The sequence below is a fragment of the Sphingomonas azotifigens NBRC 15497 genome (assembly GCF_002091475.1).
Taxonomy (GTDB): Bacteria; Pseudomonadota; Alphaproteobacteria; order Sphingomonadales; family Sphingomonadaceae; genus Sphingomonas; species Sphingomonas azotifigens.
The window spans coordinates 230687-278201 of sequence record NZ_BCTR01000014.1 but is presented as its reverse complement, the minus strand read 5'-3'; the positions used below and the strand labels follow the sequence as shown (position 1 = coordinate 278201).

General features: G+C 68.3%; 49 protein-coding genes and 1 tRNA gene (1 of these 50 only partly in view). 17 read left to right on the top strand and 33 right to left on the bottom strand.

The genetic code is table 11. The annotated features are described in order from the left end of the window. Position 1: 1 nt before the first annotated feature. The 10 genes from SAZ01S_RS07535 to ubiE all read right to left on the bottom strand — a co-directional run bounded on the left by SAZ01S_RS07535 (position 2) and on the right by ubiE (position 9701). Positions 2–1348 carry a nucleotide sugar dehydrogenase gene (locus tag SAZ01S_RS07535; protein WP_084581556.1) on the bottom strand — a complete coding sequence of 449 codons (1347 nt, stop codon included), beginning with the start codon at positions 1346–1348 and terminating at the stop codon, positions 2–4. A gap of 47 nt (positions 1349–1395) precedes the next feature. Continuing rightward, a complete protein-coding gene (locus tag SAZ01S_RS07530; RefSeq protein ID WP_084581554.1) occupies positions 1396–2415 on the bottom strand; it encodes an NAD-dependent epimerase/dehydratase family protein in 1020 nt (339 codons plus the stop codon). A 47-nt stretch (positions 2416–2462) separates the two neighbouring features. Then, positions 2463–3227 carry a HesA/MoeB/ThiF family protein gene (locus tag SAZ01S_RS07525; protein ID WP_084581552.1) on the bottom strand — a complete coding sequence of 255 codons (765 nt, stop codon included), beginning with the start codon at positions 3225–3227 and terminating at the stop codon, positions 2463–2465. Beyond that, on the bottom strand, positions 3224–3595 hold the full coding sequence (locus SAZ01S_RS07520; protein WP_084581550.1) for a hypothetical protein: 372 nt from the start codon (positions 3593–3595) through the stop codon (positions 3224–3226). The genes SAZ01S_RS07525 and SAZ01S_RS07520 overlap by 4 nt, the downstream gene beginning before the upstream one ends. Further along, on the bottom strand, positions 3592–4038 hold the full coding sequence (gene dut / locus SAZ01S_RS07515; RefSeq protein ID WP_084581548.1) for a dUTP diphosphatase: 447 nt from the start codon (positions 4036–4038) through the stop codon (positions 3592–3594). Before dut ends, SAZ01S_RS07520 begins: the two co-directional genes overlap by 4 nt. A gap of 2 nt (positions 4039–4040) precedes the next feature. Continuing rightward, a complete protein-coding gene (locus SAZ01S_RS07510; RefSeq protein ID WP_245824691.1) occupies positions 4041–4832 on the bottom strand; it encodes an alpha/beta hydrolase in 792 nt (263 codons plus the stop codon). Positions 4833–4998: 166 nt separating this feature from the next. Next, the gene (gene coaBC / locus SAZ01S_RS07505) at positions 4999–6171 is read right to left on the bottom strand and encodes a bifunctional phosphopantothenoylcysteine decarboxylase/phosphopantothenate--cysteine ligase CoaBC (RefSeq protein ID WP_084581546.1); all 1173 of its coding nucleotides are present in this window, start codon (positions 6169–6171) and stop codon (positions 4999–5001) included. Beyond that, positions 6168–7286, bottom strand: a complete 1119-nt coding sequence (locus SAZ01S_RS07500; RefSeq protein WP_084581544.1) for a hypothetical protein — start codon at positions 7284–7286, stop codon at positions 6168–6170. The genes coaBC and SAZ01S_RS07500 overlap by 4 nt, the downstream gene beginning before the upstream one ends. Beyond that, entirely contained in the window at positions 7283–8815 is a 1533-nt protein-coding gene (gene ubiB / locus SAZ01S_RS07495; RefSeq protein ID WP_084581542.1) for a 2-polyprenylphenol 6-hydroxylase, read from the bottom strand. Before ubiB ends, SAZ01S_RS07500 begins: the two co-directional genes overlap by 4 nt. 154 nt (positions 8816–8969) lie before the next feature. Beyond that, positions 8970–9701, bottom strand: a complete 732-nt coding sequence (ubiE, locus tag SAZ01S_RS07490; protein WP_019368619.1) for a bifunctional demethylmenaquinone methyltransferase/2-methoxy-6-polyprenyl-1,4-benzoquinol methylase UbiE — start codon at positions 9699–9701, stop codon at positions 8970–8972. Between the two features lie 267 nt (positions 9702–9968). Between ubiE and mutM the strand changes: the two genes are divergently transcribed. The 4 genes from mutM (at position 9969) to SAZ01S_RS07470 (ending at position 13443) form a co-directional block, all read left to right on the top strand. Beyond that, positions 9969–10778, top strand: a complete 810-nt coding sequence (gene mutM / locus SAZ01S_RS07485; RefSeq protein WP_084581540.1) for a bifunctional DNA-formamidopyrimidine glycosylase/DNA-(apurinic or apyrimidinic site) lyase — start codon at positions 9969–9971, stop codon at positions 10776–10778. 97 nt (positions 10779–10875) lie between these two features. Continuing rightward, positions 10876–11139 carry a 30S ribosomal protein S20 gene (gene rpsT / locus SAZ01S_RS07480; RefSeq protein WP_019368621.1) on the top strand — a complete coding sequence of 88 codons (264 nt, stop codon included), beginning with the start codon at positions 10876–10878 and terminating at the stop codon, positions 11137–11139. Positions 11140–11572: 433 nt separating this feature from the next. Continuing rightward, positions 11573–12958: a chromosomal replication initiator protein DnaA gene (dnaA, locus tag SAZ01S_RS07475; RefSeq protein ID WP_084581538.1), complete on the top strand. Its 1386-nt coding sequence runs from the start codon at positions 11573–11575 to the stop codon at positions 12956–12958. Further along, positions 12955–13443 carry a GNAT family N-acetyltransferase gene (locus tag SAZ01S_RS07470; RefSeq protein WP_084581536.1) on the top strand — a complete coding sequence of 163 codons (489 nt, stop codon included), beginning with the start codon at positions 12955–12957 and terminating at the stop codon, positions 13441–13443. Before dnaA ends, SAZ01S_RS07470 begins: the two co-directional genes overlap by 4 nt. An 861-nt stretch (positions 13444–14304) precedes the next feature. On the opposite strand, the gene SAZ01S_RS07465 is transcribed toward SAZ01S_RS07470, so the two are convergent. From SAZ01S_RS07465 to flgC, 9 genes are all read right to left on the bottom strand, one after another. Next, the gene (locus tag SAZ01S_RS07465; RefSeq protein ID WP_084581534.1) at positions 14305–14637 is read right to left on the bottom strand and encodes a DUF3325 family protein; all 333 of its coding nucleotides are present in this window, start codon (positions 14635–14637) and stop codon (positions 14305–14307) included. Next, entirely contained in the window at positions 14634–16124 is a 1491-nt protein-coding gene (locus tag SAZ01S_RS07460) for a PepSY-associated TM helix domain-containing protein (protein WP_084581532.1), read from the bottom strand. Before SAZ01S_RS07460 ends, SAZ01S_RS07465 begins: the two co-directional genes overlap by 4 nt. Then, entirely contained in the window at positions 16121–16420 is a 300-nt protein-coding gene (locus SAZ01S_RS07455; protein WP_084581530.1) for a ketohydroxyglutarate aldolase, read from the bottom strand. Before SAZ01S_RS07455 ends, SAZ01S_RS07460 begins: the two co-directional genes overlap by 4 nt. Before the next feature lie 8 nt (positions 16421–16428). After that, positions 16429–18519 carry a TonB-dependent siderophore receptor gene (locus SAZ01S_RS07450; protein WP_084581528.1) on the bottom strand — a complete coding sequence of 697 codons (2091 nt, stop codon included), beginning with the start codon at positions 18517–18519 and terminating at the stop codon, positions 16429–16431. A 101-nt stretch (positions 18520–18620) separates the two neighbouring features. Then, the gene (flhB, locus tag SAZ01S_RS07445; RefSeq protein ID WP_084581526.1) at positions 18621–19694 is read right to left on the bottom strand and encodes a flagellar biosynthesis protein FlhB; all 1074 of its coding nucleotides are present in this window, start codon (positions 19692–19694) and stop codon (positions 18621–18623) included. Next, positions 19694–20452: a flagellar biosynthetic protein FliR gene (fliR, locus tag SAZ01S_RS07440; RefSeq protein WP_084581524.1), complete on the bottom strand. Its 759-nt coding sequence runs from the start codon at positions 20450–20452 to the stop codon at positions 19694–19696. Before fliR ends, flhB begins: the two co-directional genes overlap by 1 nt. After that, positions 20449–20712, bottom strand: a complete 264-nt coding sequence (locus SAZ01S_RS07435) for a flagellar biosynthetic protein FliQ (protein WP_084581522.1) — start codon at positions 20710–20712, stop codon at positions 20449–20451. Before SAZ01S_RS07435 ends, fliR begins: the two co-directional genes overlap by 4 nt. Before the next feature lie 18 nt (positions 20713–20730). Then, a complete protein-coding gene (gene fliE / locus SAZ01S_RS07430; RefSeq protein ID WP_084581520.1) occupies positions 20731–21054 on the bottom strand; it encodes a flagellar hook-basal body complex protein FliE in 324 nt (107 codons plus the stop codon). 13 nt (positions 21055–21067) lie between these two features. Beyond that, positions 21068–21475, bottom strand: coding sequence for a flagellar basal body rod protein FlgC (flgC, locus tag SAZ01S_RS07425; RefSeq protein ID WP_084581518.1), 408 nt, complete (start codon positions 21473–21475; stop codon positions 21068–21070). 117 nt (positions 21476–21592) lie between these two features. Here flgC and SAZ01S_RS07420 point away from each other — a divergent pair, with 117 nt between their 5' ends. From SAZ01S_RS07420 to fliP, 3 genes are read left to right on the top strand one after another with little or no spacing between them, the layout of a single operon-like run. After that, on the top strand, positions 21593–21829 hold the full coding sequence (locus SAZ01S_RS07420; protein WP_084581516.1) for a FliM/FliN family flagellar motor switch protein: 237 nt from the start codon (positions 21593–21595) through the stop codon (positions 21827–21829). Between the two features lie 14 nt (positions 21830–21843). Continuing rightward, on the top strand, positions 21844–22509 hold the full coding sequence (locus SAZ01S_RS07415) for a flagellar biosynthetic protein FliO (RefSeq protein ID WP_245824689.1): 666 nt from the start codon (positions 21844–21846) through the stop codon (positions 22507–22509). Continuing rightward, on the top strand, positions 22502–23257 hold the full coding sequence (gene fliP, locus SAZ01S_RS07410) for a flagellar type III secretion system pore protein FliP (RefSeq protein WP_084581512.1): 756 nt from the start codon (positions 22502–22504) through the stop codon (positions 23255–23257). Before SAZ01S_RS07415 ends, fliP begins: the two co-directional genes overlap by 8 nt. A 192-nt stretch (positions 23258–23449) precedes the next feature. Here fliP and trpS read toward each other — a convergent pair whose 3' ends face one another. From trpS to secB, 3 genes are all read right to left on the bottom strand, one after another. Then, positions 23450–24439 (bottom strand): tryptophan--tRNA ligase, encoded by a 990-nt coding sequence (gene trpS / locus SAZ01S_RS07405; RefSeq protein ID WP_084581510.1) that lies wholly within the window; start codon positions 24437–24439, stop codon positions 23450–23452. A 106-nt stretch (positions 24440–24545) separates the two neighbouring features. Further along, complete coding sequence (murJ, locus tag SAZ01S_RS07400; RefSeq protein WP_084581508.1) at positions 24546–26114, bottom strand: murein biosynthesis integral membrane protein MurJ; 1569 nt, start codon at positions 26112–26114, stop codon at positions 24546–24548. 246 nt (positions 26115–26360) lie between these two features. After that, positions 26361–26870: a protein-export chaperone SecB gene (gene secB / locus SAZ01S_RS07395; RefSeq protein WP_084581506.1), complete on the bottom strand. Its 510-nt coding sequence runs from the start codon at positions 26868–26870 to the stop codon at positions 26361–26363. A gap of 185 nt (positions 26871–27055) precedes the next feature. On the opposite strand from secB, the gene SAZ01S_RS07390 reads away from it, so the two are divergent. From SAZ01S_RS07390 to SAZ01S_RS07375, 4 genes are all read left to right on the top strand, one after another. Next, on the top strand, positions 27056–27676 hold the full coding sequence (locus SAZ01S_RS07390; RefSeq protein WP_084581609.1) for a Tim44/TimA family putative adaptor protein: 621 nt from the start codon (positions 27056–27058) through the stop codon (positions 27674–27676). An 8-nt stretch (positions 27677–27684) separates the two neighbouring features. Beyond that, positions 27685–29022: a murein transglycosylase A gene (mltA, locus tag SAZ01S_RS07385; RefSeq protein ID WP_084581504.1), complete on the top strand. Its 1338-nt coding sequence runs from the start codon at positions 27685–27687 to the stop codon at positions 29020–29022. After that, positions 29019–29633, top strand: a complete 615-nt coding sequence (locus tag SAZ01S_RS07380; RefSeq protein ID WP_084581503.1) for a Smr/MutS family protein — start codon at positions 29019–29021, stop codon at positions 29631–29633. Before mltA ends, SAZ01S_RS07380 begins: the two co-directional genes overlap by 4 nt. 75 nt (positions 29634–29708) lie before the next feature. Further along, complete coding sequence (locus tag SAZ01S_RS07375) at positions 29709–31379, top strand: putative bifunctional diguanylate cyclase/phosphodiesterase (RefSeq protein ID WP_084581501.1); 1671 nt, start codon at positions 29709–29711, stop codon at positions 31377–31379. A 4-nt stretch (positions 31380–31383) separates the two neighbouring features. Here SAZ01S_RS07375 and dapE read toward each other — a convergent pair whose 3' ends face one another. After that, the gene (gene dapE, locus SAZ01S_RS07370; protein WP_084581499.1) at positions 31384–32526 is read right to left on the bottom strand and encodes a succinyl-diaminopimelate desuccinylase; all 1143 of its coding nucleotides are present in this window, start codon (positions 32524–32526) and stop codon (positions 31384–31386) included. On the opposite strand from dapE, the gene SAZ01S_RS07365 reads away from it, so the two are divergent. Continuing rightward, a complete protein-coding gene (locus tag SAZ01S_RS07365; RefSeq protein WP_084581497.1) occupies positions 32526–32987 on the top strand; it encodes a cupin domain-containing protein in 462 nt (153 codons plus the stop codon). The genes dapE and SAZ01S_RS07365 overlap by 1 nt on opposite strands. Positions 32988–33110: 123 nt before the next feature. Here SAZ01S_RS07365 and SAZ01S_RS07360 read toward each other — a convergent pair whose 3' ends face one another. Further along, on the bottom strand, positions 33111–33773 hold the full coding sequence (locus SAZ01S_RS07360) for a glutathione S-transferase family protein (protein ID WP_084581495.1): 663 nt from the start codon (positions 33771–33773) through the stop codon (positions 33111–33113). A gap of 208 nt (positions 33774–33981) precedes the next feature. On the opposite strand from SAZ01S_RS07360, the gene SAZ01S_RS07355 reads away from it, so the two are divergent. Then, complete coding sequence (locus SAZ01S_RS07355; RefSeq protein WP_245824687.1) at positions 33982–35868, top strand: alpha/beta hydrolase family protein; 1887 nt, start codon at positions 33982–33984, stop codon at positions 35866–35868. Here the strand turns inward: SAZ01S_RS07355 and SAZ01S_RS07350 are convergent. The 6 genes from SAZ01S_RS07350 to rpmH all read right to left on the bottom strand — a co-directional run bounded on the left by SAZ01S_RS07350 (position 35865) and on the right by rpmH (position 39496). Further along, positions 35865–36191, bottom strand: coding sequence for a gamma-glutamylcyclotransferase family protein (locus SAZ01S_RS07350; RefSeq protein ID WP_084581491.1), 327 nt, complete (start codon positions 36189–36191; stop codon positions 35865–35867). The genes SAZ01S_RS07355 and SAZ01S_RS07350 overlap by 4 nt on opposite strands. A gap of 8 nt (positions 36192–36199) precedes the next feature. Next, on the bottom strand, positions 36200–36835 hold the full coding sequence (gene yihA / locus SAZ01S_RS07345) for a ribosome biogenesis GTP-binding protein YihA/YsxC (RefSeq protein ID WP_084581489.1): 636 nt from the start codon (positions 36833–36835) through the stop codon (positions 36200–36202). Positions 36836–37049: 214 nt separating this feature from the next. After that, positions 37050–38768: a membrane protein insertase YidC gene (gene yidC / locus SAZ01S_RS07340; protein WP_084581487.1), complete on the bottom strand. Its 1719-nt coding sequence runs from the start codon at positions 38766–38768 to the stop codon at positions 37050–37052. Positions 38769–38790: 22 nt separating this feature from the next. Further along, entirely contained in the window at positions 38791–39003 is a 213-nt protein-coding gene (gene yidD / locus SAZ01S_RS07335; RefSeq protein WP_066722546.1) for a membrane protein insertion efficiency factor YidD, read from the bottom strand. Beyond that, positions 39000–39347: a ribonuclease P protein component gene (rnpA, locus tag SAZ01S_RS07330; RefSeq protein ID WP_084581485.1), complete on the bottom strand. Its 348-nt coding sequence runs from the start codon at positions 39345–39347 to the stop codon at positions 39000–39002. Before rnpA ends, yidD begins: the two co-directional genes overlap by 4 nt. 14 nt (positions 39348–39361) lie before the next feature. Beyond that, positions 39362–39496: a 50S ribosomal protein L34 gene (gene rpmH, locus SAZ01S_RS07325; RefSeq protein ID WP_010545931.1), complete on the bottom strand. Its 135-nt coding sequence runs from the start codon at positions 39494–39496 to the stop codon at positions 39362–39364. A 239-nt stretch (positions 39497–39735) separates the two neighbouring features. On the opposite strand from rpmH, the gene SAZ01S_RS07320 reads away from it, so the two are divergent. From SAZ01S_RS07320 to SAZ01S_RS07305, 4 genes are all read left to right on the top strand, one after another. Then, on the top strand, positions 39736–41244 hold the full coding sequence (locus SAZ01S_RS07320) for a YifB family Mg chelatase-like AAA ATPase (protein ID WP_084581483.1): 1509 nt from the start codon (positions 39736–39738) through the stop codon (positions 41242–41244). Between the two features lie 217 nt (positions 41245–41461). Beyond that, entirely contained in the window at positions 41462–41776 is a 315-nt protein-coding gene (locus SAZ01S_RS07315) for a hypothetical protein (protein ID WP_084581481.1), read from the top strand. Between the two features lie 383 nt (positions 41777–42159). Continuing rightward, a complete protein-coding gene (locus tag SAZ01S_RS07310; RefSeq protein WP_084581480.1) occupies positions 42160–42999 on the top strand; it encodes a formate/nitrite transporter family protein in 840 nt (279 codons plus the stop codon). Positions 43000–43074: 75 nt separating this feature from the next. Then, positions 43075–43160: transfer RNA gene (locus tag SAZ01S_RS07305), tRNA-Leu, on the top strand. Positions 43161–43200: 40 nt separating this feature from the next. On the opposite strand, the gene SAZ01S_RS07300 is transcribed toward SAZ01S_RS07305, so the two are convergent. The 3 genes from SAZ01S_RS07300 to SAZ01S_RS07290 form a co-directional block, all read right to left on the bottom strand. Continuing rightward, positions 43201–43968, bottom strand: coding sequence for a metallophosphoesterase family protein (locus SAZ01S_RS07300; RefSeq protein ID WP_084581478.1), 768 nt, complete (start codon positions 43966–43968; stop codon positions 43201–43203). Positions 43969–44035: 67 nt separating this feature from the next. Further along, the gene (locus SAZ01S_RS07295) at positions 44036–46483 is read right to left on the bottom strand and encodes an ABC transporter permease (RefSeq protein ID WP_084581476.1); all 2448 of its coding nucleotides are present in this window, start codon (positions 46481–46483) and stop codon (positions 44036–44038) included. A gap of 12 nt (positions 46484–46495) precedes the next feature. Further along, positions 46496–47515, bottom strand: the 3' end of a protein-coding gene (locus SAZ01S_RS07290) for an ABC transporter permease (RefSeq protein WP_084581474.1). Its footprint extends 1389 nt past the window's final position; the window shows 1020 of its 2409 coding nt (coding positions 1390–2409); the start codon falls outside the window, past its right edge; its stop codon occupies positions 46496–46498.

The following is a 47515-nucleotide window of genomic DNA, read 5'->3' as shown; positions in this document are numbered from 1 at the left end:
CCTAGGCGCGTGCGATGTTGTCCCCCGTTACGCCCGCCTTGCCGCAGGCGTTGCGGGTATCGATCACCAACTTGGCCGAGGCCGTCAGCGCGGCATAGTCGACCGCGTCGTGATCGGTGGCGATCAGCACCGCGTCATAGCCGGCGATCGCGGCTTCGTCCCATGCGACGCCGTGGCGATAGTTGAGCGTGGGATGCTCGCGGGTGCCGTTGATCTGCGCGACGTGGGGGTCGTGGAAATCGGCCGTCGCGCCGCGCGCCTCGATCAGCTCCATCAGGCGCAATGACGGGCTCTCGCGGATGTCGTCGACATTTTTCTTGTAGGCCACCCCCAGCACCAATATCCGCGCGCCGCGCAGGCCGCGGCCGAAGCGGGCGTCGAGCGTGTCCGCGAGCACGCGGATCACATGCTGCGGCATGTCGGCGTTGATCTGGCCGGCAAGCTCGATGAAGCGGGTGTGCTGGTTGTACTCGCGCGCCTTCCAGGTGAGGTAGAAGGGGTCGATCGGGATGCAGTGGCCGCCGAGACCCGGGCCGGGATAGAAGGGCATGAAGCCGAACGGCTTGGACTTGGCCGCGTCGATCACTTCCCACACATCGATGTCCATCGCGGTGAAGATCAGCTTCAGCTCGTTGACCAGCGCGATGTTGACCGCGCGGAACACGTTCTCGGTGATCTTCACTGCCTCCGCCGTCGCGGCCGAGGAGACCTGGATCGCCTGGGGGACGATGTGGCGATAGAGCGCCATCGCGAGCGCCGCCGAGGCGGGATCGTCGGCACCGACCACCTTGGGGATCTTGGTGGTCGAGAAGGTCGGGTTGCCGGGATCTTCGCGCTCGGGAGAGTAGGCGAGGAAGAAGTCGCGGCCGGCGGCCAGTCCCTCGGCTTCGAGGATCGGCTGCATCACCTCGCGCGTGGTGCCGGGATAGGTGGTCGATTCGAGGATCACCAGCTGGCCCTTGCGCAGCGTCCGCGCGATCGCGGCGGTGGTGTGCTCGACATATTTGAGGTCGGGCTCGAGATGGCGGGTGAGCGGCGTCGGCACGCAGATCAGGAGGACATCGACTTCGCCCAGCCGGTCGAGATCGGCGGTGGCGGCGATGCGCTGCTCGGTGACCAGCGGAGCGATGCGGTCGCCCGGGATGTGCTTGATATAGCTCTCGCCGCGATTGAGCGCGGCGACCTTCTCGGGATCGAGATCGAAGCCGAGCACGGAGCAGCCCGCCTCGCCGAACGCCACTGCCAGCGGCAGGCCGACATAGCCCATGCCGATCACGCCGATCGTCGCCGTACGGCTTTCAATCCGGGCTTGCAGCGTCAGTCCGTGCGCCGGCCATTCGAAGGTCATGGGTATCCGCTCCGTTCGAGAGCGGCCCTCATGCACCATCGCCAGTTTCAGCTTTGATAATGCTCCAGATACCAGCGTACGAACTTGGCCACGCCTTCTTCGGGCGTGGTCGAGGGGGCATAGCCGGTGAGGCGGCGGAGCAGATCGGACGAGGCTTCGGTCGCGGGCACGTCGCCGGCCTGCATCGGCAGGAAGTTCTTGGTCGCGGTGCGACCCAGCGCCTTCTCCGCCGCGCCGATATAGTCCATCAGCGGGGTGGGGCGGCCGGCGCCGATATTGACGATACGGAAGGGCGCGGCGGGGGACAGGCTGTCGCCCTCGACAGCCACGTCGCCCGGCACGGCGTCAATCAGGCGGACGATCGATTCGGCGAGATCGTCGATGAAGGTGAAGTCCCGCACCATTGCCCCATTGTTGTACACGTCGATCGGCTCGCCCGCGAGGATGGCGCGGGTGAACTTGAACAGCGCCATGTCCGGCCGGCCCCAGGGGCCGTAGACGGTGAAGAAGCGGAAGAAGGTCATCGGCGTGCGGAACAGGTGCGCGTAGCTGTGCCCCATCAGCTCGGTCGCGCCCTTGGTGGCGGCGTAGAGGCTCATCGGCGTCGCGGTGCGCTGCGTCTCGCCGAACGGCATGTCGGTATTGGCGCCGTACACCGAGCTGGTCGACGCGGCGAGGAAGTGGCGCACCGGGTGGTGACGTGCCAGCTCGAGCAGGTTGAACGTGCCGACGATGTTGGCGCCGATATAGCTGGCCGGCTGCTCGATGCTGAAGCGCACGCCGGCCTGGGCGGCGAGGTGGATCACGACGTCGGGCTGGAATTCAGCCCAGGTGGCGGCGAGGGCCGGCTGGTCCTCGATCGACAAACGCGCCACCCGGAAATGGGGGTGGTTCGACAGCATGTCGTTGCGCGCTTCCTTGAGCGCGACGTCGTAGTAATCCGAGAAATTGTCGACGCCGAGCACCGTCGCGCCCGCCTGGAGCAGGCGGCTGGCGGTGTGGAAGCCGATGAACCCGGCCGATCCGGTGACGAGCACGCGGGGGGCAGGGGCGGTGGGTTCGGGCATCGTGGTTCCTGTCGGTTGTAGCGCGCCAGTCAGTAGCCCGGGGCTCCTTACCGGAGCGTTCCCGCGCCACAAGCCGGGCAGCCGGGATCCTTGGGCAGCTGGAGCGTGCGGAAGCGCAGGGCCAGTGCGTCGACCAGCAGCAGCTTGCCGGCGCTGTCGTCGCCGAAGGGCGCGAGGGCGCGGATCACCTCCAGCGCGGCGAGGCTGCCGAGCACGCCGGTCAGCGCGCCGAGTACGCCTTGCTCGGAGCAGCTGATGCCCTCGCGCTCGGGATCGCGGCCGACGAAGCAGCGGTAACACGGCTTGTCCGGCTCCCAGCCGCGGAAGGTGCCGAGTTGCCCCTCGAACTCGGCGACGGCCGAGGAGACGAGCGGCACCCGCGCCGCCAGCGCCGCATCAGCGACGGCGAGGCGAGTCGAGAAATTGTCGGTGCCGTCGAGTACGACGTCGTGCCCGGCGATCAGCGCAGGCGCGTCCGCGGCCGAAAGACGGCGGTTCTCGACGCGCACAGCGACATTGGGGTTGATGGCGGCGACGCGCGCGGCGGCAGTCTCTGCCTTGCCCGCGCCGATGTCGGCGGTGGCGAACAATATCTGGCGCTGGAGATTGGAGCGGTCGACATGGTCGTCGTCGACGATGGTGAGCGCCCCGATCCCAGCTGCCGCGAGATACTGGATCGCCGGGGCACCGATGCCGCCCGCGCCGATCACCAGCACGCGCGCGGCCTTCAGCCTGGCCTGCCCGGCGCCGCCCACCTCGCGCAGGATGATGTGGCGGGCGTAGCGTTCCAGCTCCTCGTCGGAGAGCCTCATTTCGGCCAGGCGAAGGTTACCGTCGTGCGGTACCATTGATCGGCGCTAGCCCGGCGCGGCAGCAGATTGCCCCGCGCGGCGCCCGCCACCATCGCCGCGGCATATTGCTCCACCGTCGGGCACTGGATGGCGCGCGGCACGGTCGTGCGGATATTGTCCTGCGGATCGACCAGCACGGCCACGTCGACGGTGAGGGTGAGGCCCGGCCCGATCGCCAGTGGGCATTTGCGCGTCGTCACCTCGTTGGCGACGAAGGCAAGCATGTCCGGCGAGATCTGCGGCTCGCTGCGATAGGGCAGCGGCGCGAGCGACGGCCAGTCGATTTGCGGCGCCGGCGCCTGCAGGGCGAGGAGCAGCGTTGCGATCATCGGCCGGTAGAGCCGAAGCCGCCGGCACCCCGCGCCGTTTCGTCCAGGCTCGCCACCTCATCGAGATCGGCGTGCTGGACGGGGGCGGGGACTAGCTGCGCGATGCGGTCGCCGCGGGCGATGGCGAAGTCCTCGCTGCCGAGATTGGCGAGGATCACCTTCACCTCGCCGCGATAGTCGCTGTCGATCGTGCCGGGCGTGTTGAGGCAGGTGACGCCGTGCTTGAGCGCCAGGCCCGAGCGCGGGCGGACCTGCACTTCATAGCCTGCCGGAATCGCCATGGCGAAGCCGGTGGCGACGGCGTGGCGCGCGCCGGGCGCCAGCGTCAGGTCCTCGGCGGCGACGACGTCCATGCCCGCCGCCCCTTCGGTGGCATAGCGGGGCAGCGGCAGATTCTCGCCATGGGGCAGGCGCTGGATCGCGATGCGGATCGGCGGCAGCAAGGTCAGCCTTTCGTGGGAAGCGCGGTCGCCAGCCGGGTGGTTGCCGCCAGCACTTCGGGATCGTTGAGCAGATCATGTCCCCGTCCAGGGACGATCCGGAGATCGGTAGCGATGCCGCGAAGCGCAAGGGCCTCGGCATAGGCGCGGGAGAGCGCGGGCGGCGTGATCTTGTCGTCGGCGCCGACCAGCACCGCCGCGCGCAGGCCGGGCATCACCCCGCCGGCGGTCTTCAGCGGATCGAGGCTGGCGACCGGCGCGGCCCAGGCGGCGCCGTGCCGCTGCTTCTGCATGCCCTTGCGCCATTCCGGCAGCGCGCAGGGGCAACCGACCAGCACCATCGCATCGAGCAGTTCGGGGCGGATGCCGGCGATGTCGGCGGCGATCGCCGCACCGCCCGAATCGCCGACCAGGATCAGCCGTGCCGTCGCGAAGCGCCGGCGGAGAATGCCGAGCGACTGGGCGATCGCGTCGATGCGCTCCTGCGTATAGTCGTCGCCAAAGCCCGCGCCGGCCTGGCCTGGCGAGCGATTGCCGGCGGCATCGCCATAGCCCGGGCGGAGCAGCGCAACGGCGGCGCTGTCGGGGATGCGCTGCGTGGCGGCTTCGGCGAAGCGGTAATGGTCGCTGCGGGTCTCGGCGCTGCCGTCGCCGTGCAGCACGACGACGAGCGTCTTCACCGCGGCGGGGGCGGTCGCGCCGAAGTTGCGCGCATGCAGGTTGAGCGCGGGCTCCGCTTTGGCGACGGTGTGCGTTCTGGTGGCGACCGGCGTGGTGCAGCCGGCGAGCAGGGCCAAACCGGCAAGTGCCGGCAGGGCGAACCTTGCAGCCCGCGTTCCCCTCCCGCTTGCGGGAGGGGTTAGGGGAGGGGCTGAAGCCTCTCCGCATTTCTGCCACGTCGGTCCCTCCCCCGACCCCTCCCGCAAGCGGAAGGGGTGCGCAGGCTTGGGGTGCTGGGGCATTTCACAGCGCATCGGCGATCCGATCGGCGAGGCGGCGGGCGACATCGGCTTTGGATGTGCGCTCCCAGGATTCGACGCCGGCGGCGGTGACGAGATGGACGGCATTGGCTTCACCTCCCATCACATCGCCCGAAACATCGTTGGCGACAATCCAGTCGGCGTTCTTGCGCGTTCGTTTCGCGACAGCATGTTCGATCACTCGTTCGGTTTCCGCCGCGAAGCCCACCACCAGCCGCGGCCGGCGCGGACTCTGCGCCAGGCCGGCGAGGATATCAGGATTTTGCGACAGATGCAGGAGGGGGGCGGCATCGCCCTTTTTGAGCTTCTGCGCGGCCGCCTCGACGTGCCAGTCGGCCACCGCGGCGACCATCACCGCGGCATCGGCGGGGAGGGCAGCGTCGACCGCGGCGGCCATTTCGCGCGCGGTTTCGACATCGATGCGGGCGACACCCGGCGGCGTCGGCAGCGTCACCGGGCCGGCGACCAGCGAGACGCGGGCGCCGAGTGCGGCCAGCGCGCCAGCGATCGCGAAGCCTTGCTTCCCCGAGGAACGGTTGGCGATGTAGCGCACCGGATCGATCGGCTCGTGCGTGGGTCCGGCGGTGACGAGGATGTGCTTGCCGGCAAGGCGTTGCGCGACCGGCGACAGCGCCTGCTGGATCGCCGCGAGGATCGCTTCGGGCTCGGGCAGGCGGCCGGGGCCATACTCCCCGCACGCCATCGGGCCCTCGTCGGGCTCGAGCACGGTCACGCCATCGGCGCGGAGTTGCGCGACGTTGCGGCGGGTGGCGGCATGGCTCCACATCCGCACGTTCATCGCCGGCGCGGCGAGCACGGGCTTGTCGGTAGCGAGCAGCAGCGTCGTCGCGAGATCGCTGGCGATGCCGCCGGCCATGCGGGCGAGCAGGTCGGCGGTGGCGGGGGCGACGACGACCAGATCGGCCTGGCGGCTGAGCTGGATATGGCCCATCTCGGCCTCGTCCTTCAGGTCCCACAGCGTGGTGTAGACCTGGTTCTCCGAGAGTGCCGCGAGCGTCATCGGCGTGACGAAATGCTGGCCGCCCTCGGTAAGCACGCAGGTGACACCGATCCCGGCCTTGCGGCACAGCCGGACCAGTTCGCAGGCCTTGTAGGCGGCGATGCCCCCGCCGACGATGAGCAGGATGCGCTTCATGGTGTCACCGTTGTAACCGTGATCCGCCGCCTGTCGAGCGCGCGATGCCACAGATCGGTCAATGCGTCCGGCAAGAAGACCAGGCCGAGGAGCGCGGCCGGCGCGATCATCAGCGCCCAGTAGAAGTTGTCGAGCCGGGCGAACAGCGCGATGACGGTGCCATAGGCGATCAGCAGCGCGAACATGCGCAGGCCCAGCGGATCGTCCCAGCTCGCCCAGCCGAACAGCGCCAGCGCGACGAGCAGCGCGCCCGCGACGATCGGCAGCGCCTGCAAGGCCGTCGCGGTGACCAGCGCGCGGACAAAGAAGCCCGGCCCGTTGAACGCGGCCCAGCCGGCCGAATGCGGATCGAGCGGCCCGGTGACTCCCGCCACGGCATGCGCGTGCAGGCCCAGCACCCCGCCGAACAGCAGCAGCGCCACGCCCCAGCCCAGCGCCTCGCCGCGGCGATCCTCGCCCCAGGCGAATATCAGCATGACGACCACGTACAGCGCAGCGGTCTCGCGGATCAGCATCGCGGCGAAGCCGAGCGCGATCGCCTCCAGCGCGCGCCCCGGGCGTCGGAGCGCCAGCGACAGCGCGACGAGCAGGCCGGCCCAGACCTCATGGAACAGCACCAGCCCCGGCTGGAAAAAGGCGAGCATCGACGCGGCGAGCAGCAGCACCATCACCGCGCGGGGAAACAGCCCGGTGAGGGTCGCACCTACGCGCGATGCCCAGGCGACCGCGGTGAGCGCTGCGAGGGCGAGCAGCAGGCCAATGCTCGCCCAGCCGGGCAGTGCCGCCTCCACCGCCGCGAGCGCCGGCAACCGCATCGTCAGGAACGGGTGCAACGGATATCCGCCGGCGCGCATCGCATCGCTGGCCGCGACATAATAGGGATCGCCGCCCTTCATGCTCGCCACGACCCGCTCATACAGGCCGATATCGGTCATCCGGTCGGCGGTGCGAGCGGCCGCATCGCCATCGCCGGTGAGCGACGGCACGGAGAGCGCGGTCAGCGACGCGAGCAGGAGGACGAGCAGCGCCAGCCACGCCAGCCGCGCGCGGCCTCGCGACAGGACCGCGAAGCGGCTCGGCGCGAGGGTCCAGACGCGGCGCGTGCGCGCGGTCATCTCAGCAGCAGCGATCCGGCCACGCCGGCCAGCGCGGCGAGCACGCCGACCACGGCATAGCGCCAGCCGCCGCCGACGCGCACCACCTGGATCTCACGCAAGGGCGGCTCGGGCGGGGCGCCCCCAGGCGCGGGGAAGCGGCGTTCGATATTGCGGACCAGCTCGGGCAGGCGAGCGAGGGTACGCAGATCGTCGATCAGGCGATCAGCGACCTTGGCTTCCGGCCCGAGCTCGGTGCGGATCCATTCGCGCACGAACGGCGCCGACACATCCCACAGGTTGATGTCCGGATCGAGCCCGCGCGCGACGCCTTCCACCATCACCATCGTCTTCTGGAGCAGGAGCAGATGCGGCTGCGTCATCATGTCGAAGTCGCGGGTGATCGAGAACAGGCCGTCGAGCATGCCGCCGATCGACATTTCCTTCACCGGCAGGCCGCGCATCGGCTCGCCTACCGCACGGAGCGCAGTCGCGAACTCGGCGACATTATGGTGGGCGGGGACATAGCCCGCCTCGAAATGGATCTCGGCGACGCGCTTATAGTCGCCGGTGATCAGGCCGTAGAGGATCTCGGCCAGCCACACCCGCGCACGACGGTCGATCCGGCCCATGATGCCGAAGTCGATCGCGGCGATGCGGCCGTCGGGCAGGGCGAACAGATTGCCCTGGTGCATGTCCGCATGGAAGAAGCCCTCGGCGATCGCCTGGCGCAGGAACGCCTTAATCAGCTTGCCGGCGAGGCCCGGCATGTCGTGCCCGGCGCGGACCAGTGCGTCGCGGTCGCTGAGCTTGATCCCGTCGATCCACTCCAGCGTCAGCACCTTGCCGGTGGTGCGCTGCCAGTCGATCTGGGGCACCATGAAGTCCGGCTCGGCGGTCATGCCCTCGGCCAGTTCGGAGGCCGAGGCGGCCTCGCGCCGGAAATCGAGCTCGCGCGCGGTCCAGCGCTTGAAGCTTTCGATCACCAGCCGCGGGCGCAGGCGGCGCGCCTCGCCGCCATAGGCCTCGAGTTGGGCAGCGGCCCATTCATAGGTGTCGATCGCGCGGGCGAAATCGGTCTCGATGCCCGGGCGCAGCACCTTCACCGCGACGCGGCGGCCATCGGTGGTCACGGCCCGGTGTACCTGGGCGATCGAGGCGGCGCCGATCGGGACTTCCTCGATCTCGGCGAACATCGCGGAGAGCGGACGGCCGTAACTCGTCTCGATCCGCTCGCGGATGATGTCGAAGGGGACGGGCGGCAGCGCGTCCTGCAGGCGGAGCAGGTCGTGCGCGGCTTCCTCGCCGACGAGATCGGGGCGGGTGGCCAGCGTCTGGCCGAGCTTGATCGCGGCAGGGCCGATTGCCTGGAAGGCATCGGCATAGGCGGGGACGGCGGGGACACGGGCGCCCAGCCGGGCGATGCGGGCGAGGCGACGCACCGGGCGCGGCGTGTTGGCATCGCGCTCGATACCGCGCAGCGCGCCGTGGCGCGCGAGGATGCGGCCCCATTTGAGGAGGCGCCAGAGATGGACGGCAGGCGCGGTCATGCCTCTAGCCCCTCCTCCTTGGAGGAGGGGTGGGGGGTGGAGGGATTCCAGAACGCCTGTTGGTCTCTATCGAGACACGACCCCACCCCAACCCCTCCCCTGAAGGGGAGGGGCTTAGGATCGGACGCGCTGTCCGTCCGCAGCCAAAAAGCCATCAAATCTTCCAGCCGCTGTGGATCGCGACGAGCCCGCCGAGCAGCGGCTCGACCTTGGTCTGGCGGAAGCCCGCTTCGGCGATCATCCGCTCGAAGCTCGGCATATCCGGGAAGCGGCGGATCGATTCGATCAGGTAGCGATAGCTGTCCTCGTCCTGCGCGAGCAGCTTGCCGAGCTTGGGGACCAGCTTGTGCGAATAGGCATCGTAGATCTCGGCGAAACCCGGCCACTGGGTGGTCGAGAATTCCAGCACGAAAAAACGGCCGCCGCGCTTGAGCACGCGGTGCGCCTCGCGGAGCGCCTTGGGGATGTCGGTCACGTTGCGGATGCCGAACGCAATCGTATAGGCATCGAAGAAGCGATCGGGGAATTGCAGCGTCTCGGCATTGGCCTCGGTCCACACCAGCCCGTCGATGCCGCGCTGGGCGGCGCGCTCGACGCCGACGGCGAGCATTTCCGGGTTGATATCGGCGACGGTGATCGCGGCGCCGCTCTCGGCCATGCGGAAGGCGATGTCGCCGGTGCCGCCGGCCATATCGAGGATATGCTCGCCCGCGCGCGGCTTCACCCGGCGGACGAAGCGATCCTTCCACAGCCGGTGCATGCCGCCCGACATGGCGTCGTTCATCAGGTCGTATTTGCTGGCGACATTCGAGAACACCTCGCCGACGCGGCGGGTCTTGTCCTCGGGGGCGACGTCTTCGTAACCGAAGGAGACGGTATCGGGCATGGGGGTGCCTTAGCCGCAGGTGACGGCCAAACCAAGAGGGCTGCGGGGACGGACCCAAGATCCTCCCCGGCACGGGGAGGGGGACCGCGCGGCAGAGCCGCGTGGTGGAGGGGCCGCGCCGCAGGCGCGGTGCGGGCGGCGCGCGCAGGACGACCGCCGCTCGCGCGGCGGCCCCTCCACCATTCGCTGGGCGAATGGTCCCCCTCCCCGTGCCGGGGAGGATCTTAGGGTGACATTCTGCCTGCCACTTCCTAGCTGTAGCGCCAGATGCCTGAGCTTCCCGAAGTAGAAACCACCGTCCGCGGCCTGGCCCCCGTGCTGGAGGGGCAGCGGATCGAGCGCGTGCTGCTGAACCGCGCCGACCTGCGCCGCCCGTTCCCGGTCGATCTCGGCCAGCGGCTGACCGGCGCGACCGTTACCGGCCTGTCCCGTCGCGCCAAATACGGCCTTATAGATACCGACCGCCACGACACATTGGTCTTCCACCTCGGCATGTCCGGGCGCTGGCGGATCGATCCGGCGGAACTGGGCAAGCACGACCATGTCGTGATCGAGACCGCGCGGCACCGGCTGGCGCTCAACGATCCCCGGCGATTCGGCTCGATGGACCTGGTGCCGACGCCCGAACTTGCGGAATGGCCCGCCTTCAAGGCGCTGGGGCCGGAGCCGTTGGGCCCGGATTTCACCGCTGCGCATCTGGTCCAGGCGTTCGAGGATCGAATCGCCCCGGTGAAGGCGTTGCTGCTTGACCAGCGAATCGTCGCAGGCCTCGGCAATATCTATGTGTGCGAGGCACTGTTCCTGTCCGGCATTGCGCCGACCAAGCCTGGCGGCGCGATCAGCCGCGCCAAGCTGGAGAAACTGGTCGAGGCGGTGCGCGAGGTACTGGTGGCGGCGATTCGCGCGGGCGGCTCCACCTTGCGCGATTATGCCCGGCCCGACGGCGAACTCGGCTATTTCGCCAAGGAGTGGCGCGTCTATGGGCGGGAAGGGGAGCCCTGTTGTTGTGGCCGTCCGGTGCAGCGCCGCGTGGATTCGGGGCGATCCACCTTCTATTGTGGCAAATGCCAGCGCTGAAACGGTTGACCCGAATCGCTGGAGCCGGTAAGGGGCCCGTCTTTCCGGCGTGGGCTCGCTTCCGCGCCTCACCCATTTCGAGCAGGAACAAGACCGAATGGCGAATACGCCGCAAGCGAAGAAGCGCATCCGTCGTAACGAGCGCCGGGCCGAGATCAACGGTGCGCGCGTCGGCCGCATCCGCACCTTCGTGAAGAAGGTTGAAGCTGCCCTCACCGCCGGTGATAAGGCCGCTGCCGCCGAAGCGCTTGCTGCGGCGCAGCCGGAGATCGCACGCGGCGTCGCCAAGGGTGTGCTCCACAAGAATACTGCAGCGCGCAAGTTCTCGCGCCTCAACAAGCGTCTTCAGGCGCTCGCCTAACCGTAACTAATCGGTAACCAAAAGCCCTGCCGGACCCGTCCGGCGGGGCTTTTTGCGCATGTGCGCTGCAACAAATGGTTAAAATTTGGGCAGCTTTGGCGAATCGCCGAAATCCACGAGTCGTACCGATTCGCGCTTCGGCATCTCGCGATTTACCTTGGTAACTGTCAGAAATAGTTCGATATTTCCTGCGCCCCCACGCATTTCCTAGGGGTTCGGGCTGTCAACAAAACTATTTCAGAAAGTTTACATGCAGGGCCCTTGCTCGACTCAGTTCGAGCTTCCTAAAACAGACCTCCCGGCCACGTTGCTGGTCGGGACAGCGAGTCCATCGCGCGTCGTCGGGGGCATGACCGGCTGCGATGGGCCTCAGGATCGATATTGGTTTTAGCACGCGGGAATCGTGATTCCCGCGAAGGAAGGGTGCGTCACAGTGACTCAGGTTCAACCGCTGGAACGTGAGGAAGGCCGCGACGTCGCCAAGGCTTGGGCGCATGTGCGCACCAACCTGCGCCGCTCGGCCGGCCAGCGGCTGTTTGATCAGTGGCTGAAGCCCGTGGTGTTGATCGACGGCAGCGATTCGCATGCCGTCCGCCTGGGCCTGCCGTCGCCGTTCCTCACCCAGTGGGTGAAGAATCACTATGCCGAGCGGCTGCTGCTCGAATTCCGTGCGGTGCTGCCGGGCGTGCGCAGCGTCACGCTGGAGACGCTGCAGGATGCCGAGCAGCGCGTGCTCAGCGCGGCCCCGGCCCCGGTGCCCGCGCCGCGCGCCGAATCGCTCGCCGAGCCGATCGAGCGCCCGGCCTTCGACCCGCGCTTCACCTTCGACCGATTCGTCGTGAGCGCGACCAATCGCGTCGCCTTCAACGCCGCGCGCACCGTCGCGCAGCCGGGCGTGCCGATGTTCAGCCCGCTGTACCTCCATGCCGGCACCGGCCAGGGCAAGACGCACCTGATGCACGCCATCGGCCATGCCTTCCTCGAGGCGAACCCGGGCGCGACCGCGATCTACTCGACCGGCGAGCGCTTCATGTTCGAGTTCGTCCAGGCGCTGCGCAACAAGGACACGCTGGCGTTCAAGAAGCGCCTCCGCTCGGTCGACCTGCTGATGATCGACGATCTGCAGTTCATCGGCGGCAAGGACGCGACCCAGGAAGAATTCTTCCACACGGTCAACGAGTTCATGAGCGCCGGCAAGCGCCTCGTGATCGCTGCCGACCGCGCGCCCCAGGCGCTCGAAGGCTTCGAGCCGCGCCTGGTCGGCCGCCTCGGCGCCGGCCTCGTCGCGGACATCAAGCCCGCCGAGCTCGACCTGCGCCGCGCGATCGTCGAGCGCAAGCTGAAGGACATGCCGGCGGTGGACATGCCGGCGGAAGTCGCCGACCTGCTCGCCGCGCGGATCACCACCAATGTCCGCGAGCTCGAAGGCGCGCTCAATCGCCTGGTCGCCTATGCCAGCCTGTCGAACGAGGCGATCACCATCGACTTCGCGACCAGCGTGCTTGGCGAAGTGCTGCGCACCAGCCAGCGCCGCATCACCATCGACGAGATCCAGCGCGCGGTCTCGGCGCATTTCGAAGTGAAGCAGCTCGACCTGATCTCGGCCCGCCGCGCGGTGGCGATCGCCCGCCCGCGCCAGATCGCGATGTATCTGGCCAAGCGCCTGACCACGCGCTCGCTGCCCGAGATCGGCCGCAAGTTCGGCAATCGCGATCACTCGACGGTGATCCATGCGGTGAAGCGGATCGAGGATCTGCGCGCCAAGGATGTCGAGATCGACGGCGCCGTCCGCGCGCTGATGCGCACCCTGGAGGGGTGACCCTCGCGATTCGCCCGGCAGCGCCCGAGGATGGCGCGGCGATCTGGGCGATCCTCGAGCCGGTGATTCGCGCCGGCGAGACCTATGCAATGGACCGCGACCTGTCGCGTGGTGCGGCCCTGGCCTATTGGCTGGGGCCGGACCGGGCGAGCTTCGTCGCAGAGGCCGAGGGCCGGGTGCTCGGCACCTATTATCTCCGCGCCAACCAGGCCGGCGGCGGCGCGCATGTCGCCAATTGCGGCTATGCGACGCATGCTGACGCGCGCGGCCGGGGCATCGCCCGCGCCATGGCCGAGCACAGCTTCGCCGAGGCACGCGCCCGCGGCTTCCGGGCGATGCAGTTCAATTTCGTCGTCAGCAGCAACGCACCCGCCGTGCGGCTATGGCTCGCGCTCGGCTTCGAGACGGTGGGACGCGTGCCCGAGGCGTTCGCGCATCCGGCGCTGGGGCTGGTGGACGCGCTGGTGCTGTACCGGCGGCTTTGAGGGCGGATAGCGTCTTGCGCTAGATGGGAAACGCACCGACGATCGCTTCCCCTGGGATTAGCCGAATGGCGCACATTGGTGGAGCCCCCCGGCCACGTGCCGGACGGTGGCCACCGATCGAAGTTTAGGAAGTTTAGGCGTGTGAGCGCTTCGGCGGCAACTGACGCGGCGTTCGAGCGCGAAGTTCAGGAAGTTCAGGCCTGTGGAGATTTGGCGCGTGCTGGCCGCCGAATACCGGTCGACGCCATGCGGCATGTCGCTCCGCGCGTAGTGGGGTGTATTGGACGGATCAAAGAGCGGCCGCTTGCAGGCGGCAGATCTGGTACATAGGGGGAACATTGCGGGCGCACAAGAAGGCCGCTGCCGCGGTCGGTGGTGCGAGGGAGGATCGCGGTGATCGGTCGGAGTTGGTGGGAAGGGGTCATACGCTCCGTCATAAAAACTGAATTTAGACGGCCTCATGCGGCGGACGGGAGCATGTTCGGCGACGAACTCGCGAGCGGCGTCGCGTAGCACGCCGGTTCGTTGTCGAGGTTGAGCGGCATCGGTGTCTCCCTCTCCCTCTCCCGCTAGCGGGAGAGGGCCGGGGTGAGGGTGAGTCGGGCGAAGGAGAGGGCCGCATTCGCCCGACACACCCTCACCCTTCCGCCGCCTAACGGCGGCTCCCTCCCTCTCCCGCAGGCGGGAGAGGGAAAGTCCGCACGGTTCGCGATGAACCGCCTAGCGCTTCCACCGGACTAATTTTCCGAGCAGGAACCAACAGAATATACCAAGCAGCAACCATTTCTCCGACGCACGGAAGGTCGACGAAGAGGGTAACGACCGCAACTGGGGCGCAAGCTGCCGACCCTCTCTCCCAATTTACAGCCCAGGCAGCAGGACAACCACGCTCGCGGCGATGCCCAGCACGCCCATTGCCGCGGCGCCGCGGGCCAGCCGGACGTCATAGCTCAGCCCCAGCAGCATGAGCGCCGCCGCCAAGGTGGGCCATCCGAACCACGCCACCAGCGCGCGCGGCCAGTCGGGCGTGGCGAGGGTGACCGCCAGTGCCGCGGCGAGCAGTGCCCATCCGGCGATGCGGAGCGATTGCGGGCGGAGGCGCGTCGCCCAGCCGCCGAGCAGCGCCGGCGCATGGCGCGGCATCGCCGCCGCGAGCGTGAAAACGCCCAGCAGGACAAGCCCGGCGGCGATCATGCGATCTGGCTCCGGGTGCGGCGGCGCGGGGCAGGGGCGGGGCGGCGCCATTGCTTCCAGGCGAGCCAGCCGGTGCCGCCGGCGGTGGCGAGCAGGGTGAGGCTGACGCCCGTCTGCACCGCATCGGCATAGGCGCCGCCGGGAAGCGCCGCCGCCGCGCAGCCGAGCGCGAGGATCGCCAGCAGTATCGGCCAGCTCCGCCTGGGCGACAGCACCACGCCGAGCAGCACCGCCGCGGCGGCACTCGACAATGCGGCGGACACCTCCGCCTCGGCCCGCGCCGGCATTCCCAGCGGCAGCAGGCGGTTGGCGAGGAGGAAGGCGAGGCACCCGATCGGCACGCCCGCGAGCACCCCCGCATTGAACCGCTCGACGATCCGGTTGCCGAGGTGGAGCGGCGCGCGCTCGCGGCGCTTGACCACCCACAGCACCATGCCGCTCGCCACCGCCATGGTCAGCATCGCGCCGCACAGGAAATAGAGCCAGCGCGTCGCCAGCAGCGCGAAGCGGGCGAGGTGGAGGCCATAGGCCACGCCATAAGTCTGCATCGCGGGGCGGTGCTCGGTGAAGTCGACGAGGACGCGGCCGGTCGTGCCGTCGAAGCTCACTGCGCCGGCGGCATAGCCGATCTGGCGGGCATCGTCGCGGAACATGGTGACCACCGCGGCGGCGTCCCCCGGATGCGCGATGGTGACGCGGCCGACCGGCTGGCCCAGCCGCTGCTCCGCCGCGCGCAGCATCGGGGCCAGCGGAGCGAGCGGCGCGGGCTTGCCGGCAGCGGGTCGGTCGACCTGGCCGGGCTGGAACGCGTGGAACATCGCCGCCATGTCGTTCCCGTAATTGGCGGTAAGGGCCCAGGGCATGTTGAGCGTCGCCAGCGTCAGCAGGCCGGTGAAGCTGATCATGAGGTGAAAGGGCAGCGCGAGCACGCCCAGCGCATTGTGTCCGTCGAGCCAGGAGCGCTGGCCCTTGGCGGGGCGGAAGGTGAAGAAGTCCTTGAAGATGCGGCGATGGGCGATGATCCCGGTGATCAGCCCGAGCAGCAGCACCATCGCCGCAAGCGAGGCGAGCAGCCGTCCCCAGGGAAAGGGCAGCTCCAGTTCGAAATGCAGGCGGTAGAAGAATTCGCCGCCCAGCGTCTCGCGCGGCACCGGCGCGCCGGAGCCGGGATCGAGCGCGCGATAGACGAAGCCGGTGCCGGGATCATAGGTCGCCTCGACCGTGTTCATCCGCGCGTTGGGCAGGGTCAGGTACCAGCCGAACGAGTGGGGGGCGTTCTTGCCGAGCCATGCGCTCGCGGCCGTCAGCGCGGTGGCGCGATCGGCGGTGGCGATCGTCTCGGGCCGCATCCAGCGACCGATCTCGGGCTTGAACACGCTGAGCGTGCCGCCCAGGCACATCACGAACAGCACCCAGCCGAGCAGCAGCCCGGTCCAGCCGTGCAGCCATGCCATCGCCTGGCGGGCGCCATCGCGCACCGCGCTCATGCCGCGGGCATCCCGGCGGCCCAGGCGACGGCCGCCAGCAGCGCGGCCGCCGCGAGAACGCCGCCCAGCGCGCGCAGCGGCCCGGGGGCAAGGAACGCCCAGATCGTCGCAACGGGCGCGACCAGAAAGGCGAGCATCGTCGCCGGCACGATCGCGTCGAGCCGCGGCAGCGGCAGGGTGCGCGCCGCCGCTGCCGCGAAGCAGGCAGCGACGAGATAGGCACCGATGCTGCCGGCCACCGCGCGCGTCGCGATGTTCGCCCGATAGCCCCAGCCGCGACGGAGATGCGCCCCCATGCCCTGCCTCAGTAGCTGAAGGTGAGGCTGCCGAGCACGCTGCGCGGCGCGGCATAATAGGCCTGCCCCCACATGAGGCTGCCCAGATAGCTGCTGTCGGTGACGTTGCGGACGTTGAGCGCGGCGCGGACGTGATCGACCAGGCGGATGCTGCCCATCAGGTCGAGCACCGCATAGTCGTTCTGGGTCACAGTGAAGTCCGGGCTGCGGACCTTGTTCTGCCAGCGCAGCTGGGCGCCGAGCTTGAGGTCGCGCAGGTCGGGCACCGCATAGGTGGTGGCGAGCTTGAGGCTCTTGGTGGGCAGGAAGACGCGCGCGGCCTTGCCGGCATTGTCCTCGATCTCGAGCCCGGTATAGCCGCCGCTGATCGTCCAGTTGTCGGTCACCTTGCCTGCAAGCTCGATCTCGAAGCCGCGCGAAGTGGTGTCGAGGCCGGTATAATAGTTGGTGCCGGGCTTGCCGGGATCGCCCGGCCCGTACTGGCCCGCGACGGTCGCCAGGTTCTTCTGCTTGGCGCGGAACAGCGAGGCGGTGGCATAGAGCCGGCCGCCGAACCATTCGCTCTTCAGCCCGCCCTCGATGCTGCTGCCGGTGATCGGATCGAGCCTCCGGCCGCGCACGTCCGATTCGTCCTGCGGATTGAAGATGCTGGTATAGCTTCCGTAGAAGGAGACGTTCGGCGTGAGATCATAGGTGAAGCCGGCATAGGGGCTGACGGCACTGTTCTTGCGGTACAGGTTGGCGCCGTAGGAGAAGCCGTCGGCCTTGAGCCAGGTGGCGCTGGCACCGGCCACCGCCTTCAGCCGATCGGTGACGCTCAGATGCGCGGCGCCGTAGACGCGGGTGACGTCGAGCCGGCTGTTCGCCTCCAGCGTGATCGGTCCGGTCCCCGGATCGGCGATCACGCTGGCGGTAAGGTTCGGCACCGCCGGATAGGCGACGAGGCTCTTGCCGCGGCCCTGCCATTGGCGGTTGTCGAGCCGGCCGGTCGAGACGCCGAAGGCCAGCTGGTGCTCGCGACCGAACAGGTGGAGCGGCCCTGATGCGGTGAGGTCGCCGAGATACTGGTCGGTCTCGGACGGATAGGCGCCCACCTGGCCCGCGATGCCGAGCCCGGTCGCCTTGTCCGGCGTGCCGAACGCGTAGAGCAGCCGCGCCTGCTGCTTGTTGTTCGCGTAGGTGAACACGCCCTTGGCCTGCCAGCCCTGGCCCAGATCATAGGCGAGCTCGCCAAAGGCGCGCTGGTCGGTCGTGTCCCAATAGGTCCAGGGTGCCGAAGTCGTCGCCGAGCGCGCATAGGGGATGCGGCTGCCGTCCTTGTAGGTGAGCGGCAGCGCGCCCCACAGCACGCCGTCGGCGTCATTGTCCTGGCGGCTATAGCCGATCGTGGCGGTGAGCTGCGGCGTCACCTTCCACGCGGCGATCAGGCCGTACACGTTGCGGTTGACGTGGTTGTAGTCGAGATGGCTGTCGCGGCTCTCATGGGCGTAGATTGCGCGGACGGCGACGGTATCGGTCACCGGCACCGAAACATCGGCCTCGCCGCGCCAGCGGTTCCACGAGCCGGCCTGCGCCGTGGCGGTCGCCTGCAGCGTGTCGGTCGGGCGTTTGCGGACATAGTTGATCGTGGCCGAGGGGTTGCCCACGCCGGTCATCAGCGCATTGGCGCCGCGGATCGCCTCCACCCGCTCGAACAGCGCGGTGTCGAGGTCGCCATATTGGATGCCATAGGGGAACGGCAGGCCGATCCCGTCGACCTGGAAGCTGGTGATGTCGAAGCCGCGGGAATTGTAATAGGTGCGGTCCGTCTCCACGCGCTCGACATTGATGCCGACGGTCTGGTCGAGCAGGTCGTTGATGTTGGTGAGCTGGAAATCCTGGATCCGGGCCTGGTCGATCACCGTGATCGACTGCGGCGTCTCGCGCGGGGTGAGCGTCAGGCCCGTTGCGCTGCGCGACGCCTGGGTGACCGCGCCGGTGACGATGATCTGGCTCTGCTGGTCGTTCGAATCGGCGGTGCCGTCCGGACCCGCCAGTGCCGCGCCGGGCAGCGCAACAAGCGCGGTAGTGAGCAAGGCGGTGCGCAGCGACAGATGCATGGTTCAGCTTTTCCCTTTGGGTCTCGTTCGATGCGCGAGCCTTTAGGGAAAGTGAATATTGCGAGTCAATCGCATTATCAATTTTGTCGGGCGCCGGGACCTCAGCGGCGGGCGCGGGCGATCCGCATCACATAGCTGATCACTTCGGCCACGGCGGCGTAATGCTCGACCGGAATCGGCTGGTCGAGCTCGGCGCTGGCATAGAGCGCGCGGGCGAGGGGGCGGTTTTCGACGAGCGGGATGTTGTGCTCGCCGGCGATCTCGCGAATCTTGAGCGCGAGCGTGTCGACGCCCTTCGCCACCACCACCGGCGCCGCCATCGAGCCATGGTCGTACTGGAGCGCGACGGCATAATGGGTGGGGTTGGTGATGACGACGCTCGCCTTGGGGACATTGGCCATCATCCGGCTCTTCGCCCGCTGCATCTGCATGCTGCGGATCTTGCCCTTGATCTTGGGGTCGCCCTCGCTCTGCTTGTACTCGTCCTTCACTTCCTGCAGGCTCATGCGCATGCGCTTCATGTACGAGCGGCGCTGCCAGACGAAGTCGAACAGCGCGAGCGCGCCGACCAGCATCGCGATCGGCCGGAGCATGGCGTGGACGATGTCGCTCGCCGCGGTGCCGGTATCCACCAGATCGGCGCCGACCAGCCGGTCGATCGTCGCGGCGTGCGGCCAGGCGATGGTGCCGGCGATGCCGACCACCAGGCACAGCTTGGCGAAGGTCTTGAGGAACTCCACCAGCGACTGCTTGCCGAACATGCGCTTGACGCCGGTCATCGGGTTGAGCTTGTTCCACTTGGGCGCGATGCGCGACCAGGCGATCATCGGCCGCCCCTGGAGCACGCCGCCGAGGACCGCGAAGCCGAACAGCGCGGCGAGGATCGGCGCGAGCGCGGTGCCGACCGCGGCGAACAGGCCGGTGGCGAAATTCTGTGCGCCGGTCGGCTCGAGCCGGAAATCGTCGGCGGCGCCCCATAGCCGCACGAACAGGTTGCCGAACTGCTGCACCGTATAGCTGCCGAGCCCGCCCATCACGACCAGCGCCGCGACGAACATCGCGGCATGGCGCATTTCCGGCGCCATCGGCACGTCGCCGCGTTTTCGCGCGTCTTCGAGCTTCTTGTCGGTAGGATCCTGTGTCTTGTCGTCGCTGTCGTCGCCGCCGCCGGCCATCACCAGCCTCGCTGCAACGCGTCACCCATTGCCTGGGTGAAGAAAGTGAGCATCGTGCCGATCGTGGTGATCGCCAGCGCGAGGCCGAGCAACAGGTTGAGCGGCTGGGCGATGAAGAACACCTGGATCGCCGGCGCGACGCGCGCGGCGAGGCCGAGCGCCACGTTGAACACGATGCCATAGACGAGGAACGGCGCCGCGAGGCTGATGCCGAGCGTCATCGAGCGGCCGATCGCTTGCACTGCGAGCTCGGCGAAATCGTGCATCGGCGGCATGCCGCCGATCGGGAAGGTCTGGTAGCTGTGGACGATCGCGCCGAGCCAGAGATGGTGCACCTGCGCACCCATGCATACCAAGGCGGCGACCAGGCCGACCAGCTTGGAGAGAATCGGCGCCTGGCTCGACTGGGAGGGATCGAACATCACCGCGGCGGACAGGCCGATCTGGGTGCTCATGATCGAGCCGGCCATCGAAATCGAGAAGAACAGGATCTTGACGATCATCCCCATGGCGAGGCCGGTGATGAGTTCGGTCACCAGGATCGCGGGGAGTACGGCGCCGGCCTGCACCGCGGTGCGCGCCGGCTCGCCGATCAGGCCGTACAGCGCGTAGGACATGGCGAAGGCGATGAACAGCCGGATGCGGCCGGGGATGGCGTCTTCCCCGAACACCGGCAGCAGCATCAGCACCGCGCCCACCCGTGCGAACACGATGAAGAACGCCGATACCTGCAGGGCGAGATCGGGGGGAACGATCATCCGTGGATGATCATGTCGCTGATCTTGCCCATGAACTGGCCGAGTGCCTGGCCGATCGTGGGCAGCATCAGCAGGAACACCAGCCCCATCGCGACCAGTTTGGGCACGAAGGTGAGGGTGGTTTCCTGAATCTGGGTAAGCGCCTGGAGCAGGCCGATAAAGACACCCACGACCAGCGAGGTCAGCAGCAGCGGTCCGGCGACGGTGAGGATCAGCATCAGCGCGGATTCGGTAAGACCGATCAGCTGCGTGGGCGTCATGGCATCCGGCTCCGGTCGTCAGATCTGCATGCGCATGATGTCGGTATAGGCGCCGACGACACGGTCGCGCACCGCCACCATCGTATCGAGTGCCGTCTCGGCCGCGCCGATCGCGGTGACCACGTCGATCAGATCGCCCTTGCCGGCGACCTGCTTGGCCGAGGCGGCTTCGGCCGAGCGCAGCTTGTCGGCGGTGCCGCCGACAAGGTTCTCGACCATCGCGCCGAAGCCCGAATTCTGGTCGTCGCCGATTTCGCTGCCGCCCGCTGCCTTGCCGAGCGTGTTGCCGAGCGAGGCGACGCGGCCATAGGCCTTGTTTGCGTCCAATGCTCCGATAGACATGGGTCTCTATCCCTTACTTGAGCAGATCGATGGTGCGCATCGTCAGGCTCTTGGCCGCTTCGATGGCGTTGAGATTGGCTTCGTAGCTGCGCTGCGCCGCCTTCATGTCGGCGCTTTCGATCAGCCCGTTGACGTTCGGCTTGAGCACATAGCCCTGCGCGTCCGCCGCCGGGTGGCCCGGCTGATAGACCTTGGTGAAATCCGACTGGTCGTTCTGGATCGACTTGACCTTCACCCCGGTGCCGCCGGTGGCGCGGTCCACCGCCGCCTGAAAGCTGACGACCTTGCGACGATAGGGATTGCCGCCGGGCGTATCGGCGACCGAATCCTGGTTCGCGAGGTTCTCCGCGATCGTACGCATCCGCAGCGACTGCGCGCGCAGACCCGAGGCGGAAACGCCCAGCGAAGCATCCAAATCCATTGTTGATCCTCCACGGCCTGGAAAGCGGGCCACGCCATCATTGTAGGCAATTTTTGCCGGGCCGGGCGCCGGGGGCGGAAAAAAGGTTCCTATAAGTCTCTTGGGAAAGGGAGACGCATGTCGGTACTCGATGGAATCATGATCGAAATGTCGGTGGTGCTCGGTTCGACCGAGGTGCCGGTCCGGCAGATCCTGCAAATGAGCCGCGGCGCGATGATCCCGCTGGATTGCGGGCAGGACGACCCCAGCCTGGTCTATGTCAATGGCGAGCTGGTGGCGCTGGGGCGCATCCTCGTCGACGGCGAAGTGATGTCGCTGGAGATTTCCGAGCTCGTGAAGAAGTCGCGTCACTGATGGATCTCCTGTCGATGTTGCGTACGCTGGGCGCGCTGGGCCTGGTGTTGGGGATGCTGGCGACGGCCCTGTGGGTCGTGCGCCGCTATGATCTGAAATTGCCCGGACGGGTGACCGGCGGGGGACGCAAGCGGGTGGAACTGGTCGAGCGGCTGGCGGTGGACGCCAAGCGCTCGGTGGCGCTCATTCGGCGCGATGGCTGCGAGCATCTGATCCTGATCGGCCCGGAAGGCCATGCCACGATCGAAACCGGCATCACGCCGCCGCCGCAGGCGGTGGCCGCGGCGCCGGTGGCGAGCGAGGCGCCGGCCAAGATCGAGGACGATCTGGCGACGCTGAAGGCGGGCGTGGCAAAGCTTGCCGGCAAGCTCGATTTCAAGGCGATGGTCGAGCGCGTGCGTCCCGAAGCCGCGGCCGCCGAAGACGTCGCGTGCGAAGCGCCTGCCGCCGAACCTGCGCCTGCTCCTGCGCCTGCGCCTGCGCCTGCGCCCGAGGTCGTCTCGAGCCTGCCGCAAGCCGCGAACGACGCGGAGCCGGATGCCCGCGCGACGCCCGCCGCTACCCCCGCTGCACCTGCTGCGGCGAAGCGCACGCGCACGCGCGCGCAGGTTCGCACCCGCGTTCCGCGCGATACCACGCGCTGGAACAAGCGCGCGGTGCGCGAGGCACTGGATGCGTAAACTTCTCGCCGCGGCCGCACTGCTGATTGTGCTGCCGGTCGCGGCGCACGCGCAAGCTGTCGCGCCCGCCGCCCAGGCGGCCGCGCAGGGCGCGACCATCAGTATCGGCGGGGAGGGGCCGCTTTCGGCCAAGGCCATCCAGCTGGTGCTGATGCTGACGGTGCTCAGCCTGGCCCCGGGCCTGCTGATGACGGTGACCAGCTTCACCCGCATGGTGGTGGCGCTGTCGCTGCTGCGCACCGGCATCGGTACGCCCGGCGTGCCGCCCAACCCGGTGATCATCAGCCTCGCGCTGTTCCTCAGCTTCTTCGTGATGGCACCGACCTTCGAGAAGGCGTGGAACGAGGGCGTAGACCCCTATACCAAGGGCAAGCTGACCGAGGTCGCGGCCTTCGAGAAGACGACAGAGCCTTTCCGCCAGTTCATGCTCGGCCAGGTGCGCGACAGCGACCTCAAGCTGTTCGCCGACCTCGCCAACAAGAAGATCGCGACGCGCGCCGACACGCCGCTGACCACGCTGGCGCCCGCTTTCATGATCTCCGAACTGCGCCGCGCGTTCGAGATCGGCTTCCTCCTGCTGTTGCCGTTCCTGGTGATCGACCTGGCAGTGTCCGCGGTGCTGATGGCGATGGGCATGATGATGCTGCCGCCGCCGACGATCGCGCTGCCGATGAAGATCATTTTCTTCGTGCTGGTCGACGGCTGGGCGCTGGTCGCCGGCTCGCTGGTGAAGAGCTTCACGCACTGAGCCTATTCCCTCCCTAGCGGGAGTGGCGATCGCAGCGGATCGTGGATACTGCGCCGCTCCCAACCCTGCCGTCATCCCGGCGAAAGCCGGGATCCATTCGCCTGTAGATCGCAGCAAGAGCCCGAACGGAGTGGCCAATGGATTCCGGCTTTCGCCGGAATGACGGTCGATAGGTTGGTCAAAAAAGCTTCGTCACACCTGCAACCCCACCGCCTGCTGCGCCGCCTTGAGCGTCGGTGCGGCCAGCGCGCTCGCCCGCGCGGCCCCCTTGGCGAGCTTGGCGCCCACTTCGGCCCGGTCGTCCAGCAACGCGGTCAGCCGCTCGCGGATCGGGCCGAGGACGGAGATGGTCAGGTCCGCCAGCGCCGGCTTGAACGCGCCGAAGCCCTGGCCGGCATATTCCTCGACCACCGATTGCGGGTCGCGATCCGCCAGCGCGGCGAAGATCGTCACCAGATTACGCGCCTCGGGACGCTCCGCCAGTGCATCGAACGAATCGGGCAGCGGCTCGGGATCGGTCTTGGCCTTGCGGCACTTGGCGGCGATCGTGTCGTTGTCGTCGATCAGGTTGATGCGGCTCAGGTCCGAGGGATCGGACTTGGACATCTTCGCATTGCCGTCGCGCAGGGACATGATCCGCGGCGCGGCCTTGCTGATCAGCGGCTCGGGCAGCGGGAACAGCTCGACGCCGAAGTCCTGGTTGAACTTGGTCGCGATGTCGCGGGTGAGTTCCAGATGCTGCTTCTGGTCCTCGCCGACAGGGACGTGCGTCGCCTGGTAGACGAGGATGTCGGCGGCCTGGAGCACCGGATAGGTGAACAGCCCGACGCTGGCGCCGTCGCGGTTCTTGCCGGCCTTGTCCTTCCACTGGGTCATGCGGTTGAGCCAGCCCATCCGCGCGGTTCCCTGGAGGATCCAGCAGAGCTCGGCATGGGCGGGGACGCGCGCCTGGTTGAACAGGATCGAGCGATCGTCGATCCCGGCGGCGAACAGCGTGGCGGCCATCTCGATGGTCGAGGTGGCGAGCTCCTGCGGGGTCACCGTGCCGGTAAGGGCGTGGAGATCGGCGAGGAAGAACAGGCATTCGCCCTGATCTTGCATCGCGACCCACTGCTTGATGGCGCCCAGATAATTGCCGAGGTGAAGATTGCCGGTGGTCTGGATGCCCGAGACGACGCGCATGGGATAGTCACTCCGCACCCGGTTGACCGTTCGGCCGTTGGACCGGCCGCGGGTCCATGGCGGCGGGGGTGCTTGCGGCCGCGCGGCTTGCCAGGACGCGGGGGCTCTACCGCGCGGCGCGGCGGCGGACCAGCGCCTTGATGTCCGAAAGCAGGAAGGCGCGGGTGACGAAGCAGGCGGCGAAATAGATCGCGCAGCCCGCGCCGACGAGGAGGATGAGGCCGGTATAGCGCTCCCAGATGCGGCCGTTCAGCCACGGATCGAGCAGCCCGGCACCGGCCCAGAGCGCCACGCCCATCAAGACCGCGGCGAGCGCCAGCCGCGGCACCCGCCGGGCGAGCTGCGCGTCCACCGTAAAATGACCGCGCTGGCGCAGCGTGAGGTAGAGCATCGTCACGTTGACGGTGGAAGACAGCGCGGTGGCGAGCGGCGGCCCCAGGTGCGCGATCAGCGGGATCAGCGCGAGGTTGGCGGCGATGTTCACCGCGACGGAAATCATCGCAAAGCGGACCGGCGTCCTCGTATCCTGCCGGGCATAGAAGCCGGGGGTCAGCACCTTGACCAGGATGTAGGAGGGCAGGCCGATCGAGAAACCGGCCAGCGCCCAGGCGCACTTCACCGTGTCTTCGGGCGTGAAGTGCCCGTACTGGAACAGCCCGCGGACGATCGGCTCGGCCGCGACGATCAGCGCGACCATCGCCGGCAGGGTGAGGAACAGCGCCAGCTCCATGCCGCGATTCTGCGTCTCCATCGCCTCGGCCTCCTTGCCCGCGCCGAGCAGTCGCGAGATGGTGGGAAGCAGGATCGTACCGAGGCCGATGCCGATCATGCCGAGCGGCAGCTGGTTCAGCCGGTCGGCATAATAGATGTACGAAATCGAACCCTCGCCGAGCAGCTTGCCCGACAGCGAGGTGGAAATGACGAGGTTGAGCTGTACCGCGCCCGCGCCGACGGCGGCAGGCAGGATCAGCTTCATCAGCCGGCGCACGTCGTCGTCGATCCGGGGCAGGCGGGGGCGGAGCGAAACGCCCGAGGCGCGGCAGGCGAGCGCCAGCCAGCCGAGCTGGAGCAAGCCGCCAACCGGCACCGCGATCGCCTGGACGCGTGCGGTCTGTTCCGGCGTGCCGTGGAAGAAGAACAGCCCGGTGACCATCGCGATGTTGAGCAGGATCGGCGCGGCGGCATTGACCCAGAATTTGTCGAGCGAGTTGAGGATGCCGCCCAGCAGCGAGGCGAGGCAGATCAGCATCAGATAGGGGATGGTGATCCGCGACAGCTGGACCGCGAAGGCGAACTGGTCGGCCGTCGGCTGCTGCTTCTCGAACCCGCCAGAGAGGATGGCGGTCAGCGGCCAGGCGGCGGCGATCGCCACCAGCGTCAGGGCAAGCAGGACCGCGAAAAGGACGGACAGCGTGCGCTCGGCGAAGTCATAGGCGGCACCGCGCTCGCCGTTCACGCCCAGTTTCTGGTTGAACATCGGGATGAACGCCGATGCGAACGCGCCCTCGGCGAAGAAGGCGCGGAACATGTTGGGCAGGCGGAAGGCGACGAGGAAGGCGTCGGACGCGAAGTTGGCGCCGACATAGCGCGCCTGGAGCGAATCGCGGACCAGGGCAAGGATGCGGCTGGCAAGCGTAAGACCGCCCACCGAACCCAGGCTGCGCGCAAGCTTCATTATAGGGTCGCCATCATTTGCTGGAGCTGGCTGGCTAGATCCTCCCCCGGCTTGCCGGGGGAGGGGGACCGCCGCCGAAGGCGGGGGGTGGAGGGGCCGCGCCGCAAGGCGCGGTAGGGTGGTGGGGTCAGGCGTACCGCCGCCTTCGCGGCGGCCCCTCCACCACGCCGCTGCGCGTCGCGGTCCCCCTCCCCTGCGCGGCAGGGGAGGAATTGGGCCGCTGGTCCGCGCACCGGCTCGTCTGGTTCAGGCGTGGCCGGCTTCTTCGAAGCCGATCGCGCCTTCCTGCTGGGCGCGCTGCTGCAGGTAGATGCCGGCGAAGTCGATCGGCTCCAGCATCAGCGGCGGGAAGCCGCCGTCGCGGACCTGGTCGGCCAGCACGCGGCGCGCGAACGGGAAGAGGATGCGCGGCGCTTCGCCGAGCAGGAACGGATCGAGCGCTTCCTGCGGGATGTTGCGGAGCGCGAACAGGCCCGCATAGGAAAGGTCGACGATGAACGCGACCTGCTCGCCGGCCTGGGCGCGGACTTCGATCTTCAGCACGACTTCGTACACATCGTCGCCGACGCGGTTCGAGCCGATGTTGAACTGCACGTCGATCGCCGGCGCGGTCTGCTGCTGATAGATGGCCGGTGCGTTCGGATTTTCGAACGACAGGTCCTTCACATATTGCGACAGAACGCCAGCCTGGGGCGCATCGTCCGCGCCATTCGCGTCGGCATCGCCGATTCCGGCGAAGGTGTCGTTCTCGGCCATCCAACTTTCCTCTTTATTCAGGAGATTTTCGCGCCCTCGGCGCGTTACGGGGCATGCGACTAGCAGGCGCGTGCCGGTGGCGCAATCGCACGGCCCATCGTACGGTTTGAATCCGGCGGCACGAAGGCCTATGTACTAGAGACGGAGGCTTTGGAGGGCCAGTGTTCTACGTCATTCTGTTCGCGATGGTGGCAGGTTTCCTTGCGCTTCGGCTGTACGCGGTCCTTGGCAAGCGGACCGGGCATGAGCAGCCGCTGCCGAAACCCGCCGAGGAGCGGGTCGCCGCACCGCCCGTCACGCGGACGATCGAGGCGCTGCCCGATACCCGCGACTCGGGTAACCGCACGATCGACTCGGGGGCCGAGACCGGCCTGCGCGCCGTCGTGTCTGCCGATTCGAGCTTCGACGTCGCCAAGTTCCTCGAAGGCGCCAAGTCCGCCTATCGCATGATCCTCGAGGCCTTCTGGAAGGGCGACGAGGAAACGCTGCGCTTCCTGGTCGACGACGAGGTGCGCGCCGCGTTCGAGCAGGCGATCGCCGATCGCAAGGCGCGCGGCGAGGTGCTCGACAATCGCCTGGTCGCGATCGAGCGGGCGACGATTGCCGAGGCCGGTGTGGAGAACAAGGTCGCGCGTGTCGTGGTGCGGTTCGATGCCGATATCGTCGCGGTCACCCGCGACGGCGAAGGCAATGTGATCGCTGGTTCGCTGAGCGATGCGGTGACGACGCACGACATCTGGACCTTCGCCCGCAAGCTGCGCAGCGACGATCCGAACTGGAAGCTGGTCGAGACCGACGAAGCCTGAGGGGCGGCATGCGGATTTTCGGGGGATTGGCGCTCGCGGGGCTGCTCGGCGCATGTTCGAGCGGCATCGTGCCCCCGGAGGCGGGCACGCGCCCCGCGCCGAGCCGGCCTGCGCCCGCGCGCCCGGCACCGTCCGCCGAGCGACCGCGCCCTGCCGGCGCGCTCCCGGAGACGCCCGCGAACCTTCCCGCCCGGCAGCCGACCGCTACCACGCCGTTGCCGGCGATGCCCGCCATGCCCGTGCCGGTCGGCGCGACCAGTGCTGCGCTTAGCGGTCTCGTCGCGGGACCCCCTGTCGAAACCTTGCCGATCACGGCCGACAATGCCCGGCGCGCGCTCGCCGCCTTCACGCTGAGCTGCCCGGGGCTTACGCGGCGCACCGACGCCTCCGGCCTTACCAGCGGCGCCGACTGGGCGAATGCCTGCGCGGCTGCCGCGACCTGGACGGGCGACGCCGCGGCGTTCTTTGCCCAATGGTTCGAGACCGTGCAGGTCGGCAACGGCGCGGCCTTCGCGACCGGCTATTACGAGCCCGAGATCGCCGGGGTGCGCGAGCGGCGCGCCGGCTTCGACGTGCCGGTCTATGGCGTGCCCGACAATCTGATCGAGGTCGATCTCGGGCTGTTTTCGGATGCGCTCAAGGGCAAGAAGATCCGCGGCCGGGTCGATGGCCGTCAGTTCGTGCCCTATTATGATCGCACCCAGATCGAGCAGGGCGCGCTGGAAGGCCATGCCCCCGTCATCGCCTGGGCGGCCGATCCGATCGAGATGTTCTTCCTGCAGGTCCAGGGATCGGGCCGGCTCAAGGGACCGGACGGCAAGGTGCTGCGCATCGGCTATGCCGGGCAGAACGGCCGCGACTATACCGGCATCGGCAAGCTGATGAAGGATCGCGGCCTGCTCGGCCCGGGCCAGACCTCGATGCAGGGGATCGTCGCCTGGCTGCGCGCCAACCCCGAACAGGGCCGCGCGATCATGCGCGAGAACAAGAGCTTCGTGTTCTTCAAGGAACTGACCGGCGCCGGCCCGCTCGGCGCGATGGGCTATCCGGTTGCGGGCTGGGCCAGCGTGGCGGCGGATCCCAAGTTCATCCCGCTCGGCGCGCCGCTGTTCCTGTCGATGGACCGTACCGACGCCACCGGCCTGTGGGTGGCGCAGGATACCGGCGGCGCGATCAAGGGCGCGAACCGGGTGGATACCTTCTGGGGCGCGGGCGAGGACGCGCGCGCCATCGCCGGGGGCATGTCTGCGCGCGGCACCGCCTGGCTGCTGCTGCCCAAGGGCACGCTGGCGCGGCTGAATACAGCACCGCCCGCGGCTCCCCAGCCGTCGATCCCCCAGCCATGAGCGGGCGCGGGCGCCGCAACCTGGCGCCCGAGGAAGCGGCGTTGTGGCAGCGCGTGATCCAGAGCGTCACGCCGATTCACGTCCGCGCGGCGCCCAAGACGCTGCCGCCCGAGCCTGCGCCGTCACCCGAACCTGCCCCCAAGCCGCGCCCGCGGCTGGACGTGCCCGGCGGCAAGCTGGTGCCCAGGCGACCGGCCGCACCGGCGGTGACGCTGTCCACGCCGATGCCGGACACGCATGACCGCCGCACGCTGGACGGCGGCTGGGACCGTCGGCTGTCGCGCGGGCTGGTGACGCCGGAAAGCGCCATCGATCTGCACGGCCACACCCTGCACGGCGCGTACGATCGGCTGGATGCGGGGCTGGCGCAGGCAATTGCGCGCGGCGATCGCGTGTTGTTGCTGATCACCGGCAAGCCGCCGCGCCCGGAATCGGAGCGCCCCCATGCGCGCGGCGCCATTCGCGCGGCAGTGGGGGACTGGTTGGCTGCTTCACGCCATGCAGATCGGATTGCCGCGGTACGTCAGGCACACCCTCGCCATGGCGGTGCAGGTGCTTTGTATATTATTCTACGGCGCCCGCGATCTTTGCAGAACAGCCGAGATTCTTAACTAATCCATGCGAATCGTACGGCGGCGTCGACTATGCAGACGCCGCGTGGGGGTCTCTTGGAGCGTCTACCGACGATGCGTTGGGGGGAACGAAGTCTAGCAGCGTGGGGCGGCGGCATTGCCGCGCTGTCGGGGGGGCTGCTCGCCATGGGTGCGTACGCGTACGGCATCGCCTGGACGACGATCGGCCTCGCCTTCGGTATTGCGGTGCCGCTCGCGATGCTTGGGATCGCTGCGGTGATGATGGTTGCGCAGCGCCGTTGCGATGCCGCGGTCGCTGACGCCGTGAATCGACTGCATGCCGCCGCGCTGGGCGATCTTGAAAGCCCGTTGCCTGCCTCGCTCGGGCAACGCGCACCGCGGCTCGCCGAATCCATAGACGAGCTGTTTCACAAGCTGCGCGGCAACCTGGAAAGCGTGCATCGGCTCGCGATGTTCGACACCGTGACCGGCCTCTCCAACCGCCCGCATTTCCGCCGCAGCGCCGAACGCTTGCTGGAAAATGCGCCGGAGCATGCGCGCGCGGCGCTGTTCTTCGTCGACCTCGATCGCTTCAAGGCGGTCAACGACACGCTCGGCCATGCCATGGGCGACATGCTGCTCGGCATGGTGGCGAACCGGCTGCGCGCGGTGGGGGATCAGTGCGCGGCATTCAACCATGGCGAAACCCCGCTGATCGGCCGCCTCGCGGGCGATGAGTTCACGCTGTTCTTCGCCGACCTGCCCGATCCTGCCGCGCGTGAGCGCGTGGGCGGCAAGGTGCTGGACGCGCTGTCCGAACCGTTCGATCTTGCCGGCCAGGAGGTCTCGATCGGCGCGTCCATCGGTGTCGCCCTGTACCCCGATCATGGCCTGACGCTGCACGACCTGATGGGCGCGGCCGATGCGGCGATGTACCAGGCCAAGACGCAGGGACGCGGCCGCGTCGAGACGTTCAGCGACGGCCTTGCTGCGGAGATGATCGCTCGTGCCCGGCTGGAAACCGAACTGCGCGCGGCGATCGAGCGCGACGAATTCGCGCTGGTCTTCCAGCCCCAGCTTTCGGCGACCACCGGGGCCGTCGTGGGGGCCGAGGCGCTGCTGCGCTGGCACCACCCGGACGGCACCAAGATGCCCGGCGCCTTCCTGCAGCGCGCCGAGGAAACCGGCCTGATCGTCGAGATCGGCGACTGGGTAGTGGCGAAGGTGGCGAACACCATCGCACGCTGGGCGCAATTGGGCATCGAGCAGCGGCTGGCGGTGAATGTCAGCCAGCGGCAGATTGATCATGCCACCTTTTTCCGCCATTTGCGGGCGGCGATGCTGGCGGCAAAGGCACCGGCGCGGCTGCTCGAGCTGGAGATCAGCGAGACGCTGGCGATGCATTGCTCGGAGGACGTATTGCGCGCGATCGCGGCGCTTCGTTCTGCCGGCGCGACGGTGGCGGTCGACGATTTCGGCACCGGCTATTCGAACCTCGCAAGGCTGCGCCGGCTGCCGATCGACCGGGTGAAGCTGGATCGCAGTCTGATCGAGCAGGTGGCGGTCAACCCCGAGGCCCGGGCGATCGCGCAGGCGGTGATCGGCCTCGTCCACGGCCTGGGCTGCGAAGCCGTGGCCGAAGGGATCGAGAGCGAAGCCCAGGCGGCGGTGCTGCGGGTGATCGGTTGCGACGTGCTGCAGGGCTATGCGGTGGGCTTGCCGATGGCCGAGGACGCGTTCGTCGCCTGGGTGCAGGCCGCGCAGCCGCGCCGCGCCACCGCCTGAGCGATCACACCCGCCGCAGGATCTCCGCATAGACTTGGGTCAGCGCATGCAGGTCGGCAAGCGCCACGGCTTCGTCGAGCTTGTGCATCGTCGCGTTGAGCAGGCCGAACTCCACCACCGGGCAGACGCGCGAGAGGAATCGGGCATCCGAGGTGCCGCCGGTGGTCGACAGCTCGGCATCTACTCCGAGCACGTCGCGAATCGCGCCGCTGACCAGCTCCGAAAGCGGGCCGGGTTCGGTGAGGAATGCCTCGCCATAGACGCGGCCGCGCACCTCGGCCGTGGGGGCGTGGCGGGCGACGATCTCGCGGATGCGCGCGATCAGATGAGGCCCGCGCTGCTGATCGTTGAAGCGGATGCTGATCCGCGCGGCGGCGCGGCCGGGGATCACGTTGGTCGCCTGGTTGCCGACGCTCAGGTCGATCACCTCGATGTTCGAGGGCTGGAACCAGGCATTGCCCTGGTCGAGTTCGATCGCGTCGATTTCGGCGAGCGCGCGGACGAGGCGAGGGACCGGATTGTCGGCGAGATGGGGATAGGCGACATGGCCCTGGCGGCCGATCACCGCAATGTCGATCACTGTCGAGCCGCGCCGGCCGATCTTGATCGTGTCGCCCAGCCGGTTGGCGGAGGTCGGCTCGCCGACCACGCAGCAATCGGGGGTAAGGTCGCGTTCGGCCATGCGCTCGATCAGCTTCGGCGTGCCGTAGGTGGCGGGGCCTTCCTCGTCGCCGGTGATGATCAGGCTGGTGGTGCCGCGTGCGGGCACTTGCGCGGCAGCGGCGACGAAGGCGGCGATCGCGCCCTTCATGTCGACCGCGCCGCGGCCATAGAGCAGGTCGCCGCGGATCTCGGGGGCAAAGGCGCCGCTGCTCCAGCCTTCGCCCGGCGGCACGACGTCGAGATGACCGGCAAAGGCGAGGTGCGGTCCGCCTTGCCCGCGCACCGCGAGCAGGTTCTCCACCGGACCGTCGGGCGCCTCGCCCTCGACGAAGCGCTCGACGCGGAAGTCGAGGGGGAGGAGCGCCTGCTCCAGCACGTCGAACACGCTGCCGCGCGCGGGCGTGACGCTTTCGGCGCCGATCAGGGCCTTGGTGAGTTCGACGACGTCCGGCACAACAGCTCCTACACTTGAGGGAGGCGACATTGCCCAAGCTGAACCTGGATACAATCCCGCAGACCAACGCCACCGGCTATCCCGCACCGTTCGATGCTGCCGTGGCAGGGCGCTGGTATCGACGGCTGGCGCCGCCCTCCGGGCTGACGGCGATGGGGGTTAGCCATGTGGTGCTGAAGCCGGGTGCCTGGTCGTCGCAGCGGCACTGGCACGACCAGGAGGACGAGTTCGTCGTGATGCTGGCCGGCGAGGCGGTGCTGGTCGAGAACGGCGGCGAGACGGTGCTGCGGGCCGGCGACTGCGCGGCGTTCCCTGCCGGGGTGGCGGACGGGCACCATTTGCAGAACCGGTCCGAGGCCGACGCCGTGTTCCTCGCGATCGGCGCGGGGCCACGCGGGAGCGGCGAATATCCCGATATCGACATGGTGTTCACGCCGGAGGGGTATTTCCGCAGGGACGGGACGCGGTATGAGACCGAGCGGGTTCGGTGAAGATTGCTAGCCCCTCCCCTTCAGGGGAGGGGTTGGGGTGGGGCGTGTCTCACCGAGACCAGCCTGCGTTCTGGAATCCCTCCACCCCAACCCCTCCTCCAAGGAGGAGGGGCTTAAGATGCGTTACCTCACCGGCAGTTCGAACTTCTCGATCACCCATTCCTCTTCCTGCGCACCGGCGATCCAGTCCTGCAGGAACGCGTGCTGGAGCACGGCGAGCATGTAGCTCTGCGCGAAGCGGGGCACCGGCAGCGAATAGGTGACGATCCGCGTCACCACCGGCGCGAACATGATGTCGGCGGCGCCGAACGCGCCGAACAGGAAGGGCTCCGCGGTGCCGTGGCGTGCCCGCGCCTGCGCCCAGAGCTCCATGATGCGCTCGAGATCGGCTGCCACGTCCGCATCGACCGGCGCGGCCGGATAGACCTGGCGCACGTTCATGCTGTGCTTGCTGCGCAGCGCGGTGAAGCTGGAGTGCATCTCCGCCGCCATCGAGCGCGCCATCGCGCGGGCGGCGGGATCCTCGGGCCAGAAGCGCGTGTTGCCGGTCTTCTCGTTGAGATATTCGACGATCGCCAGGCTGTCCCACACCACCGCGTCGCCGTCCCACAGGATCGGCACCTTGCCCGAAGAGGGCGCGAATTCGGCGCCCTGGCGGCGGCGGTCCCAGTGCTGGTCGTACATCGGCACGACGGTTTCCTCGAACGGCAGGCCCGAAAGCTTGCAGGCGAGCCAGCCGCGCAGCGACCAGGAGGAATAGGCCTTGTTGCCGATGATGAGCTTCATGGCATCGTGGATAGACGCGGGCGTGGGGGACAGCAAGCGGGCGGGGGGCGCGCCAAGCCAAAGGCGTTGCAGATCCGGGCGATTATTTCCACGCTGCAACTTTCGCGGCAGGGGCGGCGAATCGGGGGGACGGAACACGATGCGTTGGAGAAGGTGTCTGTGCGCTGCGGTGGCGACCGTTGCGGTGGCATGGGCGTGCCCGCCTGCAATGGCGCAGGAAAAGGGCGCGGCCGGCGCCGCACCGGCCGCCACGACCAGGCTGGATACGGCCGTGTTCGCCGAACTGCCGATGCTGGAAGGCCCGCAAGTGTCGCCGGACGGCAAGCGCTTCGCCGGTCAGCTGGCGGTGCACGGCAAGCAGTTCTTCGCGGTCATGGCGTTCGATGGCTCGTCGAGGCAGCTCATCGCGACCGCCGAGACCGATCTCCACTGGTGGCGCTGGGTCAATGACGAATGGCTGGTGATCGGCATCGGCAAGACGACGCCGGTCCAGGGCGACGAATGGTACATCACCCGCGCGATCGGCGTGAACGCCAATACCGGCAAGATGGTGATGCTCAACACGGCGGACACCGGGCAGAATGGCGGCCGGCTGGTCTGGACCGCCCGGGACGGCACCCCGCGCATCCTGCTGGCGGCGCAGACCTCGATCTATTCGAACATGCCGGGCTTCTGGCCGCGGGTGGACCAGGTCGACGTGTCGACCGGCAAGCATCGCCGCGTGCTGGAGGGCAGGGAAGGCGTCATGGACTGGTATGCCGATAGCGCCGGCACCGTGCGCATGGGCATCGGCCGCAGCGAGGATGGCCGCAGCCGGCGGCTGCTCTACCGCCCCAATGGAAGTGTCGACTTCCGGACCGTCGATCGCGCGAAGGGCATCCACGACAATCTGCTGGTTCCGTCGCTGTTCCTGCCGGATCCGGGCAAGGCGCTGGTGGTGCAGGACGACGCCAAGGGCTTCTCCGCGCTCTGGGAATTCGACCTGACCACGATGCAGACCGGCAAGCAGATCTTCGCGACGCCGGGGTACGACATCAGCGGCCCGGTGGTCGATCCGCTGCGCTCGACGCTGCTCGGCGTCGAAGTGACGGAGAACCGATCGACGACCTATTGGTTCGATCCCGCCATGGCGGCGTTGCAGAAGAAGCTGAGCGGGATGGTGCAGGGCGCGCAGGTCGAGATCACCAGCTTCAACGCCGATCGATCGAGGGTGATCGCACGGGTGGGCGATGCGAGCGCGCCGGGCGCCTATTTCGTCTACCAGTCCGCGGACGAGTCGTTGCAGCCGTTGTCGATGAACAACCAGACGCTGAAGCTGCGGCGTCTCCATCCGGTGAAGACGATTCGGTACAAGGCGCGCGACGGGCTGGAAATCGCCGCGGTGCTGACGGTGCCGCGCGGCAGCAGCGCCAAGAACCTGCCGCTGATCCTGATGCCGCATGGCGGCCCTTCGGCGCGCGACGAGGAGGAGTGGGACTGGTGGTCCCAGTTCCTGGCGGATCGCGGCTATGCGGTGATCAAGCCCAATTATCGTGGCTCGACCGGATATGGCACGCCCTTCCTCGACAAGGCGGAGGGGCAGTGGGGCCTGGCGATGCAGGACGATCTGAACGACGCGGTAAAGGCGCTGGTCGACCAGGGCATCGCCGATCCCAAGCGGGTGTGCATCGTGGGCGGCTCCTATGGCGGCTATGCCGCGCTGCGGGCGGCGCAGCGCGACGGCAAGCTGTTCCGCTGCGCGGTGTCGTTCGCCGGCGTGTCCGATCTCGCCCGGATGGTCGCCTATGACTCGCAGTTCCTCGGTGGCGGCCAGGGCAAGGACTGGATGAAGGCGCAGGCGCCCGACTTCAAGGCGGTGTCGCCGCTCTACCATCCGGAGGAATTCTCGACCCCGGTGCTGATCGTCCACGGCAGGAAGGATCGTCGCGTGCCGTTCAAGCAGAGCAAGCTGATGGCGGACCGGCTCCAGGCCGCCGGCAAGCCGTTCGAGTTCATCGAGCAGCCCGAAGGCGATCACCACTTCACGCGCCAGGAGGACCGGCTGAGCTTTCTCAAGGCGCTGGAAGCGTTCCTCGCCAAATACAACCCGGCCTAGGCCTTCACATACACCCAGGCGCGGGTGCCCGAGGCGAGGGGCACCCGCACCCGGACATAATTCTCGCTTTCATAGACATCGGCCGCTGCCAGTTCCTCGGGCGTCAGCTGGAAGACCTTGCCGGCGATGGGCGGGCCGTCGCCGGGCACGAGCGCGAGGTGCGTCTCGATCCCGCTCGCATCGAGTACGGCGGGGTCGCGGATCTGGATCTCGGTGACGACGAAGCCGTGGAGCACGTCGTCGGTACCGTCGAGCAGCCGGCCGAACTGGCTGCGCTGGACCTGCTCGAGCTGGAGCGTGCCGTAGGAGAAGAGCGGCTCCATGCCCGTGCTCAGCCGATCGCTTCCAGCACAGCCGCGCGGAGCTCCGGGATGCCCATGCCCTTGTCGCTGGAGGTGGCGAGGATTTCGGGATGCGCGGCGGTGCGCTTGCGAGCCTCTTCCACGGTGCGCGCGGTGACCTCGGCCAGTTCGCTCGCCTTGATCTTGTCGGTCTTGGTGAGGACCAGGCGGTAGCTGACCGCGGCGTTGTCGAGCATCTCGAGGATCTCGCGGTCGACATCCTTGATGCCGTGGCGCGAATCGATCAGCACCAGCGCGCGCTTCAGCTCCTGCCGGCCGCGCAGATAGTCGTTCACCAGATACCGCCACTTGCGGACCATGTCCTTGGGCGCCTTGGCGAAGCCATAGCCGGGCATGTCGACGAGGCGGAAGCGCAGCGGCTCGCCGACGTCGAAGAAGTTCAGCTCCTGGGTGCGACCCGGGGTGACCGAGGTGCGGGCGAGGCTGTTGCGGTTGGTCAGCGCGTTGATCAGCGACGATTTGCCGACGTTCGAGCGCCCCGCGAACGCCACCTCCGGCACCGTCGGCTTGGGCAGATGCTCGAGCGCGGGCGCGGACTTGAGGAAGGCGATGGGGCCGGCGAACAGCTTGCGCGCGGCTTCGATCTGGTCGGGGTCGAAGGACATTAGGAATTCAGCTGCCCCGGCGTGCGGGGCCCTTTCAGCAAATCGCAGGCGGCGGTGCCTGCGTTCCCCTCCCGCTTGCGGGAGGGGCTAGGGGAGGGGCTGCAAACGCGCAGCACGGCCTCCACGTCAGTCCCTCCCCCGACCCCTCCCGCAAGCGGGAGGGGAGCGCAAGCGCCGCTCTCGTGCTCACCGGAGGCGTGGAGAAGGGCCATACTCACTTCGCCTTGACCGCTTTCGGTTTCTCGACGGGCACCTTCATCTCCGGGTGGCGCGCATAGAGCCACTGCTGCTGGAGCACGGTCAGGATGTTCGAAGTGATCCAGTAGAGCTGCAGGCCGACGGCGAACGGCGCCATCAGGAACATCAGCATCCACGGCATGATCGCGAACATCTGCTTCTGCATCTCGTCCATCGGCGCCGGGTTCATCCGCATCTGGAAGAACATCGACACGCCGAGCAGCACCGGCACCACGCCGATCGCCAGGAAGCTGGGCAGCGGATAGTGGAGATAGCCGAACAGGTTGAGGATCGTCGCCGGATCGGGCGCGGACAGGTCCTTGATCCACAGCACGAAGGGCTGGTGGCGCATTTCGATCGTCAGCAGCAGCACCTTGTACAGCGCGAACATGATCGGGATCTGCAGCAGCATCGGCGCGCAGCCGGCGAGCGGATTGACCTTCTCCGCCTTGTACAGCTGCATGATCTCCTGCTGCTGGCGCTGCTTGTCGTCCTTGTAGCGCTCCTGGATCGCCTTCATCTTCGGCTGCACCTGGCGCATCTTCGCCATCGAGGCGAACTGCTTCTGGGCGATCGGGAAGAGCAGGCCGCGGATGGTGATCGTCAGCAGGATGATCGCCACGCCGAAATTGCCGACCAGCTTGAACAGCCAGCTGAGGTAGGTGAAGATCGGACGCTCGATGATCTCGAACCAGCCCCAGTCGATCGCGCGCTCGAACTTCGCGATGTCATACTGCTTCTGATAGGCGTCGAGCAGCTTCACTTCCTTGGCACCGGCGAAGAAGTGGCTGGTATAGGTCGATTCCTTGCCCGGGCGGATCGCGATCGGCTGCGAGAGCGCCACGTCCGCCTGATACTGCTGCGCCGCGGTGCCGCGCTGCTGGATGGTCACGCCCCCGCGCTGGTCGGGGATCGCCGCAGTCAGCCAGTAATGGTCGCTGAAGCCGACCCAGCCGCCGGTGGTGGCGAACTGCTGGGGCGTGCTCTCGATGTCCTTCCAGTTGATATAGTGCGCCGCGTCGATGGTCGCGGCGACCGGGCCGACATGCGCGGCCCACTGGCTGGTATCGGTCGAGCGCTGGCCGCGCGAGATCAGCGTGTAGGGCGTCACCGCGACCGGCGCCGCGCCGCGATTGGCGACGGTCTGGCGGACGGTGAACATGAAGTTCGAATCGACGCCGAGCTCTACCGTGAAGGTCTGGCCGGCGCTGTTGGTCGCGGTGAGCTTGACCGGAGTCGCCGGCGTCAGGGTCTGGCCATCGGCCTTCCACACGGTGTTCGCGTCCGGAGCGCCAGCGCCCTGCCAGCCGAACTGCGCGAAATAGCTACCCTCGGCACCGCTCGGCGAGAGCAGGCGGATCGGCGGCGAGTTCTTGTCGACGGTCTGGTCATACTGGCGCAGGACGAGGTCGTCGATGCGCAGGCCCTTCAGATTGATCGAGCCCTTCAGCGCCGGCGTGTCGATGGCGACGCGCGGGCTATCGGCCAGCACGGCCTCACGGGCACGAATCGTCTTCGGCGCGTTGGCGGCCGCATCGACGCCGGAGTTCGGCACCGGCTGCAGCTTGCCGTCGACCATCTTCGCGGGCGCGGCCGGCTGCTGCGGGAACAGCCAGTGGCTGATCATCGGCCAGCCAAGCAGCACCAGCGCCGCGAACGCCGCGAAGAGGATGAAATTCTTCTGTTCTTCTTTCACCGATAATCCCCGGAAGGAAAACTCAAGGAACGGGATCTGGGCCGTGCCCGCCCCATGGATGGCAGCGCGCGATGCGCCGGAGCGCAAGCCAGCCGCCTTTCACCGCCCCATAGCGGCGAAGCGCCTCGATTGCATAGGCCGAACAGGAAGGCTGGTAGCGGCAGGTGGGCGGCAGGATCAGCGACGGCCCCAGCTGCCAGGCGCGCGCGAGCAGCATCAACGCGCGAGCGATCATTGCCCGTCCTTGGGACGGACGCGGCGGAGCGCCTTGGCGAGTTCCGCCTTCAAATCGGCATAAGGGCGTTCGATCCCGCCGTTCCTGCCGATCAGCACATGGTCCGCGCCGGCGATTCCCGCCTCGGGCAGGATTTCGCGCGCGAGCATGCGAAAGCGCCGCTTCATCCGATTCCGGATAACGGCGTTGCCAACTTTCTTGGATACGGTAATGCCGATCCGCATCGACGGATCGGCATCGTTCCGTTCGCGCACCAGCAGGACGAAACCGGGCATCGGTGCCCGCTTTCCCCCGTTGGCGGCGAGATAGTCCTTGCGCTGCGTGAGCCGGTCGAGGCTCAGCAAGGGCGTGTCGGTGCTTACGCCGACAGCTTCTTGCGGCCGCGGGCGCGGCGGGCGCGGATCACATTGCGACCGCCCGGGGTCGCCATCCGTGCACGGAAGCCGTGCCGGCGCGCACGCACCAGGTTGCTCGGCTGAAAGGTCCGCTTCATCGCTCATCCTCGAGTATCTAGAACGTAAAAGGGCCGCCACAGGGGCGGCCGCGTGTCGAGCGCCCTTACGGGGAAGCGGCGCAGGAGTCAACGCGGGATGCGGAAATTGGCCGGCTTCGGAGCACATCGGTCCTGGAGATGGGTGTGGTGTGGTGCCTATGCAATACGCTTGCCCCCGATTGTACCGCTTCCGTAGCGAGCAAAAGGCGCTATGCTCCCATTACGGGGAGGGGGCTCTCTTGGTCGCCAGCGTTTCGACAGTTGCCTATCTCGGGTTGGAAGCGCGCGCGGTGGAGGTGCAATGCAACCTCGTCGCCGGGCTGCCCAAGTTCGTCGTCGTCGGGCTGCCCGACAAGGCGGTGGCGGAGAGCCGCGAGCGGGTGCGCGCCGCCATGGCCGCGATCGGCCTCGCGCTGCCGCCCAAGCACATCGTGCTGAACCTCTCGCCCGCCGACCTGCCCAAGGAAGGATCGCATTTCGATCTCCCCATCGCGCTGGCGCTGCTGGCGGCAATGGGCGTGGTCGACGCCGAGACGATCGCGGGCTATGTCGTGGTCGGCGAACTGGCGCTGGACGGGCGGATCGCGCCGTCACCGGGGGTGCTGCTGGCAGCGATGCACGCGGCCGAGGCGGGCAAGGGGCTGGTCTGCCCCGCCGTGCAGGGGCCCGAGGCGAGCTGGGCCGGGCAGGTCGAGGTGCTCGCCGCGCCCGACCTGATCAGCCTGCTCAACCACTTCAAGGGCAACCAGCTGCTCCCCGCGCCGGTGCCGGGCGAGGTCGATGCGCCGGGGCAGGGGCCGGACCTCGCCCAGGTAAAGGGGCAGGAAAGCGCCAAGCGCGCGCTGGAGATCGCGGCGGCGGGCGGGCACAATCTGCTGTTCGTCGGGCCGCCGGGGGCGGGCAAGTCGCTGATGGCGGCATGTCTGCCCGGCATATTGCCGCCGCTGGAGGCCGCCGAGGCGCTGGAGGTGTCGATGGTCGCCTCGGTCGCGGGTACGCTGCTGGGCGGGCGGCTGACCCGCACCCGTCCGTTCCGTGCGCCGCATCATTCGGCCTCGATGGCGGCGCTGACCGGCGGCGGGCTCAAGGTGAAGCCGGGCGAGGTGAGCCTCGCGCATCTCGGCGTGCTGTTCCTCGACGAGCTGCCCGAGTTCCAGCGGGCCGTGCTCGATTCGCTGCGCCAGCCCTTGGAAGCGGGCGTGGTGAGCGTCGCGCGGGCCAATGCGCACGTCACCTTCCCGGCCCGCGTGCAGTTGATCGCAGCGATGAACCCGTGCCGCTGCGGGCATCTGGGGGATCCGGCGCTGGCCTGTGCGCGGGCGCCGCGCTGCGCGGCGGACTATCAGGCGAAGGTCTCGGGCCCGCTGCTCGACCGCATCGACCTGCATGTCGAAGTCCAGCCGGTCACCGCCGCCGATCTCGTCCTCCCGCCGCCGGCGGAAGGATCAGCGGAGGTGGCGGCGCGGGTGGCAGGGGCACGGCGGGTCCAGACGGCACGCTATGCGGGCACCTCGACGCGCACCAATGCCGAGGCCGATGGCGAACCGCTGCTGGCGGTCGCCACGCCCGACGAGGCGGGCCGCAAGCTGCTCGCCCAGGCGGCCGAGGCGATGCGGCTTTCGGCACGGGGCTATACGCGCGTGCTGCGGGTGGCGCGGACGATCGCCGATCTCGCCGGTGCCGAGGGGGTAGGGCGCATCCATGTGGCGGAAGCGCTCAGCTACCGCCGCCAGGCGCCGCGGAGTTGATCGAGCGATCCTGATCGAGGCGATCCTGGAATATCTCGGCGCGATCGGCGGGCCGGATCGCGGGACATGGAAGCTGTGGCTCGGGATTGTCGCAGGCGGCGCATCGCCTGCGTGCTGCTTGCATATGTCGCCTAGCGGGGCAGCTTGCGCCCAAAGGCGGACATTGCTTACAAATTGATGGGAAGGCTTCTTTTCGACCCAGGAACGCGTTGCTCTATTGACGATATTGCGCGAAAGTCAGGCGATTATGAAAGCGAAGCATCTGATTGCTCTTGCAGTGTTCACACCTGTCTACTGGGCGGTTGCGATACCCGCTGCCATCATCGTTGGCTGGGAGATGGACTTCCAGTGTACTCGTGGCGCGCCAACTCTGCATCCGTGCTATATCACTAAATTCCTGATCCCCGCTTTGTTCTTGTTGTTCGCCTACGTTTACGCATGGATAATATGGACCATTGCGCAACGCGCCGAACGGGATCACGCGGAGATGAACCGCTTGTCATCCGAGGTGTCGGCTTCGGACGGCAGCTAACCACCCAACTCCGGCCGTTCGCGGCTAGTCCATCCCTCCTTGCGCTCGGAGCAATGGTCTCTATATGTTCCGTGGTTGTCGCCTGTGGGCGGCCGCTCTTTGATCCTGTTTGAACCTCCCCCTGCGCGCGAAGCGGCACGCCGCGCGTGCCGGTCCTGTGGTGCGGAGGCAGCACGCGTGAAGTTTTCACGAGCCTAAACTTCCTCAACTTCACGTCCCCATGGGGCCCGTCGATGCACCCGCGTAAACGCGCGTGCGCCTAAACTTCCTAAACTTCGGTCGGCGGCCGCCGTTCGGTGCGGCGCCTCTTCGCCCGCGTTCAGCTAGTGCTGCTTCCGGCACGATCGGCAGCAACCTCCCAACAGCCCCCGCGTTCAGCCCCGGTGCAACAGCCCCGAAACGAAGCGCCCGACGGCGAAGAGCCCGATCTCCCTCCCGACGAGGAGGAGGAAGTCCAGGAACGCGAGGCCGCGTCCTCGCGCGTCATCCACGAGGTCATCCGCCGACAGGGGGACGAGGAGCTCGACCGGCCGGCGAGTTCGCTGTTCTTCTCCGGCGTAGTCGCGGGCGTGGCGATGGCGGCATCGGTGCTCGGACGCGGGCTGATCGAGAGCCATTTGCCCGATACCGAATGGCGGCTGCCGGTGGCGAGCATCGGCTATTGCCTGGGCTTCGTCATCGTCGTGCTCGGGCGGCTGCAGCTGTTCACCGAAAGCACGCTGTCCGCGGTGATCCCGGTCGCGTCGAGCCCGACCTTCCGCAACGTCGCGCGGCTGGGGCGGCTCTGGGGGCTGGTGCTGACGGCCAATCTCGTCGGCACGCTGCTGATCGCCTGGCTCGCGACCGAAGGCTGGGTGGGGACGGAAGCGAGCACCAAGGCGATGCTCGACACCTCGCGCAGCCTGCTCGAACTCACCGGTTGGGACGCGGTGCGCGCGGCGGTGCCGGCGGGGTTCCTGATGGCCGGGATCGCCTGGTCGCTGCCCGGCGCGCGGCGGCAGGAATTCTTCGTGCTGGTGTTCTGCACCTATTTCATCTCGCTCGGCGAATTTGCGCACGTGGTGGCGGGCGCGGTGGAGGCGTGGATGCTGTGGCTGGCGGGCGAGGCGAGCCTGACCTGGGTGCTAGGCGGCTTCCTGGCGCCGGCGCTGCTCGGCAATATCCTCGGCGGATCGGTGCTGTTCGCGCTGCTGGCGCATGCCCAGGTGCGGGAGGAGACGTGAAGCGGGGCGGCCGGGAGGGATCAGCTTTCCGGTTGCAGGAAGCCGGGCAGGCGCTATAGGCTGCCGGGCCATCACGCGGGCGTGGCGGAATGGTAGACGCAACGGATTCAAAATCCGTCGTTGGCAACAACATGTCGGTTCGAGTCCGACCGCCCGTACCAACTTACCTGCTGCGATGTCCTCCGGCCTGCGGGCCGGGATTCAGCCGCGAACGTCGAGGAACCGGCGTTCAGCGCCGTCGATGCACAGCGCGGTCAGCCGGCCGCTCGCATAGGCGCCGGTATCGATGCCGATGCGGTTCGGCAGGCTCTCGGGCTCCTCGCTGATGGTGTGGCCATGGACCACCATCGCGCCGTGATTGGCGGTGCTGCGCAGGAACGGTGCGCGGATCCAGCGCAGGTCGCGTGCCTGCTGGCGCTCGATCGGAATGCCCGGCCGCACCCCTGCATGCACGAACACATAATCGCCGAGCGCGAAATACGACCGCAGGTTCCGAAAAAAGGCGAGGTGCGCCGCGGGGATCGCCGCGCGCAGCCGCTGGATCCCTGCCTCCGGCAGCTGCGTGCGCAGGTCGAGCGGATCGACGCCGTAGCTTTCGGCGCACTCCGCGCCGCCAAAGCGCAGCCATGCGTCCAGCTGGTCGGCGGCGCCGTCGAGGATCGCCAGCAGCATTTCCTCATGGTTGCCGCACAGCAGGGTGAGCCCGGGATCGACGTGCGACCGCGCCAGCAGCAGATCGACCACGCCGCGCGATTCGGGGCCGCGATCGATCAGGTCGCCGAGCAGGATCAGATGCTCTTCCCGGCGCGGATCGGCGCGGCGCTCGGCATCGATGCGCGCCAGCAGCTGCTCCAGCAGGTCGCGGCGGCCGTGCACGTCGCCGATCGCATAGGCGCGCACCCCCTGCGGGACCGCGAAGCTCACCGCGTCGGGCGCAGAGGTGCGAAAGGGCCAGCGCAGCGCACGCATGATCGCCCCCGGTAGACCGGGATCCGCCCCGGCCGCAACCATTCGCTGCGGATCGCCGCCGCGCGGCCTATTCGCTGCGCAGCGCCCAGGCGGGCGAGGCGCGGCTGGCGCGCAGCGACTGGCCGAGCACCGTCAGCACGGCGATCGCGGTGGCGATCAGGCTGGCGCCGAGGAAATAGAGCGGGGACAGCGCGATGCGATCGCCGAATCCCGCCAGCCACGTCCGCGCGGCGAACCAGGCGAGCGGCCAGGCGAGCAGGTTGGCGATCAGTACCGGGCGCAGGAACTGGCCGACCAGCAGCCGCGCGACGTCGCCGGCCGAGGCGCCGAGCGTCTTGCGGATGCCGATCTCGCGCACGCGGCGGGCGGTGCTGAACGCGGCGAGGCCCCAGAGGCCGACGCAGCCGATCAGCACCGCGAGGCCGGTACCGATGCCGACCAGCCGCATCGCCCGATCGTCTTCGGTGTAGAGATCGGCCAATTTCCGGTCCGCCGTGTCACCACGGAACGGCACCTGCGGAATCATCCGCCGCCACGTCGCCTGCACCGTGTCGAGCATCGCGCGCGGATCGCCGGTGAAGCGCACCGCGCCGATATGCTGGTACACCGCGTTCGGCGTGTAGATGTAATAGGCGGCGGTATCGGCCGTGCGCGGCGAGAAGAAGCGCAGCTCGTCGATCACGCCGACGATCGTGCGCGGTCGCGGATTGCCGACGGTCTTGCCGATCGCTTCCTCCGGCGTGCGAAAGCCGAGCGCGGTCACCGCGCGGCGATTGAGCACGACGTTGCGGCCCAGCGGCCAGCGCTTCCAGTCGCTGGCATCGTCGGCGGCGTGGGCATCGTCGAGCAACCGGCCGGCGAGCAGGCGTGGCCGATAGGTCTCGAAGAAGCCCGGGCCGGCGCTGATCAAGCGTAGCAGCGGGCCTTGGCCCGGCGGCCCGGGCTGCTCGACGATGTCGATGTTGCTGATGCCTTCGCCGCCCGGCGCGGCATTGGCGGTGCCGACGCTCTGCACACCGGGAAGGGCGCGCAGTGCTGCGAGAAACGCACGCGCCTGGTCCTGCCCGATCTTGGTGTCGGCAAGCGAGGTGACGGTGATCAGCCCCTCGCGACGGAAGCCGAGATCGGCGACGCGCAGGTGGCGCATCTGCACCGCCATCACCACCGTGCCGATCAGAAAGGCGATCGCGAGTCCGAATTGCAGCACCACCAGCGCCTCGCGCAGCCGTGCGCCTGCCTTGCCGCCGCCGGGTGCCCGCGCCGAGGCGAGCACCGCGGCTGCCGGGAAGCGCGAGAGGACCAGGGCGGGGTAGACACCGGCGGCCACGCCGACGACCAGCGTGACTGCCGCCAGCAGCGACAAGGCCCAGATATAGGGCATGGCGAGCGCGGTACCGCCGGCGGCATTGACCAGCGGCAGCCCGACTTCTGCAAGCATCAGCCCGAGCAGCGCGGCGACGGCGACGCTGGCGATCGCCTCGCCCAGGAACTGGCCGATCAGCGCGGCCCGGCTGGCGCCCACCACTTTCCGCATCGCTACTTCGCGGGCACGCAGACCGGCGCGGGCAGTGGCGAGGTTCACATAGTTGACGATGCCGATCAGCAGGGTGAGCAGGCCGATCGACCCCAATGTGGTCACCATCAGCTGGCGGCTGGCGCTTTCCGGACCCGATGGCTTGAGGTGGGTGTCGGCGAGCGGGATGAGCGGCAGCGACAGCCATTTCGAGGCGCCGGGGCCGAAGTCCGGGCGCGCCCGACGATCGATGAAGGACGGCAGCCTGGCCGCGAATGCCCGCGCCGCGCTCGGCGTCTCGAAGCGGAGGAAGGTGGCGACCGAGGCGGTGCCCCATTTGTACCAGGCCCATTCGGAGGGCGGCGGGGTCTTGGGTATCGCGATCAGGATGTCGGCTGTGAGATCGCTGTTGGCGGGCAGGTCCTCGAACACCGCCGCCACGCGGTAATTGGCGGGCGCGTCCAGGCTGATGGTGAGCGTCTGCCCGATCGGATCGGAGCTGCCGAAATAGCGTCGCGCCGCCGAGCGGCTGAGCAGCGCCGCACCCGGATCGCCCAGCGCGCGCGCGCCGTCGCCCTGCACCATCGGCAGCGCGAACACGTCGAGGAAGCTGGGATCGATCTGCGCGACATTCTCGGCGGTCGCGATCCCGCCGCGTAGCACCGCGCCGCTCTTCGCGCCGTTCGGCGTGCGGAAGCCGCCGCCGCGGATGCGGGTGCCGATCAGGCCGGGGAAGTCTTCGCGCATCTGCTCCAGCATGCCCGGCATGGTGGCGGGATAGGCGCCGTTGAACGGGCTGCCCGGGAACTGCACAGCGGTATCCACGCGGTAGATGCGGTCGTAGCGCGGGACCCAGCGCTCAAAGCTGGTCTCGAAGCGGACATAGAGCGCGAGCACCAGGAAGGTGGCGATCCCCATCGCCAGCCCGCCGATGGTGAGCAGCGCGTAGAGCTTGTCGCGGGTGAGCGACCGGTACAGGGCCAGCAAGGCGAAGCGGGGCATCGGCGTCCTCTCTTATTCGTAGCGCAGTGCGCGTGCGGGTTCGGCGCGGGCGACCCGCCACGATTGGCCGAGCACGGTCAGGATCGCGATCGCCGCCGCCAGCGCGGAGGCGAGCAGGAAGTACCAGGGCGTGAGCGCGATCCGATCGTCGAAGCCGGCCAGCCATCGCTCCATCGACACCCAGGCGAGCGGCCAGGCGATCAGGTTGGCGATCAGCACCGGCCGCAGGAACTTCGCCAGCAGCAGCTGGAGCACATCGCGGGTCGAGGCGCCGAGCGCCTTGCGGATGCCGATCTCCTTGATCCGCCGTTCGGTATCGAAGGCAGCGAGGCCGTACAGGCCGATACAGCCGATCAGCACCGCGAGCGCCGCGCCGGCGGTGAACAGGCGGGTGCGCTGGGCATCGGTACGCTGGAACTGTTCGTAGAGCTGCTGGTCGACGGTGAGCGCCTGGAACGGCACGTTCGGGGCAATCCGCCGCCAGGTCGCCTCGAAGCGGTCGAGGATCGGCTGGGCGTTCGCACCGGTATACCGGGCGGCGAGCACGGGGGCGAACAGGTCCTTCGACTTCAGCAGATAGGCCTGCGGCTCCACCGGCGCGCGGGGTCCCGTGAACCGGAAGTCTTCGATCACGCCGACGATGGTCGCCGCATCGCCGCCATTGTTGACCGCGCGGCCGATCGCATCGGCAGGGCTGGCGAAGCCGAGCCGGCTGACCGCGGTGCGATTGAGCAGCAAGTTGGTCTTGCGGCCTGGGCCGGTGGCAAGCGCGGCATCGTCGCCGGCGAAGCGCGTCGGATCCAGCCAGCGCCCGGCGAGCAGGCGGGCGCCATAGAGCGCGAAGAAGCCGGGCCCCACCTCGTCCTGCACGACGTTCGGGTCCGGGCCGGTCGCGCCGTCGCGGTGCATCGTCGCGATGCCATAGCTGCCGCCCCCCGCGGCGATCGAGGATTGGGTGACCCCGGTCACGCCCGGGAGCGCCGCCAGCGCGGCAGCGAGATCATGGCGCTGCGCAACGTCCAGACCCTCGTC

Coding starts and splice junctions, on each gene's coding strand:
- SAZ01S_RS07535 (WP_084581556.1), bottom strand. CDS start 1,348: ATGACCTTCGAATGGCCGGCGCACGGACTGACGCTGCAAGCCCGGATT.
- SAZ01S_RS07530 (WP_084581554.1), bottom strand. CDS start 2,415: ATGCCCGAACCCACCGCCCCTGCCCCCCGCGTGCTCGTCACCGGATCG.
- SAZ01S_RS07525 (WP_084581552.1), bottom strand. CDS start 3,227: ATGAGGCTCTCCGACGAGGAGCTGGAACGCTACGCCCGCCACATCATC.
- SAZ01S_RS07520 (WP_084581550.1), bottom strand. CDS start 3,595: ATGATCGCAACGCTGCTCCTCGCCCTGCAGGCGCCGGCGCCGCAAATC.
- coaBC (WP_084581546.1), bottom strand. CDS start 6,171: ATGAAGCGCATCCTGCTCATCGTCGGCGGGGGCATCGCCGCCTACAAG.
- SAZ01S_RS07500 (WP_084581544.1), bottom strand. CDS start 7,286: ATGACCGCGCGCACGCGCCGCGTCTGGACCCTCGCGCCGAGCCGCTTC.
- ubiB (WP_084581542.1), bottom strand. CDS start 8,815: ATGACCGCGCCTGCCGTCCATCTCTGGCGCCTCCTCAAATGGGGCCGC.
- ubiE (WP_019368619.1), bottom strand. CDS start 9,701: ATGCCCGATACCGTCTCCTTCGGTTACGAAGACGTCGCCCCCGAGGAC.
- mutM (WP_084581540.1), top strand. CDS start 9,969: ATGCCTGAGCTTCCCGAAGTAGAAACCACCGTCCGCGGCCTGGCCCCC.
- rpsT (WP_019368621.1), top strand. CDS start 10,876: ATGGCGAATACGCCGCAAGCGAAGAAGCGCATCCGTCGTAACGAGCGC.
- SAZ01S_RS07465 (WP_084581534.1), bottom strand. CDS start 14,637: ATGATCGCCGCCGGGCTTGTCCTGCTGGGCGTTTTCACGCTCGCGGCG.
- SAZ01S_RS07460 (WP_084581532.1), bottom strand. CDS start 16,124: ATGAGCGCGGTGCGCGATGGCGCCCGCCAGGCGATGGCATGGCTGCAC.
- SAZ01S_RS07455 (WP_084581530.1), bottom strand. CDS start 16,420: ATGGGGGCGCATCTCCGTCGCGGCTGGGGCTATCGGGCGAACATCGCG.
- SAZ01S_RS07450 (WP_084581528.1), bottom strand. CDS start 18,519: ATGCATCTGTCGCTGCGCACCGCCTTGCTCACTACCGCGCTTGTTGCG.
- flhB (WP_084581526.1), bottom strand. CDS start 19,694: ATGGCCGGCGGCGGCGACGACAGCGACGACAAGACACAGGATCCTACC.
- fliR (WP_084581524.1), bottom strand. CDS start 20,452: ATGATCGTTCCCCCCGATCTCGCCCTGCAGGTATCGGCGTTCTTCATC.
- SAZ01S_RS07435 (WP_084581522.1), bottom strand. CDS start 20,712: ATGACGCCCACGCAGCTGATCGGTCTTACCGAATCCGCGCTGATGCTG.
- fliE (WP_084581520.1), bottom strand. CDS start 21,054: ATGTCTATCGGAGCATTGGACGCAAACAAGGCCTATGGCCGCGTCGCC.
- flgC (WP_084581518.1), bottom strand. CDS start 21,475: ATGGATTTGGATGCTTCGCTGGGCGTTTCCGCCTCGGGTCTGCGCGCG.
- SAZ01S_RS07420 (WP_084581516.1), top strand. CDS start 21,593: ATGTCGGTACTCGATGGAATCATGATCGAAATGTCGGTGGTGCTCGGT.
- SAZ01S_RS07415 (WP_245824689.1), top strand. CDS start 21,844: ATGTTGCGTACGCTGGGCGCGCTGGGCCTGGTGTTGGGGATGCTGGCG.
- fliP (WP_084581512.1), top strand. CDS start 22,502: ATGCGTAAACTTCTCGCCGCGGCCGCACTGCTGATTGTGCTGCCGGTC.
- trpS (WP_084581510.1), bottom strand. CDS start 24,439: ATGCGCGTCGTCTCGGGCATCCAGACCACCGGCAATCTTCACCTCGGC.
- murJ (WP_084581508.1), bottom strand. CDS start 26,114: ATGAAGCTTGCGCGCAGCCTGGGTTCGGTGGGCGGTCTTACGCTTGCC.
- secB (WP_084581506.1), bottom strand. CDS start 26,870: ATGGCCGAGAACGACACCTTCGCCGGAATCGGCGATGCCGACGCGAAT.
- SAZ01S_RS07390 (WP_084581609.1), top strand. CDS start 27,056: ATGGTGGCAGGTTTCCTTGCGCTTCGGCTGTACGCGGTCCTTGGCAAG.
- mltA (WP_084581504.1), top strand. CDS start 27,685: ATGCGGATTTTCGGGGGATTGGCGCTCGCGGGGCTGCTCGGCGCATGT.
- SAZ01S_RS07380 (WP_084581503.1), top strand. CDS start 29,019: ATGAGCGGGCGCGGGCGCCGCAACCTGGCGCCCGAGGAAGCGGCGTTG.
- SAZ01S_RS07375 (WP_084581501.1), top strand. CDS start 29,709: ATGCGTTGGGGGGAACGAAGTCTAGCAGCGTGGGGCGGCGGCATTGCC.
- dapE (WP_084581499.1), bottom strand. CDS start 32,526: ATGTCGCCTCCCTCAAGTGTAGGAGCTGTTGTGCCGGACGTCGTCGAA.
- SAZ01S_RS07360 (WP_084581495.1), bottom strand. CDS start 33,773: ATGAAGCTCATCATCGGCAACAAGGCCTATTCCTCCTGGTCGCTGCGC.
- SAZ01S_RS07355 (WP_245824687.1), top strand. CDS start 33,982: ATGGCGCAGGAAAAGGGCGCGGCCGGCGCCGCACCGGCCGCCACGACC.
- SAZ01S_RS07350 (WP_084581491.1), bottom strand. CDS start 36,191: ATGGAGCCGCTCTTCTCCTACGGCACGCTCCAGCTCGAGCAGGTCCAG.
- yihA (WP_084581489.1), bottom strand. CDS start 36,835: ATGTCCTTCGACCCCGACCAGATCGAAGCCGCGCGCAAGCTGTTCGCC.
- yidD (WP_066722546.1), bottom strand. CDS start 39,003: ATGATCGCTCGCGCGTTGATGCTGCTCGCGCGCGCCTGGCAGCTGGGG.
- rpmH (WP_010545931.1), bottom strand. CDS start 39,496: ATGAAGCGGACCTTTCAGCCGAGCAACCTGGTGCGTGCGCGCCGGCAC.
- SAZ01S_RS07300 (WP_084581478.1), bottom strand. CDS start 43,968: ATGCGTGCGCTGCGCTGGCCCTTTCGCACCTCTGCGCCCGACGCGGTG.
- SAZ01S_RS07295 (WP_084581476.1), bottom strand. CDS start 46,483: ATGCCCCGCTTCGCCTTGCTGGCCCTGTACCGGTCGCTCACCCGCGAC.